Annotated in this window: 58 protein-coding genes and 2 tRNA genes (1 of these 60 running past the window's edge); 27 read left to right on the top strand and 33 right to left on the bottom strand. The window is 35.9% G+C overall.

Annotated elements, in window-relative coordinates:
* From ansB to YW9_RS0101405, 3 genes are all read right to left on the bottom strand, one after another.
* On the bottom strand, positions 1-740 hold the 5' portion of the coding sequence (ansB, locus tag YW9_RS0101415) for an L-asparaginase 2 (protein ID WP_018278389.1). It extends 316 nt beyond the left edge of the window; the window shows 740 of its 1,056 coding nt (coding positions 1-740); it begins with the start codon at positions 738-740; the stop codon falls past the left edge of the window.
* Between the two features lie 57 nt (positions 741-797).
* On the bottom strand, positions 798-2,126 hold the full coding sequence (locus YW9_RS0101410) for an anaerobic C4-dicarboxylate transporter family protein (protein ID WP_018278388.1): 1,329 nt from the start codon (positions 2,124-2,126) through the stop codon (positions 798-800).
* Between the two features lie 343 nt (positions 2,127-2,469).
* Positions 2,470-3,648, bottom strand: coding sequence for a proline dehydrogenase family protein (locus tag YW9_RS0101405; RefSeq protein ID WP_018278387.1), 1,179 nt, complete (start codon positions 3,646-3,648; stop codon positions 2,470-2,472).
* Between the two features lie 200 nt (positions 3,649-3,848).
* On the opposite strand from YW9_RS0101405, the gene aroB reads away from it, so the two are divergent.
* The 6 genes from aroB to YW9_RS0101380 all read left to right on the top strand — a co-directional run bounded on the left by aroB (position 3,849) and on the right by YW9_RS0101380 (position 11,304).
* Positions 3,849-4,904, top strand: a complete 1,056-nt coding sequence (gene aroB, locus YW9_RS0101400) for a 3-dehydroquinate synthase (RefSeq protein WP_018278386.1) — start codon at positions 3,849-3,851, stop codon at positions 4,902-4,904.
* 7 nt (positions 4,905-4,911) lie between these two features.
* The gene (locus YW9_RS0101395) at positions 4,912-7,485 is read left to right on the top strand and encodes a reprolysin-like metallopeptidase (protein ID WP_018278385.1); all 2,574 of its coding nucleotides are present in this window, start codon (positions 4,912-4,914) and stop codon (positions 7,483-7,485) included.
* A gap of 2 nt (positions 7,486-7,487) precedes the next feature.
* Positions 7,488-8,393, top strand: coding sequence for a PorP/SprF family type IX secretion system membrane protein (locus tag YW9_RS0101390; RefSeq protein WP_026193723.1), 906 nt, complete (start codon positions 7,488-7,490; stop codon positions 8,391-8,393).
* A 331-nt stretch (positions 8,394-8,724) separates the two neighbouring features.
* The gene (locus tag YW9_RS13670) at positions 8,725-8,907 is read left to right on the top strand and encodes a hypothetical protein (RefSeq protein WP_231555625.1); all 183 of its coding nucleotides are present in this window, start codon (positions 8,725-8,727) and stop codon (positions 8,905-8,907) included.
* Positions 8,861-10,045 carry a site-specific integrase gene (locus tag YW9_RS12370; RefSeq protein WP_231555624.1) on the top strand — a complete coding sequence of 395 codons (1,185 nt, stop codon included), beginning with the start codon at positions 8,861-8,863 and terminating at the stop codon, positions 10,043-10,045. The genes YW9_RS13670 and YW9_RS12370 overlap by 47 nt, the downstream gene beginning before the upstream one ends.
* A gap of 26 nt (positions 10,046-10,071) precedes the next feature.
* Positions 10,072-11,304 carry a site-specific integrase gene (locus YW9_RS0101380; protein WP_018278383.1) on the top strand — a complete coding sequence of 411 codons (1,233 nt, stop codon included), beginning with the start codon at positions 10,072-10,074 and terminating at the stop codon, positions 11,302-11,304.
* Between the two features lie 142 nt (positions 11,305-11,446).
* Here the strand turns inward: YW9_RS0101380 and YW9_RS0101375 are convergent, their stop codons facing one another.
* The 6 genes from YW9_RS0101375 to YW9_RS12360 form a co-directional block, all read right to left on the bottom strand.
* Positions 11,447-12,190 (bottom strand): hypothetical protein, encoded by a 744-nt coding sequence (locus YW9_RS0101375; RefSeq protein WP_018278382.1) that lies wholly within the window; start codon positions 12,188-12,190, stop codon positions 11,447-11,449.
* A gap of 15 nt (positions 12,191-12,205) precedes the next feature.
* Positions 12,206-12,883 (bottom strand): DNA alkylation repair protein, encoded by a 678-nt coding sequence (locus YW9_RS0101370; protein WP_231555623.1) that lies wholly within the window; start codon positions 12,881-12,883, stop codon positions 12,206-12,208.
* Complete coding sequence (locus YW9_RS0101365) at positions 12,870-13,415, bottom strand: GNAT family N-acetyltransferase (RefSeq protein WP_004333755.1); 546 nt, start codon at positions 13,413-13,415, stop codon at positions 12,870-12,872. The genes YW9_RS0101370 and YW9_RS0101365 overlap by 14 nt, the downstream gene beginning before the upstream one ends.
* Before the next feature lie 214 nt (positions 13,416-13,629).
* On the bottom strand, positions 13,630-13,881 hold the full coding sequence (locus YW9_RS0101360) for a helix-turn-helix domain-containing protein (protein ID WP_197063413.1): 252 nt from the start codon (positions 13,879-13,881) through the stop codon (positions 13,630-13,632).
* 44 nt (positions 13,882-13,925) lie between these two features.
* The gene (locus YW9_RS13665) at positions 13,926-14,126 is read right to left on the bottom strand and encodes a helix-turn-helix domain-containing protein (protein WP_394356332.1); all 201 of its coding nucleotides are present in this window, start codon (positions 14,124-14,126) and stop codon (positions 13,926-13,928) included.
* 281 nt (positions 14,127-14,407) lie between these two features.
* On the bottom strand, positions 14,408-14,614 hold the full coding sequence (locus YW9_RS12360; protein WP_018278378.1) for a hypothetical protein: 207 nt from the start codon (positions 14,612-14,614) through the stop codon (positions 14,408-14,410).
* A 251-nt stretch (positions 14,615-14,865) separates the two neighbouring features.
* On the opposite strand from YW9_RS12360, the gene YW9_RS0101345 reads away from it, so the two are divergent.
* The 6 genes from YW9_RS0101345 (at position 14,866) to YW9_RS13615 (ending at position 18,228) form a co-directional block, all read left to right on the top strand.
* Complete coding sequence (locus tag YW9_RS0101345; RefSeq protein WP_026193721.1) at positions 14,866-15,804, top strand: toprim domain-containing protein; 939 nt, start codon at positions 14,866-14,868, stop codon at positions 15,802-15,804.
* Positions 15,805-15,975: 171 nt separating this feature from the next.
* Positions 15,976-16,134: a hypothetical protein gene (locus YW9_RS13660; RefSeq protein WP_231555521.1), complete on the top strand. Its 159-nt coding sequence runs from the start codon at positions 15,976-15,978 to the stop codon at positions 16,132-16,134.
* On the top strand, positions 16,070-16,306 hold the full coding sequence (locus tag YW9_RS13860) for a DUF3408 domain-containing protein (RefSeq protein ID WP_369073232.1): 237 nt from the start codon (positions 16,070-16,072) through the stop codon (positions 16,304-16,306). Before YW9_RS13660 ends, YW9_RS13860 begins: the two co-directional genes overlap by 65 nt.
* 231 nt (positions 16,307-16,537) lie before the next feature.
* The gene (locus YW9_RS13855; protein ID WP_018278375.1) at positions 16,538-16,942 is read left to right on the top strand and encodes a plasmid mobilization protein; all 405 of its coding nucleotides are present in this window, start codon (positions 16,538-16,540) and stop codon (positions 16,940-16,942) included.
* Positions 16,932-17,936 carry a relaxase/mobilization nuclease domain-containing protein gene (locus YW9_RS0101330; protein WP_018278374.1) on the top strand — a complete coding sequence of 335 codons (1,005 nt, stop codon included), beginning with the start codon at positions 16,932-16,934 and terminating at the stop codon, positions 17,934-17,936. The genes YW9_RS13855 and YW9_RS0101330 overlap by 11 nt, the downstream gene beginning before the upstream one ends.
* Positions 17,863-18,228, top strand: a complete 366-nt coding sequence (locus YW9_RS13615) for a hypothetical protein (RefSeq protein WP_218915118.1) — start codon at positions 17,863-17,865, stop codon at positions 18,226-18,228. Before YW9_RS0101330 ends, YW9_RS13615 begins: the two co-directional genes overlap by 74 nt.
* Positions 18,229-18,278: 50 nt before the next feature.
* On the opposite strand, the gene YW9_RS0101320 is transcribed toward YW9_RS13615, so the two are convergent.
* Positions 18,279-19,358: an LPO_1073/Vpar_1526 family protein gene (locus YW9_RS0101320; RefSeq protein WP_018278372.1), complete on the bottom strand. Its 1,080-nt coding sequence runs from the start codon at positions 19,356-19,358 to the stop codon at positions 18,279-18,281.
* A gap of 269 nt (positions 19,359-19,627) precedes the next feature.
* Here YW9_RS0101320 and YW9_RS0101310 point away from each other — a divergent pair, with 269 nt between their 5' ends.
* Positions 19,628-19,930 (top strand): hypothetical protein, encoded by a 303-nt coding sequence (locus YW9_RS0101310; protein WP_231555508.1) that lies wholly within the window; start codon positions 19,628-19,630, stop codon positions 19,928-19,930.
* Positions 19,931-20,334: 404 nt separating this feature from the next.
* On the opposite strand, the gene YW9_RS0101305 is transcribed toward YW9_RS0101310, so the two are convergent.
* From YW9_RS0101305 to YW9_RS0101290, 4 genes are all read right to left on the bottom strand, one after another.
* Positions 20,335-21,045, bottom strand: coding sequence for a peptidylprolyl isomerase (locus YW9_RS0101305; RefSeq protein WP_018278369.1), 711 nt, complete (start codon positions 21,043-21,045; stop codon positions 20,335-20,337).
* A complete protein-coding gene (locus YW9_RS0101300) occupies positions 21,035-21,799 on the bottom strand; it encodes an alpha/beta fold hydrolase (protein WP_018278368.1) in 765 nt (254 codons plus the stop codon). The genes YW9_RS0101305 and YW9_RS0101300 overlap by 11 nt, the downstream gene beginning before the upstream one ends.
* Positions 21,800-21,923: 124 nt before the next feature.
* Positions 21,924-23,486, bottom strand: coding sequence for an OmpP1/FadL family transporter (locus YW9_RS0101295; protein ID WP_026193719.1), 1,563 nt, complete (start codon positions 23,484-23,486; stop codon positions 21,924-21,926).
* A 34-nt stretch (positions 23,487-23,520) separates the two neighbouring features.
* Positions 23,521-24,552, bottom strand: a complete 1,032-nt coding sequence (locus YW9_RS0101290) for a hypothetical protein (RefSeq protein WP_018278366.1) — start codon at positions 24,550-24,552, stop codon at positions 23,521-23,523.
* Positions 24,553-24,964: 412 nt separating this feature from the next.
* On the opposite strand from YW9_RS0101290, the gene metG reads away from it, so the two are divergent.
* On the top strand, positions 24,965-27,028 hold the full coding sequence (gene metG, locus YW9_RS0101285) for a methionine--tRNA ligase (protein ID WP_018278365.1): 2,064 nt from the start codon (positions 24,965-24,967) through the stop codon (positions 27,026-27,028).
* Between the two features lie 230 nt (positions 27,029-27,258).
* Here metG and YW9_RS0101275 read toward each other — a convergent pair whose 3' ends face one another.
* The gene (locus tag YW9_RS0101275) at positions 27,259-28,539 is read right to left on the bottom strand and encodes an acetyl-CoA hydrolase/transferase family protein (RefSeq protein ID WP_018278364.1); all 1,281 of its coding nucleotides are present in this window, start codon (positions 28,537-28,539) and stop codon (positions 27,259-27,261) included.
* Between the two features lie 205 nt (positions 28,540-28,744).
* Between YW9_RS0101275 and YW9_RS0101270 the strand changes: the two genes are divergently transcribed.
* Together YW9_RS0101270 and YW9_RS0101265 are read left to right on the top strand one after the other, a co-directional pair.
* Positions 28,745-29,155, top strand: a complete 411-nt coding sequence (locus tag YW9_RS0101270; RefSeq protein WP_018278363.1) for a BrxA/BrxB family bacilliredoxin — start codon at positions 28,745-28,747, stop codon at positions 29,153-29,155.
* A 62-nt stretch (positions 29,156-29,217) separates the two neighbouring features.
* Positions 29,218-29,949, top strand: coding sequence for a lysophospholipid acyltransferase family protein (locus tag YW9_RS0101265; protein ID WP_018278362.1), 732 nt, complete (start codon positions 29,218-29,220; stop codon positions 29,947-29,949).
* 38 nt (positions 29,950-29,987) lie between these two features.
* Here the strand turns inward: YW9_RS0101265 and fumC are convergent, their stop codons facing one another.
* Together fumC and proS are read right to left on the bottom strand one after the other, a co-directional pair.
* Positions 29,988-31,385 carry a class II fumarate hydratase gene (fumC, locus tag YW9_RS0101260; protein ID WP_018278361.1) on the bottom strand — a complete coding sequence of 466 codons (1,398 nt, stop codon included), beginning with the start codon at positions 31,383-31,385 and terminating at the stop codon, positions 29,988-29,990.
* Positions 31,386-31,574: 189 nt separating this feature from the next.
* Positions 31,575-33,053 carry a proline--tRNA ligase gene (proS, locus tag YW9_RS0101255; RefSeq protein WP_018278360.1) on the bottom strand — a complete coding sequence of 493 codons (1,479 nt, stop codon included), beginning with the start codon at positions 33,051-33,053 and terminating at the stop codon, positions 31,575-31,577.
* A 221-nt stretch (positions 33,054-33,274) separates the two neighbouring features.
* On the opposite strand from proS, the gene YW9_RS0101250 reads away from it, so the two are divergent.
* Complete coding sequence (locus YW9_RS0101250; RefSeq protein WP_018278359.1) at positions 33,275-34,705, top strand: Gfo/Idh/MocA family protein; 1,431 nt, start codon at positions 33,275-33,277, stop codon at positions 34,703-34,705.
* Between the two features lie 46 nt (positions 34,706-34,751).
* On the opposite strand, the gene YW9_RS0101245 is transcribed toward YW9_RS0101250, so the two are convergent.
* Positions 34,752-35,453: an LrgB family protein gene (locus YW9_RS0101245; RefSeq protein WP_018278358.1), complete on the bottom strand. Its 702-nt coding sequence runs from the start codon at positions 35,451-35,453 to the stop codon at positions 34,752-34,754.
* The gene (locus YW9_RS0101240) at positions 35,450-35,800 is read right to left on the bottom strand and encodes a CidA/LrgA family protein (RefSeq protein ID WP_018278357.1); all 351 of its coding nucleotides are present in this window, start codon (positions 35,798-35,800) and stop codon (positions 35,450-35,452) included. Before YW9_RS0101240 ends, YW9_RS0101245 begins: the two co-directional genes overlap by 4 nt.
* Positions 35,801-36,051: 251 nt before the next feature.
* Between YW9_RS0101240 and YW9_RS0101230 the strand changes: the two genes are divergently transcribed.
* Complete coding sequence (locus YW9_RS0101230; RefSeq protein WP_018278355.1) at positions 36,052-37,008, top strand: coiled-coil domain-containing protein; 957 nt, start codon at positions 36,052-36,054, stop codon at positions 37,006-37,008.
* A gap of 95 nt (positions 37,009-37,103) precedes the next feature.
* Here the strand turns inward: YW9_RS0101230 and YW9_RS0101225 are convergent, their stop codons facing one another.
* Positions 37,104-39,026 (bottom strand): DUF294 nucleotidyltransferase-like domain-containing protein, encoded by a 1,923-nt coding sequence (locus tag YW9_RS0101225; RefSeq protein WP_018278354.1) that lies wholly within the window; start codon positions 39,024-39,026, stop codon positions 37,104-37,106.
* Between the two features lie 24 nt (positions 39,027-39,050).
* The gene (locus YW9_RS0101220) at positions 39,051-40,340 is read right to left on the bottom strand and encodes a dicarboxylate/amino acid:cation symporter (protein WP_018278353.1); all 1,290 of its coding nucleotides are present in this window, start codon (positions 40,338-40,340) and stop codon (positions 39,051-39,053) included.
* Between the two features lie 111 nt (positions 40,341-40,451).
* Here YW9_RS0101220 and YW9_RS0101215 point away from each other — a divergent pair, with 111 nt between their 5' ends.
* From YW9_RS0101215 to YW9_RS13535, 3 genes are all read left to right on the top strand, one after another.
* Positions 40,452-41,000 (top strand): hypothetical protein, encoded by a 549-nt coding sequence (locus tag YW9_RS0101215; protein ID WP_018278352.1) that lies wholly within the window; start codon positions 40,452-40,454, stop codon positions 40,998-41,000.
* Positions 41,001-41,085: 85 nt separating this feature from the next.
* Positions 41,086-41,769 (top strand): ABC transporter ATP-binding protein, encoded by a 684-nt coding sequence (locus YW9_RS0101210; protein WP_018278351.1) that lies wholly within the window; start codon positions 41,086-41,088, stop codon positions 41,767-41,769.
* Between the two features lie 17 nt (positions 41,770-41,786).
* Positions 41,787-41,930, top strand: coding sequence for a hypothetical protein (locus YW9_RS13535; RefSeq protein ID WP_018278350.1), 144 nt, complete (start codon positions 41,787-41,789; stop codon positions 41,928-41,930).
* A 165-nt stretch (positions 41,931-42,095) separates the two neighbouring features.
* On the opposite strand, the gene YW9_RS0101200 is transcribed toward YW9_RS13535, so the two are convergent.
* Positions 42,096-42,169: transfer RNA gene (locus YW9_RS0101200), tRNA-Arg, on the bottom strand.
* Between the two features lie 102 nt (positions 42,170-42,271).
* On the bottom strand, positions 42,272-43,339 hold the full coding sequence (locus tag YW9_RS0101195; RefSeq protein WP_018278349.1) for a branched-chain amino acid aminotransferase: 1,068 nt from the start codon (positions 43,337-43,339) through the stop codon (positions 42,272-42,274).
* Positions 43,340-43,620: 281 nt separating this feature from the next.
* Here YW9_RS0101195 and YW9_RS0101190 point away from each other — a divergent pair, with 281 nt between their 5' ends.
* From YW9_RS0101190 to YW9_RS0101170, 5 genes are all read left to right on the top strand, one after another.
* Entirely contained in the window at positions 43,621-44,703 is a 1,083-nt protein-coding gene (locus YW9_RS0101190) for an AMP-binding protein (protein WP_026193718.1), read from the top strand.
* Positions 44,704-44,768: 65 nt separating this feature from the next.
* Positions 44,769-46,604, top strand: coding sequence for an ABC transporter ATP-binding protein (locus YW9_RS0101185; protein ID WP_018278347.1), 1,836 nt, complete (start codon positions 44,769-44,771; stop codon positions 46,602-46,604).
* A 2-nt stretch (positions 46,605-46,606) separates the two neighbouring features.
* Positions 46,607-47,146: an RNA polymerase sigma factor gene (locus YW9_RS0101180; RefSeq protein WP_018278346.1), complete on the top strand. Its 540-nt coding sequence runs from the start codon at positions 46,607-46,609 to the stop codon at positions 47,144-47,146.
* A 37-nt stretch (positions 47,147-47,183) separates the two neighbouring features.
* On the top strand, positions 47,184-47,672 hold the full coding sequence (locus YW9_RS0101175; RefSeq protein WP_018278345.1) for a hypothetical protein: 489 nt from the start codon (positions 47,184-47,186) through the stop codon (positions 47,670-47,672).
* An 11-nt stretch (positions 47,673-47,683) separates the two neighbouring features.
* Positions 47,684-48,115, top strand: coding sequence for a hypothetical protein (locus tag YW9_RS0101170; protein WP_018278344.1), 432 nt, complete (start codon positions 47,684-47,686; stop codon positions 48,113-48,115).
* A 42-nt stretch (positions 48,116-48,157) separates the two neighbouring features.
* Here the strand turns inward: YW9_RS0101170 and YW9_RS0101165 are convergent, their stop codons facing one another.
* The 3 genes from YW9_RS0101165 to YW9_RS0101155 form a co-directional block, all read right to left on the bottom strand.
* Positions 48,158-50,284, bottom strand: a complete 2,127-nt coding sequence (locus YW9_RS0101165) for a Tex family protein (RefSeq protein WP_026193717.1) — start codon at positions 50,282-50,284, stop codon at positions 48,158-48,160.
* A 70-nt stretch (positions 50,285-50,354) separates the two neighbouring features.
* A tRNA-Thr gene (locus tag YW9_RS0101160) sits at positions 50,355-50,428 on the bottom strand.
* Between the two features lie 61 nt (positions 50,429-50,489).
* A complete protein-coding gene (locus YW9_RS0101155) occupies positions 50,490-50,753 on the bottom strand; it encodes a hypothetical protein (protein ID WP_018278343.1) in 264 nt (87 codons plus the stop codon).
* Positions 50,754-51,038: 285 nt separating this feature from the next.
* Here YW9_RS0101155 and YW9_RS0101150 point away from each other — a divergent pair, with 285 nt between their 5' ends.
* The gene (locus tag YW9_RS0101150; RefSeq protein WP_018278342.1) at positions 51,039-51,866 is read left to right on the top strand and encodes a hypothetical protein; all 828 of its coding nucleotides are present in this window, start codon (positions 51,039-51,041) and stop codon (positions 51,864-51,866) included.
* Positions 51,867-51,893: 27 nt separating this feature from the next.
* Here the strand turns inward: YW9_RS0101150 and YW9_RS0101145 are convergent, their stop codons facing one another.
* From YW9_RS0101145 to YW9_RS0101115, 7 genes are all read right to left on the bottom strand, one after another.
* Complete coding sequence (locus YW9_RS0101145; RefSeq protein WP_040353623.1) at positions 51,894-52,565, bottom strand: RluA family pseudouridine synthase; 672 nt, start codon at positions 52,563-52,565, stop codon at positions 51,894-51,896.
* The gene (locus YW9_RS0101140; protein ID WP_018278340.1) at positions 52,474-53,325 is read right to left on the bottom strand and encodes a YoaK family protein; all 852 of its coding nucleotides are present in this window, start codon (positions 53,323-53,325) and stop codon (positions 52,474-52,476) included. Before YW9_RS0101140 ends, YW9_RS0101145 begins: the two co-directional genes overlap by 92 nt.
* 67 nt (positions 53,326-53,392) lie before the next feature.
* Positions 53,393-54,214: a 3-methyl-2-oxobutanoate hydroxymethyltransferase gene (gene panB, locus YW9_RS0101135; RefSeq protein WP_018278339.1), complete on the bottom strand. Its 822-nt coding sequence runs from the start codon at positions 54,212-54,214 to the stop codon at positions 53,393-53,395.
* Between the two features lie 21 nt (positions 54,215-54,235).
* Positions 54,236-55,510 carry an adenylosuccinate synthase gene (locus YW9_RS0101130; RefSeq protein ID WP_018278338.1) on the bottom strand — a complete coding sequence of 425 codons (1,275 nt, stop codon included), beginning with the start codon at positions 55,508-55,510 and terminating at the stop codon, positions 54,236-54,238.
* Between the two features lie 6 nt (positions 55,511-55,516).
* Positions 55,517-55,993 (bottom strand): Fur family transcriptional regulator, encoded by a 477-nt coding sequence (locus YW9_RS0101125; protein ID WP_018278337.1) that lies wholly within the window; start codon positions 55,991-55,993, stop codon positions 55,517-55,519.
* Positions 55,994-56,121: 128 nt separating this feature from the next.
* Entirely contained in the window at positions 56,122-57,036 is a 915-nt protein-coding gene (locus YW9_RS12350; RefSeq protein ID WP_018278336.1) for a CPBP family intramembrane glutamic endopeptidase, read from the bottom strand.
* Positions 57,037-57,060: 24 nt separating this feature from the next.
* The gene (locus tag YW9_RS0101115; RefSeq protein WP_018278335.1) at positions 57,061-57,558 is read right to left on the bottom strand and encodes an outer membrane beta-barrel protein; all 498 of its coding nucleotides are present in this window, start codon (positions 57,556-57,558) and stop codon (positions 57,061-57,063) included.
* Positions 57,559-57,671 lie beyond the last annotated feature (113 nt).

The raw sequence follows: 57,671 nt of genomic DNA, 5'->3' as shown, positions 1-57,671 counted from the left end.
TTAGCATATCCGTACACGATGCCTACTTTCGGCAGCGATTTTAGGTTATCCACATTGAACACGGATTGCGTGGTGTGTTTGCTTTGTGGAGCTATACCGAAGTAAGGTTTGCCATTATGTATGTAAGCTAGTTTACCATAGTTCGCTCCTTGAAAGGTTTCTACTGCGGTAGTGTTAGTTTTAACAACATCTTTAGCACCTACAACCACATCGTTCATACATACCATCACTCCTTTGCCCACAGCATTAGGACTTGCAGCTACTGCCACAGCATTGTAGAGGTTCGCAGGACCATCAGCACTCATTCCCGTAGCCGGACGCATTGCTCCGACCATCACTACAGGCTTGTTGCTATGAACGGTAAGGTTCAGAAAGTACGCAGTTTCCTCCATTGTATCAGTTCCGTGTGTGATGACTACCCCGTCGTAGCCTTCCTTGTTAAGCAGTTCGTTGATGCGTTTTGCCAGTTTGAGCCACACATCATCGTTCATATCTTGCGACCCGATTTTAACGAGTTGCTCTCCGCTTACCTCCGCGAGGTTCTTTACCTCAGGTACAGCTTGTAGTAGTTGGTAAATACCTAATTCACCTGCCTTGTAGTTACTTTCGGTAGATGATTTACTTACCCCTGCAATGGTACCTCCCGTTGCGATAATACGTATCTTCGGTTTCTGCCCGAAGACTGCTAATGACATCAATAAGCACAATGTCAAAGCAATTTTGCTAATAGCTTTTTGCATATATTAATTATTTAAAAGTTATTTCGGTTGATAAATTAATAAACACCAGAACTTACGTTATCCCATTGTCAGTACAATAATGTATCCTACAGCGAGAGCAACAATCGTGGCAACAAAGCCTGGTACTTGAAACGAGTGATTCAAGACATACTTCCCGATGCGGGTAGTTCCAGTGCGGTCAAAGTTTATCGCAGCTACTACCGTTGGATAGTTAGGAATGAAAAAGTATCCGTTTACAGCAGGGAACATTGCAACCATCGTCATAGGAGGAATCCCTAACGCTATCCCCAGAGGATATAACGTCCGTACGGTTGCCGCCTGACTGAATAGTAATATTGACATCACAAACAAAGCCAATGAGAACAAGAACGGATATTCAGTTACAATATGCTCAATGCTTGATTTCAAGAACTCTAAGTTGCCTTGAAAGAAGGTGTCGCCCATCCAAGCAATCCCAAATATAGCGATAACGGCTTGCATTCCCGCTAAGAAAACACTTCCTTTTACGGCTTTAGTAACATCAGCCTTAGTAATGATAAAGATAAGCCCTGCCACTGTCATCATTACAATTTCTATAATTTCAGGCATTCCCAGTTGTGTGCCATCAGCAAAGATAGGACGCAACGAAGAAACTGACCCAAATAGCACGATAGAAAGCACTCCACATAGGAAAATCCATACGGCTGTTTGTGCTTTGCGTTGTTGCTGTGGCGTAAGAGCCTTTTTAGCATCTTGCGAATTGCCAATTAATCCCTCTGCTAACCGACGTTGGTATTCAGGGTCTTTCTCAAGAGGTACCCCAATGAAGTTAACAGCAATTGCACCTACGATGACACCTATTAATGTTGCTGGGATACACACCATTAATATATTGCTGAGTTCTATTCCGTGTGAGCCGAGTAAGTCTTTGCTTAACAAAGCTGCTGTAGCCGCCGAAATGGGACTTGCAGTGATGGCTTGTTGTGAAGCGATTACCGATATACTCAAAGGACGCTCCGGACGTACCTTGCTCTCAGTAGCAATCTCGGCAATAATGGGTAGGAGGGAGTATGCCACGTGTCCTGTACCTGAGAAGAATGTGAAGAAATAGCACACCACAGGGGCGAGGAAAGTAACCATTGAGGGATTTTTTCGCAAGATTTTTTCTGCTACTTGTACTAAATAATCTAACCCTCCTGCCGATTGTAATGCTGATGCTGCGGTGATGACAGCAACAATCATAAGCATAACATCAATAGGAGCACTGCCAGGTTTCAGCCCGAAGACAAAAACTAAAATGGCTAACCCCATCATACCGAAGATACCCAGCCCGATACCTCCAACTCTAGCACCAATAAATATGGCAGCTAATACCACGAGAAGTTCGATGTAAATTAACAGTTCCATAAATTAAGTTCTTTTGTGTGCTAAGATAATGAATATTTCTTAAATTAACGCTATATATTTACGAAAAATATAAAAATATATTGTCGCTCGGAACTTAATGAGTTTGAGCAGTGAGTGGAACTAAAAAATAAATCAGAAATTGGCTTAATTGCTCCAATTCCTGACTTTATTACACTTGTTTTTTGTGATATCTATGTTTCCATTTGGTGTGATTTGTTTTGTGTATGCTGTGTTTTAATGTTTGACTCTCAATATAACTGAAGATTTACTTTTTGCCAAAAATAAACCAGATATTTTGAATTGTAAAATATCTGGTGTCTATAATATAGTATTGATTAGATAGTTATTTTTCTTTTTTTCGTCTGTTGTGTTCTTGCATTAATAAGGAAAGTTCACGTCCCATTTGTCCCGCAACGGAAGTATTTTCTTGAGCTCTGCGTATCAGGTAAGGCATTACCTCACGTACTGGACCAAAAGGAAGATATTTAGCTACATTGTATCCCAATTTTGCTGCGTTAAAACTGATGTGGTCGCTCATTCCATAGAGTTGAGCAATCCAAACGCGTTTATCATTGTGGTTCAATCCCTTCTCATTCATTAAGTCCATCACCAAAGCCGAACTTTTCTCATTATGAGTTCCAGCAAAGAGTGAAATACGGTCGGTATGTTCAAGAATGTATTTGATTGCAGCATTGTAATTATCATCGGTAGCCTGTTTTGACGCACAGATTGGGGTAGGATACCCTTTTTCTATAGCTCTTTCGTTTTCTTTTTCCATATATGCTCCACGAACAACTTTTACTCCGATATAAAATCCATTAGTAATGGCACGTTGGTGAAGTTCTTTTAGGTAAGGTAATCGGTCGTGGCGATACATTTGTAAAGTATTGTAAACGATAGCTTCTTCTCGGTTGTATTTCTCCATCATTTTTTCGATTAAATCATCGGCTGCGGTCTGCATCCAGCTTTCTTCAGCATCAATCATAATGGGGAGCTTGTAGGCGGCTGCTTTACCACAGGCTTGGTCGAAGCGTTCAACGATTCGTTCCCACGCTTTTTGTTCTTCTTCGGTAAGTGGTTGTTTCTCAGAAATTTTTTGATATATGGAAATTTTTCCAAATCCTGTAGGTTTGAAAACAGCAAACGGAGTTCCAATGTTTCGATTTTGATGTACAAAGTCAATGATTTCCATCGTTTTCTTAAAAGTTGCCTCGAACGATGCTTCATCTTCCTTTCCTTCAACAGAATAGTCCAAAACGGAACTCACACCTTTTTCGTGCATTTTTTTGATAACAGGTTTACAATCTTCCTCTGAAACGCCTCCACAAAATTGATTAAAAACAGTTTTTCTGATGAGCCACTCCACAGGTAAATGCAGTTTTAGGGAAAAGTTAGTCAGTGCAGTTCCAATGCTAATTAAGCTATTATTCCCAATGAAGCGGAAAAGCCAATAAGCCCTTCCTAATTCGAAATTGTCTTTCAATGCGAAAGCAGTTTTTGTATCGCTAAATCGTGTAGCCATTTTAAAAAAATTAAGCGTTAAACCTGAGTATTTTTATAACAACCGAAAAGTAAAGAAAGTTTTGATAAGTTTTTCGGTTTCGCAAATATATAGATTTTTTTGTCTGTATTTCATTTTTTATAATTATTTTTACCCGAATTTTTCAGAAGAGAATTTTATAGAATGAACATCAAAATCAAACACACACAAAATCAGCATAAATGAAAAGTATAAAGCAAGTGCATTTCAAGGAATTTGGATTTTCGTTTCTTAACGATTTGTTACGAGAGAAGAAATATTCGAAGATTTTTATTTTGGTAGATGAAAATACCAATCAGCTTTGTTTGCCGTTATTTTTACCAGAAGTAGAGACAGAAACTCCTATTGAAATCATTGAAATTGAGGTGGGAGAAGAATTTAAAACCATAGAAACTTGCACACAAGTTTGGTATGCTTTGTCAGAATTGGGAGCTGACCGTAAAAGTTTGTTAATCAATTTGGGAGGTGGCGTTGTGACTGATTTGGGTGGGTTTGTTGCTTCAACATATATGCGAGGTATTGATTTTGTGAATGTCCCTACTACACTTTTGGCAATGGTTGATGCATCAGTTGGAGGAAAAACAGGAATAGATTTGGGTGTTTTGAAAAACCAAATAGGGGTGATTAACAATCCATTAGGCGTAATTATTGATAGCCGTTTCTTGTCTACACTTCCCTCTGAGCAATTGCGTAGTGGAATGGCAGAAATGTTCAAACACGGAATTATTCAGTCTGAAGAGTACTGGGATAAAATGCTTAATTTGAGTGGTTTAACTCTAAATGATTTAGATGGATTAATTTATGAATCAGTATTGATTAAAAATCGTATTGTGGAACAAGACCCTACGGAAAAAGGTTTGCGAAAAACACTTAATTTTGGTCATACTTTAGGTCACGCCATTGAATCATATTGTTTGCAAAATACTGATAGACAAACATTATTACACGGAGAAGCAATTGCTATTGGAATGATTTTAGCGGGATTTCTTTCCGTTGAAAAATTAAATTTTCCAGAAGAAAAATGCTTTGAAATAAAAGAAAATTTATCTCAATATTTTGAAAAACAAACTTTTAAAAAAGAAGAAATAGCGGAAATTATCAATTTGATGAAATTTGATAAAAAAAATTCACACGGAAATATTAATTTTGTGCTTTTGGAAGATATTGCCAAACCTAAATTAGATTGTTTAATAGAAGAAGAATTGATTTACAAGGCTTTTAATTACTATATGGCATAAAAATACTATGAAAAAATTATACGTTTTGCTTTTTGTTTTCAGCTTTGGGATTTTATCTGCACAAACCTATTGGAAACAAACGCAACTCACAGAAAAAAAGGAGCAAAAATCAGGTTATCAGTACTATACGTTGGATAAAGAAGCTTTTGAAAAGGCTTTGGGGGCTACAAAAAATTTGGTAGCTAAAAGAGAAACTACAATTCAAATTCCTGATAGTGAGGGAAATATTGAAAACTATCGGATTGAACCAATACAAGTACTTTCAGAAGATTTGTCCGAAAAATATACAGATATAAAAACCTATGTGGGTTTTTCAACTAAAAATCCCTCAAAGACAATTCGTTTTACGTGGTCATCTTTTGGTTTGAATGCGATTATGGGAGAAAATTTCGAACTTTCTTTTATAGAATCGATTAATGATGAAGGAACGGAGTACAAAGTTTATCAACGCAAATCTTCAGAAAATGAGCATTTTGAATGTAAAACATTAGAAGAATTAAAGTCAGAGAAAAATAATAAAACTCGTAGAGCTACTTACCAGACTGATAATCAAGTTCGAACATTCAGAATTGCCATTGCCACAACATATCAATATACACAATACTTTGGAGGTAAGGATAGGGCTTTCGTTCAAGTTGTTAGTACCATAAATCGGGTAAACCAAGTTTATGGAGCTCAATTATCAATTCAGTTCCAGATAGTTTCAGATAAATCCATTTTATTTGATAATCTAAAAGAAGACCCTTTTGCAAATGTTAACTATGAAAATTGGCTTCAGTCAGAATCTGGTGTATTACAAGGAACATTGGATAGGAAAGTTGGTTCAGATAATTATGATATAGGACATCTATTTCATAACAGAAATTTAGGAGGAAATGCAGGTTGCATAGGCTGTGTATGCGAGGCAGGACGTAAAGGGAAAGCCTTTTCTTCGGTTCGTTTTAGAAGAGGTATGGATATGGACTTTTTTGATATAGACATCTTAGCTCACGAAATTGGTCATCAAATGGGGGCATACCACACATTTTCATATGAATATGAGGGAACAAATTCTCAGGTAGAACCAGGTAGTGGCTCCACCATAATGGGATACGCAGGAGTTATTGATAATCAGAATGTACAGAAGAAAACAGACCCGTATTTTCATCACAGAAGTGTGTATGATATTATGCAGTCAGTTAAAGGAAAAAGACCTGCAACAATGCTTCCTTCTTCGAATAATCCTCCTGAAATAGACAACTTGAAAAGTTATACCATTCCACATAGTACAGCTTATTTGTTGGAAGGTTCGGCTACTGATGCTGATGGAGATAATTTACTGTATACTTGGGAACAGTCCGATAGCAGGGCAAGGGGAAATTATTTATTTTCTCCCACCTTAAAAAGCGGAGCTACAGCACGTTCTCTCCCTCCTTCAACTTCATCAAAACGCTATATTCCCAGATTGAGCCGTATCGTTTCGGGAAAACTCACACAGAGTAACCCGCCCATTGGTTCGGAATGGGAAACTGTTCTGACAATAGGGCGGACACTTAACTGGTCGTTTATGGTGTTAGATAAGAAACCAGCAACAAATGCTATGGGAAGTAGTGTTTACAAAACAATTCAAGTGGTTGTAGATGCTTCTGCAGGACCTTTTCAAATAACATCACATACCGAAAATTCCAGTTGGTTTGCAGGACAAAAACAAACAATTACTTGGGATACAGCAAATACTAACACAGGAAGCATCAATGTTAAGAAAGTCACTGTTTTGCTTTCAACAGATGGAGGAATTACTTTTCCACACGTATTAGCCAAAGGGATAGATAACAATGGGATAGCGAGAGTTACAATTCCTAAAACACTTCGTACTACACAAGGAAGATATATGGTTAAGGCTGATGAAAATATATTTTTAGCAGTAAATTCTGGTACAATTACAATCAAAGAAGATGAGGATACCGATGGAGACGGGATTCCATCAAGTGATGATAATTGTCCTGAAATTCCTAATCCTGACCAAGCTGATTTAGACAAAGATGGTATAGGAGATGTGTGTGATGATGATTTAGATGGAGATGGAGTGCCTAATACAAAAGATAATTGTCCTAAAATTCCTAATCCTGACCAAGCTGATATAGATAAAGATGGTATAGGAGATGTTTGTGATGATGATATGGACGGAGATGGATTTTTGAATGAAAGCGACAATTGCCCAATGGTTTACAATCCTAATCAGGAGGATTTAGATGGTGACGGAATAGGCGATGCTTGTGATAATGATATTGATGGCGATGGAATTGAAAATTCAATTGATAATTCATTGGATTATGTGTTGATTTCCAATGCCTTTAGTCCAAATAATGATGGAGTAAATGATTACTTTACAATTTTACGAGCCGAAAATTATTCCCAAAACACATTTCGGGTATTTAATCATTTGGGACAATTGGTTTATGAAGTGAAAGGATACAAAAATCAGTGGAACGGAACAGGTTCTAACGGAAATAAGGTTCCACAGGGATCTTACTACTATATTTTTACGTTAGACAATACAGACATTTACAAACGACAAGGTTGGATATTTATCAATTATTAGAGATGAAAAAATATATTCATAATATCTTATTTGTAGGAATAGCATTGTTGATGTTTAGTCAATTAAAGGCACAGGAGCCAAGCTATATCTTTTATAATCAACATAAAAACTTAGTAAATCCGGCTGCGGTAGGAACAGAAAAAGGACATACAATTTCTGTGGATATTCGCAATCAGTGGCAGGGAGTTGTTGACGCTCCTCAAACTCAAACGTTCTTTACCACACATAAAATTAATGAGCGTATCGGTTTGGGATTTTCCATAGCTAACAATAAAGTTTTTATACAGAAACAAGCGGGTATCTATGCCGATTTTTCATATTCTTTACAGATAAGTGATAGTACGAAAATTTATACGGGACTAAAATTTGGGGGAGATTTTTTCAACATAGATGGAAGCCGTATTCATACTTATACAACCCCACATAATACGCGTTACGATCCTTATTTACAAACAATTTCAGGAAAATTTCAAATAAATATAGGAACTGGGATTTTTTACGAGCATCCTAAATTTTATGTAGGAATATCCGTTCCTAATTTATTGGCTTCCAAAGAGGTTAAACTTAAGGATGATGTGGTAACTTCGGTGGCTGAAAGGCTTCATTTTTATGCTTTGGGCGGATATCATTGGAGCTTATCCAACGAATTTGAATTAAAGCCAATGATGCAAGTACGCTTCGCAAAAGACATAAGTCCGTCATTTAATTTTACTTTGGCTGGAGTATATCTGAAAAATAGCGAAATAGGATTGACATATCGTACTGATAATGCTCTGGGAGGGTATGTGTTGTTCTCCATTCCGAAATACTTTGTGAGAGTGGGGTACGGCTATGAAGGGGTTACAAAATCACAATTGAATTTGTATGCACGAAATTCACACGAATTTTTGATACAATTCAAGTGGTAAAAATTGCTATAAGTAGCTTTCAAAAAATTTGTAATAACGATTAATCAATTTCATAGGGAAGTATAAAAATTTCTTAGTGGAACTATTAGGGGAAAGGGTATTAGGGTGAGGATTGAAGGTAAGTAAATGGAAATGAGAGGGATTTGCGTTATATCTCTGTGGTTTGCACAGAGGGATAAAGTGCAGAAGATGTGGATTTGTGCAGAAGTTCCGTTACCAAATCGTTAGTTCATTCTCCGAATGGTAACGAGGAGGCAGGAGAAGGTAACCGACAGAAGAGTGTTCGGTAACTCACCTTTCTGTCGTTGCGATTCTTATGCTTTGTATCACAATGTTTTGCGTAGCTGAAAACGCTTTGGTAACGGGTAACTTTGCCCATAAAAAAGAAGCGTATGCAAACAGACAAATTCAAGGTGTTGCTCTACCTGAAAAAGAGCGGATTGGACAAGTCGGGGCAGGCTCCGATAATGGGGCGTATAACTTATGGTCGAACCATCGCCCAATTCAGTTGTAAGCTATCGTGCAACCCGAAGTTGTGGAATGCTCGTGAGAGCAGACTGAACGGCAAGAGCCGTGAAGCAGTGGCAACGAATGGCAAGTTGGAACACTTGCTTCTCTCGGTACAGTCAGCTTATAGAGCCCTTTGTGAGCGAGGGATTGTCTTTACAGCGACGGACATCAAGGAGCTGTTTCAAGGCAGTATGCAAACTCAAAGCACCTTTCTGGAGCGATACGACCGAATGGTCGAAGATATGGAGCAAAAGGTGGGAATAGAAATAAGGGCAACGACTTTGAACAGCTATCACACTGTTCGCAAGCACTTACAAGCCTTTATCCGAGAGAAGTACCACACGGCTGACATTCCTTTCGGACAGATGGAAGAAGATTTCTTGGAATGTTTGCAACATTATTCTGTTGGGAAGCTGGGACATTCGCAAGCCTATTATCATAAGATGGCATTAGCCGTGAAGAAAGTCTGCCGTTTGGCGTATCGGGAAGGATTAACCGAGCGACAACGGTTCGCTCACATACAGATTGAACGGGGAGAGAACAAACAACCTCGTGCCTTGGATAGGGCTTCATTGGATAAATTGCTGGGATTGACCTTTGAGCCGTATGAAGTGGAGCTGGAAACTGCTCGCAATCTCTTTCTCTTTTCCTGTTATACGGGCGTAGCCTATTGTGATATGGTAGCCCTTAATCAAGAACACCTCTTTACGGACGATGAGGGGGCATTGTGGCTGAAGTTCCGCAGACAAAAGACAGATACACTTTGTCGTGTAAAACTCTTGCCCGAAGCAGTGTGTTTGATAGAGCGGTATCAATCGGATGAACATACCACGCTCTTCGTTCCCATTGCTTATCCTGCTTACCGTGTCCAGCTTAAAGCCCTGCAACTTCGGGCAGGTATCTCCATTCCCCTTTCGGCACACGTTGGTCGCCACACTTTTGCGACCTTGATTACTTTGGAACGAGGTGTTCCCATCGAAACGGTAAGCCGAAGCTGGGACATAGTAGCATCCAAACGACCGAGCGATACGCCCACGTCACCCCAAAGAAACCCTTCGATGAGTTCGAGCGATTTCTCTCTTTCACCGAAGATTTACAACTCTCTTTGTGACATTCAAGAATATGCCCTCAAAAGCACCTAAGCTTTTCCGAGAAAGCAATAAAGCTTTTGCCCGAAAGTTTAGGAGCTTTGGGAGATAAAGTAATTACCATTCATACAGCAGACGAAAAGATTATGCGCAGTACCTTCAAAATCCTATTCTATATCAATAAGAGCAAGACCAAAACGGACGGCACAACAGCAATCCTTTGCCGTATCACCATAGACGGAGCGAACGTGGTGATAACCACAGGCGAAAGCACCATTCCCCACGATTGGAGCGTGAAGCGAGGAGAAACAACGGACAAGAAGACCAACCAACGCCTGCAAGCTTTTCGAGAGGAAATCGAGCAAGGGTACAATACCTTGCTCTACAAATATGGAGCAGTGAGTGCCGAGCTTCTGAAGAACCATCTGCAAGGCATCGGGAGAAATCCGACGACACTTCTTGCCCTTAGTGCGGAAGAACTCAAAGCCCAACGAGAAAGCAAGAGTGTGGGAACATATAGCAACAATCGATTTTCCGACAAGCAGCTCAATTCCTTTGTGCGAAGTCGTGGAGGGGAAGATATTTCCCTAACGGCTATTACGATAGAGTTCTTTGATGACTATCGTTTCCATTTGAAGAAGGAGGGCTATGCCCCTGCAACCATAAACAGGCATTTGTGTTGGTTGAGCCGATTGATGTTCCGAGCCGTCAGTCAAGGGACAATACGTTTCAATCCGTTTGAAGAGGTGAAGTACGAAGCCGTAGAGCGCAAACCTCGTTTCCTATCCAAAGGTGATGTGGCAAAGCTCTTGGCATTCCCATTACAGGAGGAAGGTGCAGAACTAAGCCGAAGGATGTTTCTTTTCTCCGTCTTTACAGGTTTGGCTTTTGCCGACTTGCAGAGCCTAAGAGTTTCGCAAATCGAAACGAACAGCGAGGGAAAGCGATATATCCGCAAGGCAAGACAGAAAACGGAAGTGGAAAGTTTGATACCCCTGCACCCGATAGCGGAGCAGATACTTTCGCTTTACACCAAGGAGCAAAGCAAAGGAGATTACAAGATATTCCCCGATACGATGAGCAAAGGAAAGCTACTCACCCATCTCAAAGCTGTAGGCTTGGCGTGTGGCATTCGTACTCCGCTGGGCTACCACGTCGGTCGCCACAGCTTCGGCACGCTGACTTTGGAGGCAGGTATTCCGATAGAAAGCATCGCCAAGATGATGGGACATTCGTCCATTGCCAGCACGCAAATCTATGCCCAAATCACCGACCAAAAGATTGCAAGGGATATGGACATGTTGATACGATAAAGAAAGATGTAGGCTTAAATAGAAAAGAGTTTGCTCTACGCTAATGGAGCAAACTCTTTTTTCTTATTTGTGCGTTGAATCGATTAGTCAGCACACACCTATGTGCTGATATTACATTTCTTATTGTAATAAAAGGTGAATACTACTTTCCTTTATATAATTCAATCCTTGTCATTATATGGATGCAATAAAAATAATGAGCAACTTTCTTTAGAGAATTAGATAATTCTGTCAATAATTCCTTTTGTTGTCTGTATGCCTTTATAATTTCATTATTATCATTTTTTATAGCCAAAATAACATTTCCTCCACTCTCTTTTTCTTTCATGGATTCTTGCTGTTCAAATATCTTGCGTAATGTTTCAATATCCACTTCTTTCATTGTGAATTTCTCCAAATCCAAGTTCGGATTTTCCGTTACAGGATATCTAAAGAACGAACTTTGTTTGTCGTATTTTGCAATAATAGGAATAGCCTTTGTTATATCCTCGTATTCTTTCCAATCTCCTTTATTAGCAAGGGATTCAAGTCTTGTTATATTCTTTAGTAGCAACTCGTCTTTCCAATACCGATATAACTCATCAATCCAATGGCAACTATAGAGAGGTCGCCATTTTCCTTGACTTAGGATTTTAGGTTTTGTACTCTCACAAGAATCATTCTCGTATGGGATAGATAATTTCTTATGAAAAATAATTATCAATGATTTTAAGGCTAATTCAATAGAGTGTCTATATAAGAAATTAATAGGCATTTCTACAAGTTGGAAGGCTTGAATTTTATCTCTTCCTTCATCCATATATTTAGCCGAGTTATAATAAGTTTCTGCGGTAATTCCAAAACCAAAATCTAAGTGGTCTCCAGGTGAAGTTAACCAATATTCCATATACAAATAATGTGATTATTTAGCAGGGTTCAATATTTTCGTTGCAAGTTTGTAAGTGAACAGAACTTGAGGATTGGATAAATCCCATCGCTCCACTTCCAGTCTTATCAAGTCTGTGTGTTTTTTACTTATATCCCTTAAAGCGTTTCCTACGGATTTCCGAAGATATTCGCTTTCGTGTGCCTTGTGCTTAGCAATTAGAGCAATAGCCACCGATGGATTTTCCTTGAAGTATGGGCGACTTGTCCAAATCCTCAATCCCTCCGTTACAGCACGGATAACATTCGGATTATTGTCATTTATCCACTCTTCGATAAGTGGCAAGGACGCTTCATATCCTCTGAGTTTACAAACCTCATCAAAAGCCTTTGCAAGCATTTCCTGCACACGCCAATTTTTATCGGTGCTTACTCGTGCTTTCAGAAGACAAAGCGCATCATTATTCGTTATCGCTAATCGTCCCAATATTGTTGTTGCCAACATGCGGACTTGATAGGCTTCTTGTTCGAATGCGTCAAGAGCAAATTCAAAACATTGTTTTTCTGAATAAGCAGAAAGGATTTCATTTGCTCCATGAAAGATATGCTGAAATCCATGTTCAATTTGCTGTATCCGAGTGAGGATATTGCTTATTTCCATTATTTCTGAAGCTTTTAATATATGTTCAATCGCTGTAAATCTATGAGAAAACATTGCTTGATGCCGAATGTTTTGCTATCCATTTAATTCTTACAGCAGATAAAACATCCGATTTTATTCTCTGGTTGAGCAATACTTTAAATCCACATTTTTCATAAAATGACAAAGGTGAAAAATAGGTATCTCCATCTATTTTTTTGTACAAATCATGGTCTATAACCCATCCATTTAATTCAGACTCTTGTAATTTTAGCAACTCAATCATCATTCTACCTAAACCCTTTGAATGAATGGTGGCAGATAAGATAATGGCAAACCATTGAGCATTATCTCTATAAAATTTGAAAGCCCAACCTTTTATTTGTCCATCAGATAGCTCCTTCAATAGGAAGTGTTTGGCATTGCTTAATCCATCTAAGTAGTGATTAAAGCTATTTAGAGAGGAATGAGATAGCCCTTGAGGATATTCTCTATTCCACAAGTTAATCAGGCTCTGCTTCTCATCTAAACTCAAATCTTCCGTTTCTATTAAGTTGAAGCCGTTTGAGGTAAAAAAATCACTTATATCCTTTTTCGAGGTATTCATTTTTCCATCTTTATATTACATTGTCAGAATCCATGAGGAAAAGACTTATGATGTGAATAACGCAAATGTACTTGATTTATTGCGAAAAGATACCGAGTAATCAGCAAAAAGATACCGAGCGATGGTGAGATTGCTCAGTATCTTTTGGATGACCATTCGGCGGGTTCTTTCTGTGTGGTTGCCAAACGATAGGAAAACGCTTCTTCCAAATGCTTTATCTCCGATAGTTCTCTTGCAATAATCTGTTGATATCGGATAGTCGATAGAGTATTTTCCCTGCGATTTGGGTGTAAGGAATGATACCCTTGTACCGATAGTCCTGCAAGGTGCGAGGGCTGACGAAAAGCCGTTCGCAAACCTCCCGACCCGTAAGGTAGATTTCTCCCCCGAAGAGCGGACGGTGCGTTTGGGCAATCTCCCGAAGGCGTTTGTTTACTTCTCTGATGCCTGAGATGAGCTGTTTCATCTCGGGCGTTTCTTTGTTGATGGTTTCGTATTCCATAGCTGTGGTTATTTGCGGTTGGACTTGGCAAGGAGTGCTTCCACATCCTCACGTTTGTAATAGCACTTATGCCCGATTTGGATAAAGGGCAGCACGGACGTGTCCCGATAGTGCTGGAGCGTTCGCTTGCTGATGTTCAGTATTCGGCACACATCCCCGTTGTGCAACAGGTCGGGGACTTCGGGCTTCGTGCCGAATTGTTCTCTCATACAAAGAGCCAGCTCTTCGATGCTCTTTTTCAGTTCCTCCCAAGCGGAGGTGTCGATGGCGGTAAATCTCATATCAATATCGTTTTTCTCTTTTTGATGCAAATGTACGCAGTCGAAATCCTTGTTCCCAGACCCGATGAAATCAAGGGAAATAGAGGGAACTCACAGGCAAATATACAAGCACCAGCCGCCTGTTTCACCCACTTCTATCTAAGTGCGTACTTGTGGCTTCGATACGGTATGAAGTGACTCTCTTGTCAATGAAAACAGACTCTCCTCTTTCATCCGAAGAAAAAGGAAGCAGGCATTGGCAATCCGATGAAGTTGGTTTCCGAGCCGTTCCCCTCTCCGTTCCCTCCTTTTGAGCGTTTTCGTCCCGATTTCCCTTGTTTGTGTCGTCCATTCTCGGAGCATTTCTCTGTACCTCGAAGCAACAGAAACACAAACCTTGGGACTCTGTATTCGGCTCTGTAACTTGGTTTCAGCATCCCATTTCGGGTGAAAGTTCAAAATCAAGCAACGAAAGGAAGAACGAACAATGAAAAGAAACGAGTGAATGAGAAATGCCATAGATACTTTCTTCTTTCACTGTGAAAGGAAATATACGGTGAAAGGAAAAAAGCAGAGACAGACTTTTTGCTTTGCGGGCAAGAAAGTTCGTCCTCCGTAAGAGAAAAGCTTTTTCCTTTCACCGTTTGAAATTCCAATTCTAATCACTCAATAATTATCCAAACAACTTATGAAATCAAGATATTACGATTTACAATATATCAAGGCGATACCGATAGCAGACTATCTGCACGCCTGCAGTATCGAGCCTGCCAAGCGGTACAAGGGCTATGCCCTTTATCACGCACCCTACAGAGAAGACCACAACGCCAGCTTGAAAGTGGACTTTCGGAAAAATCTGTGGCACGACTACGGCACGAGCCAAGGCGGAAGCATCATCGACCTTGTGATGAAGATGCAAGGATGCAGTGCCTACGAAGCAATGGCACATCTTGCCGAAGGGAAAGCGATAACCCTCGCCTCTTCTTCCTTTCATCGTGAAACAACCATTACTACGCCCAATACCACAAGTACAAGGCGCATTCTCTCCATCAGTGAAGAGTTACCCCTACATCTGCAAAACTATCTCCGAGAGGTGCGCAAGATAGACCTTGCCGTGGCAAGCCCTTATCTCCGTTACGTTCGCTATGAGGTAGGAGGACGAGAGTACTCCGCTATCGGCTTTGCCAACCGTGCAGGAGGGTATGAACTTCGAGACGACAAAACATTCAAGGGAACAATCGCACCAAAGGATATTTCCGTGATTGTAGGAGAAGCGCACAACGCTCCTCTCTGCATCTTCGAGGGCTTTATGGACTTCCTTTCCCTTCTCACGATGAAAGGGAAAGAAACCTCCCCCTGCCTTGTGTTGAACTCCGTCAGCAATCTACCACGAGCCATCGACTATCTCCACGAGAAAGGCATCGACTCCGTTCGGGCGTTCCTCGACAACGACCAAGCAGGACGAAATGCTCTCCAAACTCTTTGCTCAGCAGGCATCAGGGTAGAGGATATGAGCCGACACTATGCCCAATACAAAGACCTCAACGACTACCACGTTACTCGATGTAAGCAACAACAAGAAGTACAACAGCCAAAGCCTGTTATTGTCAAACACAAAATAAGATAAGCTATGAAAGAAAAATTTGATATATCACACTATTTGAACATAGAGATGCCCCCCGAACTAAAACAGTCACTCTTGGATTTTCATTCAAAAAGACCCATCTCTGCCAAGCTGGAGAAAAAGCAAGCAGAGCAATCTGAAAGCTCACAGCATTCCTCTGCATCCGAGCAGACATTGCCGTCCGAGCCTTTGACTGAAGTAAAGGAAGCCGTGAAAGCCGAATTCCGAACAGGAGAAGCAACAAGTGGCATCAAGCAGTCCGAAACGCATCAGCCACAAGCAACGACAAGAGAGCTTGGAGAGCTATCAAGAAGCCTTTCTCTTGCCCCATAAAATCATCGACCGAAAGGCAACCTATCTCAGTCGCTCCACGTGGGAACGCTTGGAGTTCGTTGTCCGTCGCTTGGGTGATTACGGGGCGAATGTTTCGAGTTTCTTGGAGTGCATAGCTCTCCGACATTTGGAAGAATACAGCGAGGATATAGAACGCTGGCGCAAACTCTAATCACAGCATTCCGAGCCATCAGTGATGAAATGGATAATCGGCATTCTCAGAAGGCAAGAAGAACAAGGGATGAAAGCCAAGTATAGTATATGCGCAGGTATTCCATCGGTAACATTGCAAGACGTCAGTTTGTAGCCACAAACTGCGCTTGCCCCCTTTACCGCTGTGCTCGGGGGAGAGCCGTAATCACTTCGTTCTCATCGGCTGGGATGCCTTAATAAACAAGCAAAGATGAAACCAAAAACAGATAAAGAGAAAAGGAATAAGAAGTCCAATAAGACCTGCCTTCTTCGGGTACGTTGTTCCGAAGAGGAGAAAACAAGGATACAAAAGCGAGCGGAACGGACGGGCAAAAAGCTCTCCGAGTTCTGTCGGGAGGCGTTGCTTACGGGAGAGATTGTTGCCGTCCCCCAATTGGGAGAACACGAACGGGAAGCCATTCGAGTGTTACAACGGGTGAGCTATTTCTTCAGTCATATTTCCAACCTGATTAAGGCGAAAGACCCCTCTTGGGGTCCCATTGCCAAGAACCTCTCTTGCATTTCGCTACACGCTTTCGAGCGATTTTACAGTCCTCGGTATCGGATTACGGACGAGGTATATGATGTTCTGAATATCAAGCGCAATGATAGCTAAGTGCAAAGCCATAGCGCACGGGAAGACGGCGTTAGAGTATATCTTCCGAGAAACGAAGCTCAAGAATAAGCTCTTGATTCAGAACCTTTGTGGAGATACGGCAGAGAGAATATACAAAGAGATGAGCCTTGTCAATCAGTTCAATAGCCGTTGTCGGAACAAGTTCCTGCGGATGGAAATCGGTATTGCTCCGAAAGACGAAGCAGGGATGAATTGGAAGAAGCTCCAAGGGATAGCCTATGAGTTTATCCAAGCGATGAAATTGCAGGAGCATCAGGTGGTAGCCGTTACGCATAAGGATACCGACAATCTGCACATTCATATCATTGCCAATCGGATGAGTATGAACGGAGTGGTTTATGATACGACCTTTGTGAGTAACAAGGCAGCACGGGTGGCAGAAGAGCTGAGTCGCAAGCACGGTCTGACGATTGCCAATGAGATACGGGAAGAGAAACGGTATCAAAAGCCGAGAGCCAATTTGGCACGGGAGGCGAGCAAGGAGAAACTGCGCACAATGGCTTACGGACTGTTGGGAAAATATACGAATGGCGGACTGAATGGCTATGCTTCCTTTCGATATGAATTGAGACGACAAGGAGTAACCGTTGAACAGATGATGAACAAGAAAGGTAGCGTCTATGGACTGAAGTTTTATTTTGAGGGGCAGACTTTCAAGGCTTCGGAGATAGGACGAGAGTTTGGATATAACTCGCTGCTGAAACAATTCGGGTTATCCTATGCCACTCCCTATCGCTCTTCTGTTCCGATCTATCAGCCGAAAGCTCCTTTACAGGAAGAAAGGCTACAACCAGTATCAAGTCCTGAACCAAGTCTTGTTGAAAGCGTGGTGGATATTGCTGAAGGGATTGTATCGGGTGTTGGCGGTGTGCTGGACTTCCCAATCCACGGAGAGGATTATGCCGAGACCGCCTTTCAGCGAAGATTACGCCACGAAGCCAACAAGAAAAAGAAACGGGAACGAAGAATGTAGGAAACAAATTCTCTCTTCCCGAAAAAGAAAATTACGAAAGAACGCTCACTTTCGCTCGCAAATCTGTACCTTTGCAAGTGATGATAGTGAGCGTTCTTTGGCTATTCAAAACAATGTGCCTCAAAGCATTCCGCTCATTTCTAAATCGTTACCTGTTTACCTACCGTTAAATGGTAATACTCTGCTTCTCAATAAGATAGTCCGAAAACGAAAAAAAAATGAGTCCGTTATTTGTTATGAAGTTACGCAACTATCTTCACTCTTACAAGCGGATGCAGGAGTGACGCATTAGAGATTATCCTTAATTGATTCCCCAATAGGTGAATTACTCATAGTTCTACTCTAAACATAGAATAATGACATTGGTATAGACATTTCGCATATTTTAGTCAATTGCCTGATTCCGATATAAACTCCAACAGGATTTAATTGGAAAGTTGTTATTTGATTATTTTTGAAAACGTCAAATGCATATTGCCATCGAGCATCCTTCTGAATATGATAGTTACAAACTTCATCTTCTGTAAATGGAATTGCTTTATTTTTCAAATCTTCAAACAGGGGGATTAACTGGTCTTTATTTGCTTGATTGAATGCTTCTGTTACAGTCTTGGTGTTTGTGACATTAAAAGACACATATTGCCCTTCAATAGAAAACAAACCCATTATATATAGTAAATTAGTTTGCTGAGAAACATTCATTAGTTGTGGATACTTCTGAAAAATATAATTTAATTCATCCAATGAAATGCTATGTCTAAAAAATAAATCATAATCAGAAAGTAGATATTTTTCAAGTGGTTCTACAACATGAAATGCCGATATTCCATAGCCACATCCGACTTGCTTTAGGTGGGCTATATCCAATGAACTGATATTTTTTAATTTTTCCACTAACGGAGCCAACTTCAATAACAAGTCATCATATTGTTTTTTGTTGTATGGAAATATCAGTTTACTAAAAACCATTATTGCCAATAATGAAACCGTATTGGAAGATAGTTTTGGTATTATGTTTCTCGCTTCATCTATTATAGATTGTTCTGTTGTTCTTTCTTGTACATTCAAACGTTCGATTAGTAAATCTATAAGATTTTCACCTAAGTCTTCATTGCCGGATGCGATGTAATTTTTAAATGTCTCATTTAATGCCATCTGAATTGCAGGTTCTTTGAAACGATGTAATAAATCTTCCTTTAATGAAGTTATTCGGTCTATTGTTTTTTCCGATATGTCAGATAATCTTTTCTCGGCCTCGACCCTTGCATCCTGAGTATAAACAGCCAACTCTGCTTTTACTACATATTTGCAGATTTCCATAGCAGTTTCAGCTGTAATGCCATTAAAGTTAATGTCACCTTTTGCTTGTACTATGGTGGATTGATTAACACTTTCTATTTCCTGATCATTCCCGAAATTCATTGTTATTGCCGTTTACCTGATTTATAGTGCTATTATGAACACCTTTAATTGTCTGCTTGCTACTTTTTCCACCTTTTTTAATCAGGTAAAAAATACCACTAATAACACCTCCAACAATAGCAACAAGAAGAGGAGTTATCCATACTGAGTTGTCTTTCAAAAAATCCATAACTATCATTATTATTTCAAAAAATAAAATCGCAAGTAGTGTGCCAGAATTAAAGAGGTGACATTTTGGCAGGAATTCTATTCTATAAAACTATCGTAGATTGGGACAAAGTGGCTTTTCCAGCTTCTACCAGCTCTTGAATATCCGTCTGATGATCAGAAAGATAGATTCTTTTGACGACAAAATCGCGGAGATGTATCGCACGGAAACTCCCCAGCGAGGCACGGCAAAAGCCTATTCGGGATTATACAAGAGAGAGTTTACGGAAGAGGACAGCGAAATCCGTATTATCAAAGACGAGAAGAAGCGATCGCTTTTGACCATCAACGGACTTCCCATTGCCGATTGGTGCGAGCAGAAATGGAAACAGCTTATCAACCGTAACCGCTTACATCGGCTGTAAAACCGAAAATCCCCTTTCTCTTTCATCGTTGTATTTCAGCTCCGACAATACTTTTCAAGAAGAAAATCACACAAGAACGCTCACTTTCCCTCGCAAATCTGTACCTTTGCAAGTGATAATAGTGAGCGTTCTTTGGTTATTCAAAACAGTGTGCCTTAAAGCAGTCCGCTCATTTCTAAATCGTTACCTATCCACCCATCACTAAATGGTAACATCCTGTTATCTAGCGAGATAGTTCAGAGCCGAGAAATCTTGACGGGAGAAAAATAATTTCTTCCCGTGAGAAAATAAATTTCTTGACGTCAAGAAATTTTCGCCTTGACGTCAGTTTTTTTATAATGTGTTTGGGAGAAAAACTTTTTCGTTATTAAACTTCTGTTGAAAGTCACTTTTTGCCTTGAAGATTATCTATCAAGAAGAACAACTTTCATCTTTACATCACGCTTAGGCCACTCGCTCTTTTCATCAGTTTCTACCTGATTTATTTTATCGACGACCTCCATTCCTGCAATAACTTTCCCGAAAGCGGTATAATTTCCGTCCAGATGATAGGCACCAGGGCTTTGCACCACAATAAAAAACTCATAAGGAGAGGCAAACTGATGTGGGTTGTCAATATCACTGCTTGGCATCGAAACAATCCCCCGATGATGTTTGAATCCTTTTTTAGTGTCGGGAGGAAGTAAGTAATAGCCAATCTTTTGGCGTTTTTTGCGAATATCCCAACCATCGGAATTGCCCCCCTGAATTATAAAATCTTTAACAATTCTATGAAAAACAGAACCATCAAAATAATTTTGTTTCGTTAGGAAAATGAAATTTGCCCGATGATAAGGAGTTTCGTTAAATAGTTCAATATCAATATTTCCGTAATCAGTAATGATACGAACGTATCGCTCTTTATTTTCTTTTTCATAATCAAACAAGAAAGGAATGACGCTTTGCGTGTTCAGCGTTTCAATGGGTTTTTCATTCTTTTCTTCTTTTTCAGATATTCTTTTCTGAGTTCCAGTTGATTGAATGGTGTTTTCCTTCTTTTCTGATTTTGAAGAAGTTTCACCACAACTAGTAGTAAGAAAAAAGATAAATAGGGGAAGAAAATATTTAAATTTCATCAAAAAAATTCTTTAAGATAGCTATAGTTTCTGTTTTATTTTCGATGTATGACATATGTCCTCCTTCAAGCAAAGAATATGTCGCTCCGATTTCTTTTGCTAAAGTAGCTAATTCTTCGTAAGGGATTAATGCATCTTTTTTGCCAAGAATGAAGTGTTTTGGAACTGATAATGACTTCAGAATGAAGGTTCTGTCGGGTCTTTCTTTCATTCCTAAAGAGGCTGCTTTGATACCTTCATTAGGAGTTTGAGCGGCAATTTTGATAACATCTTCAATTTTTTCTTTCATCAATATTTTATTTTCTTCACTAAATAAGTTAGTTACAGAATTACGAATAAAAAACGTTTTGTCGTTATCAACTGCATTGGCAACTCGTTCCCGATTGGCTTTTTTTTCGTCAGAATCGGGTAGGGGAGTTGAATTCATTAATATAATCCCCTTTACTTTCTGCGGATATTTTTCTGCAAAAGCCAAACTTACATACCCTCCCATTGAATGCCCAACCAAGATGCATTCCTCAATTTCTTCAGTTTCGAGAATGGAATTGATGTGTTCCGCCATCATTTCCATTGTATGAATTTTTGAAATTACGGGAGTTTTTCCGTGTCCGAGAAGGTCAGGAATAATGCATAGGCAATCTTTTTTGAGTTCTTGAGCTACGTCATTCCATACCTCGCAACTTTCTAAAAATCCGTGTAATAGAACTATTGTTTTCCCTTTTCCTATCTTTTTGTAGAAAGAATTGTATTTCATTAGAATAAAAATTTTAGTTAAGAAGAATTGTTGCAAATATAGCGGATTATTTTATAAAAATCTAAAAAAATAGGCTACCCTAAAGCGGATAGCCTAAATTGTACAGGTTAGTAGATAGAATTTGTCAGAATAATTTCGCTGATAAAGTAAACAACAAATTACTTCTTGTAGATGAAATTTTTGCGGGAGTCGTTAAAACAGATTCATACATTTGGAACATATTATCTTGTTTAGCAATATCGTAAGATACATCTAAGCGTATACTTCCAAAAGAATAACCCGCTCCGAAAGAATATCCATTAAGGTCTCCAATGTATTTAGAACTTCCTTTGTAGGGACTTTGTTCATAACGCATACCAGCCCGTAAACTCAGTGCGTTTATACGATATTCTCCACCTACACGTATCGAAGAAGTACCACTCAATGTGTTTTGAATAATGGTATTTTCACCTTTCAAATTATCACTAGTAAAATAAATATTTTCGTAGTCCTTGTATATGTAGTCAAAGCTAATTAGACCTTTTTTACCAAAAACATAAGCAACACTTCCAACCCAAGAACTTGGTGTTCGGAATTTATAGTTTCGTTCGAACCAAATCTCGTCACCATATTGATTTAGTAAGTCAACATCTTTATCTTCATTTCTATTTGTTTGTTTATTGAAAATTGTTGAATACAAAACCTCTCGTGATTGTTCTTCAAGTTTGTACCACGTTGGGGACTGATAACTTAATCCCAAACGAACCTGATTACCAATCTTCGCAATACCTCCTAACTGAAAAGAAAATCCGTTTCCAGTGGTATTGACTCTCACTTGATGATTAGCATATCTTACCAGTGAACTATTCTCAAAATTGTCATCACGCAAACTATATAGAGAGTTAGAATTAACTGGATGTGAATTGAGGTTTACACCTAAATAAATATTATTCCCGAATTGTGAGGCAAAATTGAAGTTATATTTATTGATTTGTCCATCTTGAATCACTTCATATTTTTGTCGTCGCAAAGTTCTGTCAGCATTTGCTATGTAATTTGTCTCCGAGGCATTGGGCGACTCAGGGATTACTAATTCAGTTTTTATCCCAAGATAGGCACGTCTTGCGTTCCAATCATTCAATCCTAAGTAAAACTCTCCAATGGCATTTTGATTAACAATCGGAAGGTTTCCGTCAGCGAATGTAGATAAAGGAAAACCACTTCCATTAACATTTCCATTCTGTGCAAAGTGACGGAAATAATCATCTATACCAATATTGTTATTTCCGAAGTATGTGAATCCTGAATTGCCAAGATTTTTAGTTTGCTGAAAATTAAATCCAAAACTTATTTTCTTCCAATTATCTGAAACATTAGGTATAACAAAAGCAATTCCAAACTGGTTCAAATCAAAATCAGAATCTTTGTTCACTGTTTCTTGATTTAAAAACGAAACATTTTTTTTATGTCTGTCATCTCTCACAGAGAAAGAAAATTCCGTACCTGAAAAAATAGCACTCCCTGCTGGGTTTATGTTCATTGCAGACATATCACCTCCCAAAGCTCCGAAAGCACCACTCATTCCCTTAAAACGAGCACTACCATTTAAATCTTCGGTAGAATAACGTAAAGCATCAGTGTAATTTTGTGCCTGAACTCCTGTTGTTAACAGAGTACCTAAAATCAATGAGTATATTAACTTATTCATATTTTTTCAACAATTATTTATATAGATATTTTAATTATCTGCGGTTAGAGCTTCGATGGCTTCCTCCGCTTCCTGAACTTCCCGAATTTCCGCTGCTTCCTGAATTATTATACCCTCTTGAGGAGCTGTTTTCGTAACTTCTTGAAGAGTTGTTATAATTTCGGTTTTCATATCCGCGTGTAGGTAGGTCGTTTCTTGAATTATTATAGTTATTATTGCGATTATTATAATTTCCTGAACGATTTTCATATCTTCCTGAAGGAGCTGTTTCACGGTTATAATATCCTTGTGAATTTCTTGAATTTTCATAGTTGTAGTAACGATTTGCGTCACCCCTTCTTGAATTATCTCTCACTATTGCACGACCCCTTCTGTCATAGTATTGATTGTTGTAACCACGATTGTATGAATTGTTGGGAGAATAGTAATAATCTCTGGAATAATATCTTCTACCATAGCCATAGTAAGGATAATATCCATATCCATAATAAGGATAATAACCTCTGTCATAATATCCATAACGGTCATACCAATTCCAGTAAGGATTGTAGTAATTTCCCCAACCTATTGAAAACCCCCAGTTAAAGTGATTTCTATGGTAAGGATAATAACCATAATAATAGTTGTCATAAGGATACCAAGCTCCATAACCCCAATATGAATTATACCTGTGATATGGATATCCCCAATTGTTATCGTAAACATTTACAGTTACTTGAGTAGGGTTGTTACCCCAACCAGCATAAGCCTTTCTTTCAGGATTTGTGTAAAAGTCAGAAGTGTAAGAATCTACATCAGTAAAGTGAGTAAAACTCTCTTGCGTGTCACTATATTGTAGTGCTTTTTCTCTGAAATAGTCTCTGTATTTACTTTGCGGAACGGAAGTATTTCTTGAAGGATAATTGTCATAACGTTCAACTATAGTAACACGTTCAGGAGGCAATTCTCCATAAATTCCGTCATTATAATAAACGTAATACGAACCACAAGAAGTAAGTAAAGCGGTCAAGGCAAATATTCCCAAAAATTTTGCCAGATTTCGTTGGAGTTTGTTATTCGTTTTCATAGCTAATAATTTTTTAATTCTAAAAATTCAAATTTAATTTTTCAAGATGCATTCACTCTTTTATAAAATTTGAGAATGACACAATTGAGAAATTCTTAACCATAAACTTCTCACATTTTAAGTCACAATATTTATGCCAAACAATGTCTGTCAATCTATATAATTGTTTGTGATAAGAAGAATTCGTAAACGTTTCTCCGTATCACTTTAACTGAGTTATATTAAAAAAGTATGTTTTATGATTGTTATGTTGTTGTTTATTAGAATTTTAAGTTTTTTTATTGAAGAGATTATTCAATCAAAAAGAGTATTGATTACAAAATTGTTGATTTTTTAAAAAGGAAAACAACTTTTATAATTTTTAATTTTCCTAAGAAGACCTTATCTTTGCGACTCATTTATTTTTCATAAAATGTCAAAAAGATATACCATTACGGCAGCTTTGCCATATACTAACGGACCCATACATATTGGTCATTTAGCAGGAGTTTACGTGCCATCGGATATTTATGCTCGTTATCAACGATTGAAAAACAACGATGTAGCTTTTATCTGTGGAAGCGATGAACACGGTGTTGCTATTTCCATAAAGGCTAAAAAAGAAGGAGTTACACCACAGGAGATTATTGATAAATATCATCAAATCATTAAAAAATCATTTGAAGATTTTGGGATTTCGTTTGATAATTATTCGAGAACTTCACTTTCTGTTCACCATAAAACAGCTTCTGATTTCTTCCGAAAATTGTACGAGCAAGGTGATTTTATCGAGGAAGTTTCTGAACAATTATATGATGAACAGGCTCAGCAGTTTTTAGCAGACCGATTTGTTACGGGAACTTGTCCAAAATGTTCCAATCCAGAGGCTTATGGTGACCAATGTGAAAAATGTGGTACTTCATTGAATGCTACTGACTTAATAAATCCAAAATCAACTATCACAGGAACCAAACCTACACTTAAAGAAACTAAACATTGGTTTTTGCCTTTGAATCGTTATCAAAAATTTATCGAAGAATGGATTTTAGAAGGACATAAAAAAGATTGGAAACCAAATGTTTATGGACAGGTAAAATCGTGGCTTGATGATGAGTTGAAACCTCGTGCCGTTACACGCGACTTAGATTGGGGAATTCCTGTTCCTGTGGAAGGTGCTGAAGGTAAAGTACTTTATGTTTGGTTCGACGCCCCCATTGGTTATATTTCGTCAACTATTGAATGGGCGGAGCGTGAAGGCAAGGATTGGAAGCCATATTGGAAGGATAAAGATACCAAATTGGTACACTTTATAGGAAAGGATAATATTGTATTTCATTGCATTATATTTCCATCGATGCTTAAAGCCGAAGGAAGTTATATCTTGCCAGATAATGTTCCTGCTAATGAATTTTTAAATTTGGAAGGGAATAAACTTTCAACCTCTAAAAATTGGGCAGTTTGGTTGCACGAATATTTGCAAGATTTTCCAAATCAGCAAGATGTATTGCGTTACGTTCTGACAGCGAATGCTCCTGAAACCAAAGACAATGATTTTACTTGGAAAGATTTTCAAGCTCGAAATAACAACGAATTGGTAGCCATTTTCGGAAATTTTATCAATCGGGTAATGGTTCTGACTCATAAATATTACAATGGTGTTATTCCAGAGCCTAATGAGTTTACAGAAACAGATTTGCAAACTTTGGCTCAAATGAAAACTTTTCCTGAACTGATTTCCAATTCAATAGAGCGTTACCGATTCCGTGAAGCTTCACAAGAATTGATGAATTTGGCCCGTTTGGGTAATAAATATTTGGCTGATGAAGAGCCTTGGAAAATTGTCAAAGAAAATCCTGAACGAGTAAAAACACAAATGTATGTAGCTTTGCAAATTTCAGCAGCACTAGCCATATTTAGTGAACCTTTTTTACCTTTTACTTCTGAAAAATTAAAGAAAATGCTTCATTTCGATGATTTAAAAGTCAAAAAGCTATGGGATGATATAGAAAAAAGTTATGAAATTCTTCCAATAGGGCATATTATAGGTAAATCAGAGCTTCTTTTTCAAAAAATAGAAGATGAAGCTATCGAAAAACAATTAGAACGATTGGAAAATACTAAAATTCAGAATAAAAAAGAAGAAAAAATGTCGGTAGAGCCACAAAAAGAACTAATTTCGTATGATGATTTTACGAAAATGGATATTCGTATTGGAACTATTCTGGAAGCCGAAAAAATGCCAAAAGCGGATAAATTGCTTATCTTAAAAGTGGATACAGGAATCGATGTTCGAACCATAGTTTCAGGAATTGCAGAAAGTTTTAATCCGCAAGATATTGTAGGAAAGCAAGTTACTGTACTGGCGAATCTTGCTCCACGAAAATTGAGAGGTGTTGAAAGTCACGGAATGATTCTGATGACTGAAAATTCAGAAGGGAAATTTGTTTTCTTGAATCCTGATAATGAGAGTATTGCCAACGGAATGGTTGTAAAATAGATTTTATACTGAATATTTGTCAGGTTAATAAAATAAAAAAAGAGTATTGCGATAACAATACTCTTTTTTTATTTTATCCGCATTTACATTGGTTATCGTCCTTTCCGCAGGTTTTTTTCTTGTTATTTTTTAGAAAAAACTTTTTAATTAAAAAAGAAACAGCAATCAAAACCAAAATGTATGCTATAATCTTTTGTATCCCCATTTTTTAGCTTGGTTTTATTAAAAAATTAAATTCTATTTTTATGAAATTCTTCAAAATATTGTCTTTCCAAATTTTCTCTATGGTCGGGGTGGGCAATTTCAATCATTGATTTGATTCGTTGATGAATATTTTTGCTATGCAGTTCAGCCACACCATATTCCGTAACGACATATTGTACGTGCGAACGAGTTGTAACAACTCCTGCTCCCTTTTTTAAGAAAGGAACAATTCTGCTTTCGCCTCTTTTAGTTACAGAAGGAAGAGCAATGATAGATTTTCCTCCTTCGCTTAATGAAGCCCCTCTTACAAAATCTACTTGACCGCCAACTCCTGAATATATTTGAGTTCCAATGGAATCTGCACAAACCTGTCCCGTCAAATCAACCTCAATAGCCGAGTTGATGGAAATCATTTTTGGATTTTGCCGTATGACAGACACCTCATTTGTGTAGGAACACTCTCTGAGTTCTACAAACGGATTATCATTAACAAAGTCGTAAAACTCTTGCGACCCCATCATAAAAGAAGCAACAATTTTACCCTTGTCTATTCCTTTTTGAGAACCATTTACAACACCTTTTTGAATTAATTTCAGAACACCATCAGTAAGTAACTCTGTATGAACGCCTAAGTTTTTTAAATGGAACATCTGTGAGAGGGTCGCATCAGGAATGCTGCCTATTCCTAATTGTATTGTACTACCATCTTCGATTAATCCTGCAATGTGTTTTCCTATTTGATTTTCTGTTTCATTGGTTGTAATCGCGTTTACGGAGAATAGAGGCTTATCATATTCTACCAAATAATCAATTTCATTTATATGAAGCATTGCATCTCCAAAAACACGAGGCATATACTTATTAACTTGTGCTATAACGTATTTTGCATTTCTCATTGCTGCTTTACAGGCTTCTACTGATACACCCATAGAGCAACATCCATTTTTGTCTGGAGGTGAAACTTGAATTAATGCAACATCAACAGATACGTGTTTTCTGTCAAATAACAAAGGCACGTCGCTTAGGAAAACGGGCGTGAAAGTTCCATTTCCAGCCGAAATTACGTGTCGGACATTTTTCGATAGGAAAAAAGAATTTGTGAAAAAACTATCTTTATATTTAATATCGGCGTAAGGAGCATCTCCTTCAACGTGAATATGTCCAATAGTTACATTTCTCAGCTCGGGAGCTCGTACAACTAAGCTTTCTACTAAATGTGTTGGAACTGCAGCCCCTCCCTGTATATATATAAAATCGTTGCTCTTTACTACTTTTAGAGCTTCTTCTGCGGTTGTGTATATAGCCATATATGCTCAAAAATTTAGTTATTATTGTAGAATGCATTTAATAGGTTTCAAAGTTACATTTTTTTTTCGAAAATTCAAATTTTCAGGCTCTTATCACTAAAAATGATATTTGTAAACTTTCAAAAAAGATTGGTTTAGTTCTAATTTTACTTTTCATTAAATTATTTTTTCTATCTTTGTGGCTTAACTAAAAACGCAAAATATTATGTATCCACCAGATTTGGTAAAACCTATGATAGAGGAACTAACTGAGGTTGGTTTTCAAGAATTAAAAACAATTGAAGAAGTTCAAGAAGCATTAAAAAAATCGGGAACAACGCTAGTTGTTGTGAATTCTGTTTGTGGCTGTGCAGCAAGAAATGCACGTCCTGCAGTACTGATGAGCCTTCAAAATGCAAAAAAACCAGATTATTTAACAACAGTATTTGCTGGTGTGGATAGAGAGGCTGCTGAAGAAGCAAGAAGTTTTATGTTGCCTTTCCCGCCGTCTTCTCCTAGTATCGCTCTTTTTAAAGATGGAGAGTTAGTCCATATGCTTGAACGTCATCATATTGAAGGAAGATACGCAGAAACTATCGCTGAAAATCTTCAACAGGCTTATGACGAATTTTGCTAAAATATTTTAATTTGCCAAAGTACACATACTTTGGCAAATTTTTAATCACACGAAATATCGCAATGAAAATACTCGCATACCCTCTGAGCATACTTCACTATGTTGTTTTGAGTTCTTTGTTATTGATTTTTCATCCTTTACAGTGGATTTCCATTCATTTCTTGGGTAGAAAAACGCATAAGAATTTAGTTGATTTTTTGAATATCTTAATCATTAAATCATTACTAATTACGGGTAATCGAGTGAAGTTTAGTTTTGAGGTTCCTCTTCCTAAAAACACTCCTCTGATTTTTGCAGCAAATCATCAAAGTATCTATGATATTCCTCCTCTTATTTGGTATTTAAGAAAGTATAGTGTTCGTTTTGTTGGAAAGAAAGAATTGGGAAATGGAACGCCGAGTATAACCATCAATTTACGACATAATGGTTCAGTTCTGATTGATCGTAGCAGACCTCAAGATGCAATTCCTCAATTAGAAGAATTTGGAAAATCATTGCAACAGAATAAAGACTCGGGATTAATTTTCCCAGAAGGAACTCGAAGTAGAGGGAATACGCCTAAACAATTTAAAACAAAGGGATTAGAGGCTATTATGAAAAATATGCCAGATGGTTATATTGTACCAATTACAATAAACAATTCTTGGAAGATTTTGAAATATGGTTCTTTTCCTGTAGGCATAGGTAATAAAATCAGCTTCTATGTTCATAAGCCAATAAAAATTGAAGTAGAAAATATTCAAAATCAAATTGCAGAAGTAGAAAAAATAATCATTTCGAGGATAGAAAAATAAAAAGGCTGTTTTAAAACAGCCTTTTTTATTATACATCATTATTTTAGACTTCCAACCATATCTTCTGGTTTTACCCAAGCATCGAAATCTTCAGGGGTTACGTATCCCAAACGAACGGCTTCCTCTTTCAGAGTAGTTCCGTTTCGGTGTGCTGTTTGAGCAATTTCAGCAGCTTTGTAATATCCTATTTTTGTATTTAAAGCGGTAACCAACATTAAAGAATTATCGACTAACTCTTTGATACGTCTGTGATTAGGTTCAATTCCTTGTGCACAATGTTCGTCAAATGACACACAAGCATCTCCTAATAATTCTGCTGAACGCAAGAAGTTTGATGCCATCAAAGGTTTGAAGACATTCAACTCGTAGTGACCTTGAGCTCCTCCAACGGAAATAGCAACGTCATTACCCATAACTTGAGCAGCAACCATTGTAAGTGCCTCACATTGTGTAGGGTTTACTTTTCCTGGCATAATTGAACTACCTGGTTCATTTTCAGGGATTAATATTTCTCCAATTCCTGAACGTGGACCAGATGCTAACATACGAATATCATTTGCAATTTTGTTCAATGAAACTGCTAATTGTTTTAGAGCTCCGTGTGCTTCCACAATAGCATCGTGTGAGGCTAATGCTTCGAATTTATTAGGAGCTGTAACAAATGGATGTCCAGTGAATTTAGCAATGTATTCAGCTACTTTCACGTCGTATCCTTTTGGAGTGTTAAGTCCTGTTCCTACGGCAGTTCCACCTAAAGCTAATTCAGAAAGGTGAGCCAATGTATTTTTCAAGGCTTTGAGTCCATAATCTAATTGAGCTGCATATCCTGAAATTTCTTGTCCTAAGGTAAGTGGCGTGGCGTCCATAAGGTGAGTGCGTCCAATTTTTACTACATCTTTGAAGGCTTCTGCTTTCGCTTTTAAAGTATTACGAAGCTGTTCTACTCCTGGAATAGTTTTTTCAACCACCATTTTATAACAAGCAATATGCATTCCTGTTGGGAAAGTATCGTTTGAAGATTGTGATTTATTTACGTCATCATTTGCTTTTAAAACAGGTTCTCCTTCACCTATTTTTCCACCAGCAAGTACTTGCGCACGATTGGCAATTACTTCATTAACGTTCATATTTGATTGCGTACCTGAACCCGTTTGCCAAATTACAAGTGGAAATTGGTCATCTAATTTTCCTGCCAAGATTTCATCACAAACCTGTGCGATTGCATCTCTCTTTTCAGTTGAAAGTACACCCAAATCACAGTTGGCATACGCAGCAGCTTTTTTCAAATAAGCGAAACCTCTTACGATTTCAATTGGCATTGAAGCAGGAGCTCCAATTTTAAAATTGTTACGTGAACGCTCAGTTTGGGCCCCCCAATATTTATCGGCAGGAACTTTCACTTCGCCCATAGTGTCTTTTTCAATTCTGTAACTCATTTTATTCTATTTTTATGTTATTAAACAATTTTTTCTAAGTTTTTAAGCCCTACAAAATTACTAAATTTAGTAGACATAAAATAGTTTTTTGATATTTTTTTGTCTTTTTTATCATAAAAAAATGAGACTTGAAAATCACACGGAAGTTCCAAGTCTCAATTTACATAATTTCTAGTTAATCAATTAATATTAATACGCTTTAGCAAATAATACGCGTTTGGTTGAAGGCTTTCCTGAAAAAATACATACACCTTGCTCTTCCTCAGCGTCCAACGGAATACAACGGATAGTTGCTTTGGTTTCTTCTTGAATTTTTGCTTCAGTTTCAGCAGTTCCATCCCAGTGTGCGGATATAAATCCTCCTTTATTTTCCAAAACATTTTTAAACTCCTCGTACGAATTTACTTCGGTAATGTGCGTATTTCGGTAATCAAGAGCTTTTTTGTAGATATTTTGCTGAATTTCAACCAATAATTTTTCAATATGTTCAACAATCACATCTCCTGAAATGGTTTCTTTGGTAAGTGTATCACGTCGAGCCACTTCAAAGGTATTATTTTCTAAATCACGTTGTCCTACAGCCAAACGCACAGGAACACCTTTCAATTCATATTCATTGAACTTAAAACCAGGTTTTTGTGTGTCTCGGTCATCAAATTTTACCGAAATTCCTTGTTTTTTCAGTTTATCCATTAAAGGTAATACACGTTGTCTTACGGCTTCTAATTGTTCTTCTCCTTTGTAAATGGGAATTATAACTACTTGAATTGGAGCTAATTTTGGAGGAAGAACCAATCCATTGTCATCACTGTGAGTCATAATTAAGGCTCCCATCAGTCGGGTTGAAACTCCCCAAGAAGTAGCCCAAACATAGTCAAGTGTTCCCTCTTTTGAAGCAAATTTCACATCAAAGGCTTTAGCAAAATTCTGTCCTAAAAAGTGCGAAGTTCCTGCTTGTAGAGCTTTTCCGTCTTGCATCAGAGCTTCAATACAATAGGTTTCGTCAGCTCCCGCAAAACGCTCAGATTCAGTTTTAAATCCTTTAATAACAGGTACGCACATAAAATTTTCAGCAAATTCTGTATAAACGTGCATCATTTTTTCAGCTTCTTCAATGGCTTCTGCTTTGGTTGCGTGTGCGGTATGTCCTTCTTGCCATAAAAATTCTGCTGTACGTAAAAACAAACGAGTACGCATTTCCCAACGAACCACGTTTGCCCATTGATTAATCAAAATAGGCAAATCACGATATGATTGAATCCAATTTTTATATGTATTCCAGATGATTGCCTCCGAAGTGGGTCGAACAACCAATTCTTCTTCCAATTTTGCTTCTGGGTCAACCATTAATTTCCCTTTTTCATTAGGGTCAGCTTTCAAACGATAATGCGTTACCACAGCACATTCTTTGGCAAATCCTTCAGCATTTTTTTCTTCTGCTTCAAAAAAACTTCTTGGTACGAAAAGTGGAAAATAGGCATTAACGTGTCCTGTTTCTTTGAACATTCGGTCGAGTTCTGCTTGCATTTTCTCCCAAATAGCATATCCATAGGGTTTTATAACCATACAGCCACGAACACCAGAATTTTCTGCTAATTCGGCTTTTACCACCAATTCATTATACCATTTTGAATAATCTTCTCCGCGTTTTGTTAAGTTTTTACTCATTTTTATTAATCTCGTAAAATTGCTATTCTCGTAATTTTGTCAAAGTTGCAAATTTATGAAAAGTATTTCAGATTTTAATGTTTGTGATTAGGAAATTAAACGAATGCTTTTTGTAATGTGAAAATTTTTAAAATATTCGAATGTAAATACTTTTGTAATTAATCTTAAAATAAGTACCTTTGCTCGGAATTTTGTAATTAACCTCTAAACAAATAAATAATATGTTAAGAAAAATTAACCAAGTACTTTTAGGAGGGATATTATGCTTGAGCTTTGTGGCTTGTAATTCTGTACAAAAAGCAAATAATCCCGTTACTGAAAAAACAACGATGTATCAGCCGATTAAGGTTCATACACCAAAACGTGCCGCTGGTCAGAAGGACGTAGTAAACTTAGTAACTCCAAAGTTAGAAACAGTTCGAGTAGGATTTATCGGATTAGGAATGCGTGGCCCTAGTGCAGTGCAACGTTTTATGCATATTCCAGGAGCTAAAGTAACAGCTCTTTGTGATATCCGTCCAGAACGAGTTGAGAAAGCTCAAACAATTTTGGAAAAAGCAGGAGTTGAAAAAGCGGCAACTTATAGTGGTTCGGAAGATGCTTGGAAAGCTCTTTGTGAACGCGATGATGTAGATTTGGTCTATATTGTAACTGATTGGAAATCACACGTTCCTATGGCTTTGTATGCTATGGAAAAAGGTAAACACGTAGCTATTGAAGTGCCTGGTGCAATGACTATGGAAGAAATCTGGTCGTTAATTGATATGGCTGAGAAAAAACGTTTGCATTGTATGATGCTTGAAAATTGTGTATATGATTATTTTGAATTAACTTCACTAAATATGGCTCAACAAGGATTGTTTGGTGAGATTATTCACGCTGAAGGTTCGTACATACACGCATTGGACGATTTTTGGACAGCTTATTGGAATAACTGGAGATTGGACTATAACGCTAAACATCGTGGAGATGTGTATCCAACACACGGAATGGGACCTGCCTGTCAAGCACTTGATATTCACCGAGGCGATAAAATGAATTACTTGGTTTCATTCGATACAAAACCTTTCAAAGGTAAAAAACTTTACGAAAAAGTTACAGGTAAGAATGGGGATAACTTCCAAAATGGAGACCATACGATGACAATGATTAAAACAGAGAAGGGAAAAACAATGCAAATTCAGCATAATGTAATGACTCCTCGTCCGTATTCACGTATGTATCAACTTACTGGAACAAAAGGATTTGCTAATAAATACCCAACAGAAGGTTACACGGTAGAACCTGAAAATGTTTCAAAAGATGATGTTCCCAATCACGAGAATTTAAGTTCTCACGGGTTTGTTCCGAAAGAAGCCAAAGAAGCTCTTATGAAAAAATACAAACATCGAATTCATATTGAGTTGGAAGAGAAAGCTAAACAAGTAGGTGGACACGGCGGAATGGATTTCATAATGGATTACCGGTTAGTTTATTGTTTAAGAAATGGACTTCCGTTGGATATGGATGTGTACGATTTGGCAGAATGGTCTTGCTTAGTGCCTCTTTCAAAAATTTCACTTGAAAATGGAAGTGCACCTGTTGAGATTCCTGATTTTACACGTGGAGCTTGGAATAAAATTAAAGAGTACAGACACGCTTTTGCAGACTAAAAATTTTGAACATATAAAAAAAGCCTTGTAATTTACAAGGCTTTTTTTATAGCCAAGGTTCAATTAATTGAATTATTGGAGGAGCTAAAATCACTGTAAAAACGCCATTAAGTATCATTCCTAAACTGGCATAAACAGCGTGTTTTTCACCAAGCTCGAAAGCAGCCATGACACCTAATCCGTGAGAAGCAGTTCCTACAGCAATTGCCTTGCCCATAGGGCTTTTAACTCTGAAAAAATCAAGAATTTTAAACCCAAAAATACTGCCAAGTATTCCTGTAATTATCACTGAGGCTACTGTAAGAGGAGGAATTCCTCCAAGAACTTTTGAAATTTCAATAGCAATAGGTGTTGTTACTGATTTTGGAACTAATGACAATATAATTTCTTTATCTGTTCCAAACAATTTTGCAACCAAACAGACAGAAAAAATACCCGCTAAACTACCAAAAAACTGAGATACAAACAATGGAATTAATTGTCTTTTTATTTTCGAAATTTGTAAATATAGAGGTACACCAAGTGCAACAATAGAGGGTTTGAGCCAAAATTCAATATAAGTTCCCGCTTCTTCATACTTATTATGAGATATGTTGAAAATAGATAAATATCCTATAAGAATAGCAGTTGTTACCAGAACAGGACTCAGAAAAGCAGATTTATATCTTTTTTGCAACATTTGAGCCGAATAGTAAATAACGAAAGTAAGTCCCAAAAGTAGTAAAGGATTTTCTAAATATGTGTTCATTGTTTTTTAATCTTTTTTCGTAAAATTTGATAACTATGTCCTGTTACAACAATCACAATAATTGTACTGATAATCACTGTGACAGCGATAGACCAAAAGTTGGTAGCTATTAGGTTAAAATGAGCCAAAATTGCGACACCTGGAGGAACAAAAAAAAGTCCCAAATTTGCTAATAACAAATCCGAAATGGCTTTTACCCAGTGTAATTTGATCCAACCTAATTGTAAAAAAAGTGTCAAAAGAAACATACCAATGATGCTTGAAGGAAATTGTATTTCAGTAATAAATACAATCAGCTCCCCCAAGGCTAAACAACCAAAAATTATAGCACAATATCGAACTAACATATTAAAAAATTTGTCGCAAAGGTACTTCGTTTTATAAAAATGAAGAAGTTTTTGAAAATATATTTGTTTTTTGTAGCAAAAAAAATGAAAATCTGTATTTTAATTGTGTTTCTTATAAGTATTTGGTTAAAGGTGTATTATGATAACTTAAGGAAAATGAAATATGTGATAAAAACATAAAAAAATGTAAAATATTATGAGGATAATAAAGTTTTATATATATTTGCCCAGCAAACAAAAAGAAAAAAGCTATGATAAATTCAGAAAAATTTGATGATTCTTCTCAAAAAGAAGAATTTACATTCGATGAAGGGTATGCAAATGAACCCAGAAAAGGAGGCGGAATAATTTCTAAGATTTTGATAGGAGTCTTAGCTATTACAACAGGTTTTGTTGGCTATCACGCTTATTCGCTTCGTGAGCAGAAGGATAAAAATGAGATTGAGTTAAATGAGCAAAAAGAACAGATAATTAAGGAGTTAAGTGCTTTGAAAACAAGCTATGATAAAGCTGTTGAAGAGAACAAAACTACTAATCAGGATCTTATTGATGCTCGTAACAAGGTAAGTATGTACATTGATTCCTTAAAAACAATGAAAATGTCAATGGCATCACTGACAAAGTACAGAAATCAAGTTTTTACCTTAACTAAGGAGCGTGAGCGTTTATTAGCAATTAACGATTCATTGAGAAGATCTAACGCTTTAATTCGTCAGGAACGTGATAGTGTTGCTGGAGCTCTGCAAACGACAGTTTCATATGCAGACTCATTAGTACAACAAAATACGAAACTTAGAAAAGTAGTTGAAAGTGGAGAAGAGCTACAAATCAATAAATTAACTACTGAGGCTGTTAAGGAGCGTTCGAGTGGTAGGCTAGTTGAAACAAGTAGATCAAAAGCCGCTGACAAAATTCGTGTGTGTTTTACTGTTGCTGCAAACAGAATTGCTAAATCAGGAACAAGACATTTTTACATACAATTAGTAGACCCTAACGGTATTACTTTAGGAGAAAATGGAACCACTTCAGTAGGTGATAATACTGTTAACTATAGTGTTGCAACTAGATTTATCTATGAGAATAAAAATATAGATGTGTGTGATTTCGTTTCAAAATCAGGTGCTAAATTCGAAAAAGGAACTTACAGAGTTGTTGTTTTTGACGATAAATTGAAATCTATAGGCGAGACAGAATTCTCACTTAAATAAGAACGTTCATAATAGAGATTTATATTAAACTGAAAAAGAGAGAAAACATTTAATGTTTTCTCTCTTTTGTTTTTCTAAAATCAATTTCAATAATTTTAAACGTAAGTAAGGCTTACTTTAAAACGTAGCTTTATTAATTCTTGTACTCCTGCAATAGCTTTAAAACAACGTTTTAATTTTGTTTTCTCTTCTTTGCTTAAGCTGTTTAAATCCAGATATCTACCATTGTTATCATTTTTTAATCCACTTTTTATACGGAATTTTAACAATGCTTTGGCGGCATAGGCTCCAGCTAAGTATATGTCTTTATTTTGAGGTTCCAACTCAGCCAGTTTTTCAAAACGCTCAGAAGTATTGGTTATTTCTTTGATTTTGTAAGATAATGAAAGCAATCTTGCACTATCATTAATTGTTGTCAAAGCTCTGGCTTTTAAATCGAATTGGTCTTTATACTTTCCATCGTGTTCTACGATAAAGTTTCTGAAGAAACCAAGAGGAGATGGATTTTCTAATGCACTTTTTGCTAACAAAGCCATAAAACGCTCGTTATTCTGTGTTAATTCAAATACTTTATCACTTAATTTATCAACCAAAGTGGGTTCTCCAAATGAAAAAGCCATATCATAGAAGATTGAAAACATCAAAAGGTCAGCATCATTTGCGTTAGAAATCCATTTCTGAAATTGTTCTTCCCATCTTTCTAAACTCAAGCACCAATTTGGGTTTCTTGCCATCATATCTGCAGGGCAATACTCATACCCAATTTTGTTGAGCATTGTGTTGATTTTATCAGCTAATTGTAAAAAATATTGCTGTGTTTTTTCGTAATTTTCTTCTGTAACATTTTCAAAAACAATTGCATTATCTTGGTCAGTTACCAAAAATTGTTCTTTTCGAGCGTGGCTTCCCAAACTGACCCACGCAAACCGAACGGGTGGGGGAGTAGGCATTCGTTTGATACATATTTCAATAGCTTTGGAAATGATTGCTTCGAATAGTTGATGGAATGAATCGGTAATTAATCCCAATGGAATATTTTGTAATACATATCCTTTCAGTAAGTTAAGTGATTGTTTTCGGATTCTCTTTAAATGTTTTGATTTTTTTGAACGTTTAACAGCTTTCATTAGCTCAGGAATGCTATCGCCTTTCACCGTTTCAATATCGTGTTGTGTCATTATGCCACATACAAGAGTTTTATTGCTACCATCTTCTGTGATTATTAGGTGATTGATATTACTTTTAATCATTTCGAACTGAGCTTGTGCGATTGTCATCTTTTTCGGATACGTTTTAACAGGACTGCTCATTACCTGTGATACTTTCATATCTAATGAAAAACAACCCGTTGCTATTTGTTTTCGCAAATCTTTATCAGTAACAATACCTAAAGGTTTTTTTTCTGAATCTACTACAACGATGCTACTAACTCGTTTTTCGGTCATCAAAAAAGCAGCTTGTTGAATATTTTCATCTGGATTGGTTTTCACTACTTTCCGAACATAAATTGCAGGTTGTAGCTCAAAGAAATCTTTTTGAAGCATATTTCTGTCGAAATTTTGATACAAAAATTTGGTATAGTCAACAGAATATGGATTTCTTGTTTTCGATGCAAAAATTTCAATAAGATATAAGCCTATTTTTGTATCACTTTCAATAAGTGGGCGAAATTCATTTGCTGGAATTCCGTAAATGATAGATTCTTCTTGAGCGATGGCAGTCATTTGGTAAGGTGTGTTTGTAATCATCGGTCGAACACCAAAAACATCACCCTCGTCACAAATATCAACCATTTCTGAATTATCATTTATCGTTTGTTTCATTTCGATGGCTCCTTCCTTAACAATGTAGAGATATTGATGAGCTTCTTCGTGTTCTTTGAAGAGGATTTTACCTTTTTCTAAATAAATGACGACAACTTCCTTTGATAAATTGAGTAAGTTATTTTCATCAATAATATCAAAAGGAGGATATTTTTTTAAAAAATCGTGTACTCTTCTGGAGATAGTATTTCTCATAAATAAAATTAAAATAGATATTGGTTATTCTTTTCCTTTTACCTCGTGTAGTTTTCCGACTGATTTTCCTACTATCATTGCCACACAAGCATCTCCTGTAACGTTTGCAACAGTTCTCATCATATCCAATGGGCGGTCGACGGCGAAAATTAACGCTAATCCTGCTTCGGGAATACCTGCTTGTTCCAAGATAATGACAAGCATAGAAATACTAGCACCAGGAACACCAGCCGTTCCTATAGAAGCTAATGTTGCCGTTACAACAATCCCGAGCTGAGCTACAAAGCTTAGGTCCATTCCTGAAGCCTGTGCAATGAAAATTGTTGCAATTCCCAGATACAGACTTGTTCCATCCATATTTATGGTTGCTCCCAGCGGAATTACAAAACTAGCGACTTCCTCGTCTACACCTAATTCATCTTCTACTCGTTCCATAGTTAAAGGCATTGTCGCTGAACTTGAACTTGTTGAGAAAGCTAGTAGCTGTACGGGAGCCATTTTTTGAAGAAAAAATTTGGGAGTCCTCTTGGTAAAAGTCCACACCAAAATGCAATACACTAACATCAGTATTGTTAAACCACCAAATACACATAAAGCATAGATTAACAGAGCAGAAAGTACTTCAGAATTGGGAACTTCTACAATTAATCCAGCGATGAGAGCAAAAACCCCATAGGGAGCAAATTTCATAATCATATCAATGATTTTCAAAATAATATCATTAAGACTATTGAAAAAATCTTTGACAGGTTTAGTTTTTTCTTCAGGAATTAAAATCATTGCAAATCCAAATAATATTGCACAGAAAATAATTTGAAGCATATTGGCATTGTTGGTTGCTGATAAAATGAGATTATCTGGAACTAAGTTTTCGATAGCATCTAAGGGACGAGCTTCTTTCTGTTTTTGGGCAATACTTATGCTTATATCTGCTTGTGATTTAAAGCTTTGCATCAATTCGACACGCGTTTCTTCTTTTAGCATTTTTCCTGGTTGAACAATATTTGCGACTGTCAATCCGATGGAAACAGCTAAAACGGTTGTTAACATATATATAACAATTGTTCGAGTACCAATTCGGGAGAATTTAGAAATATCTTTCAAATCGGAAATTCCCTTGATGAGAGAGGCTAAAATTAGAGGTATTGCTATGATTTTAAGTAGTTTAATGAAAATATTTCCGAAAGGCTTTATATAATCTAACACAAAGTTTTTCCCCCACGAAAATTGTAACATCAGCAGGGCTAATAAGCTCCCTGCAAGCATACCAATAATGATTTGCCAGTGTAACGCAATTTTTATATTTTTCTTCATAAACCAAAAATGGAAAATAATTGTTGTACTTTTAATTAGTTTCGCAATATATAACTTTTTTTGAATACAAGAAATTTGTAAATTGTTTTTTCTATTTTTGCCAAAAAACGAATGAAATTTATATTCGACTATATTTTATTTTTTGTAAAATCAATTCATCTTCACGGAGTGCATTCTCCTTTTGTTTTTAGTTTGATTAACAATTGTTTACGCTCTAAAAATAAAATTCAAATTGAGGAAATATGTAATTTCAGAGAAATAGGAATTTCTGAAAGAAAATTGCAATTATTGTTACAATTTATTGAATATTTTGATGTAAAATATGTTTTTGTAGATGATGAAAAGTTAAAAAAAATCTTGCAACTTTCAAAAGAAAATATTTTTGTTGAAACAGAGAAACTATCCGATTCCGTAACAGAAAAATACGACCTCATTTTCATAAACAAGAATACTAAAAATTTGAATATTATATCATTCTTAGAAAAAATGCATAATGATAGTGTTTTGATAATTAATGATATACATAAAAAAAAGAATAAAAATTATTGGGAAAACTTGGTAAAACATTCAAAAACAACTGCTTGTATAAACACGTTTACACAAGGCTACATTTTTATACGAAAGGAGCAAAAAAAAGAAGTTTTTTACATCAAGTTATAGTGATTTTTAGTACATTCGCAAAAAATAGTTAGAATTTTATCTGCTGGAAACTTGCGAGAGTATCAGCTGTTTAATTTGTGAAAATATGAGTTTGTTAGAGATTAGAGATATCAAACGTGATTTTAAATTGGGAAATGAAGTTCTTCACGTTTTGAAAGGTATTTGGCTATCAATCGAAAAGGGAGAATATGTGGCACTTATGGGACCTTCGGGTTCGGGAAAATCTACTTTAATGAACATTTTAGGATGTTTGGATACACCTACTTCGGGGGAATATATTCTTAACGGAAGAGATGTTAGTAAACTTTCTGATAGTGAACTTGCTGACATTCGTAATAAAGAAATTGGATTTGTTTTCCAGACGTTTAACCTTATGCCCAGAACTACAGCATTGGATAATGTAGCTTTACCGATGATTTATGCAGGAATAGAAAAAAATAAACGAAGAGAACGAGCTACAGAAGTGCTTGAACTTGTCGGTCTTGGCGATCGAATGATGCATAAACCTAACGAGTTATCGGGAGGTCAAAGGCAGAGAGTGGCTGTGGCAAGGGCTTTGGTGAATCACCCTTCTATCATTTTGGCAGATGAACCTACTGGAAATCTGGATTCAAAAACTTCATACGAAATTATGGCACTTTTTGATGAAATTCATCAGAAAGGAAATACAGTTATATTAGTGACGCACGAGGAAGATATTGCACAACACGCACATCGTATTATTCGTTTGCGTGACGGATTAATAGATAGTGATTTTAGGAAAGAGTAATTTTAAAAAATAGATATATGTGGTGGTTATGGGGATTATTGGCTATTCCTGTATTCTTTTTACTTATTTTCTGGAATGATAGAAAGAATCGGGATAAATTGTACAAACGACAAGGAAGAAATTTCAGGGAAAATTATTTCAAGAAGAAAGAAAAACGTTAATAGAATTTTCAATTGATTTTTGATAAAAGACAATCCAAAAATATAAAATTTTACAGATTTATTTTCTGTTTTTAGTAAGTTGTTTTTTATATATTAGGAGTTTTCCTTTGTATTTATCTATAAAAAAATAACTCTCTGTTTATCAGAGAGTTATTTTATGTTTTGTGACCTCGTCAGGATTCAAACCTGAAACCTCTTGAGCCGTAATCAAGTGCTCTATTCAGTTGAGCTACGAGGCCTGATTTTTAAATCGGTTGCAAAGATACAAACTTATTTTAAATCTCCAAATATTTTTTATAAAAAATAATAAACTTTTTTGCTAATAGCTTATTTTCAGTATGCTAAATAACTTCAACTCTCCAACCAAAAGGATCTTCTGATTTGTTATATTGAATATTTAAGATGGTTTCTTTAATTTTCGAAGCGTATAAATCTGTTGGACGATTAATCTTATAGTCTTTTCCTTTGTAGCCAAATCCTGAAATTGGACTGATAACTGCTGCTGTACCACTTCCAAAGATTTCTTGAAGAGAACCGTTTTCTGTAGCCAGTAATAATTCTTGTACTTTTATAGGTCGGACCTCTGTTTTGATACCTAATTTTTCTGCAATAGCAAGTACACTTTTTCGTGTAACACCATCTAAAATACGGTCGCTGGTGGGACAAGTAATTAACGTATCATCTATTCGAAAGAACAAATTCATCATTCCAGCTTCTTCTAAAAATTCGTGAGTTGTATCGTCCGTCCAAATAATTTGTTGATATCCTTCTTGAATAGCTAGTTGCGTCGGATAGAATTGCCCTGCATAGTTTCCTGCTGCTTTTGCTGCTCCAAAACCTCCGTTAGCGGCACGGCTATAATAATCAGCAATTTTTACTTTCACATCCCCTCCGTAATAAGCCTGTACTGGAGAAGTAATAATGAAAAAAATGTATTCCTTTGAAGGAGAAGCCATTATTCCTGTAGAAGTTCCTATGATAAACGGACGAATGTACAATGAATTTCCAACTCCTTTCTTAATCCAATCTCTATCAACTTTTAACAATGCTTTTAGCCCTTCGTCAAACCAATTCTCAGGAAACTCAGGAATAGCTAAACGCACAGCTGATTTATTCATACGTTTGTAATTTTCCTGTGGACGGAAAAGAAAAATATTATCATTGTCGTCTTTGTATGCTTTCATTCCCTCAAAAATTGCCTGTCCGTAATGAAAAACACTTGCTGAAGGTTCTAACGAAATAGGTGCATAAGGCTTGATTTGAGGTTGTTGCCAACTTCCATTTTTGTAATGACAAACAAACATATGGTCAGAAAAAGTTTGACCAAATGCTAAGTTTGAAAAGTCTACTTGATTTATGCGACTCTCTTTTATTTTTTCTATTGTTAAATTAAATTCTAAATTTCCCATAATTTTATTTTTTTGCGAATCTACTAAATTTCTTTTTAAATTTAAAAGAAAACAATGTGTTTTTTTTGAATCAATATTTTTTCATTTGATTTTTAATTGATTATTCAAAAATTTGTGATTTTTAAAATTGATTAAATTCTACTACGAAGAAATTGACTAACGGAAGATTACTAACAATTCATTAAACTCTGTTTTTGAAAATATAAATTTTTATTAGACTTCAAATCTTTTTTGTACATTTGCAACTTGTTTTAGTTTTAGGAAAAATGATAGAAAAAGAAATGGATAAAGTAGATTATACTTTTGTACATAGGCATTTAAAAATCAATGGTTTTTCTATTGATAGAGAGAATTTGGTTATTTTGGCGATGGAATACATCAAAGATGGTGAACCTTACCGAAAATCTATTGGAAATTTTTTACTGAATTGGCTCGATGATAATGATTACGTTGAGGCAGTTACTTCAGGCTCAACAGGAATTCCCAAAGTAATCCGCTTGAAAAAGCAACATATGGTAAATTCGGCTTTGGCTACGGGAAAACACTTAAATTTATCTCCTAAAAACACAGCGTTATTGTGTCTACCAGCTGATTTTATTGCTGGAAAAATGATGATAATTCGTGCTATTGTATTAGGATTGCATTTGGATATCATTCAGCCTTCATCAATGCCACTGGCTTTAACGAATAGAGACTATGATTTCACAGCAATGATTCCGCTTCAAGCATCAAAATCATTGTATGATTTGCATCGTGTAAAAAAATTAATTCTCGGTGGAGCCGCAATTGATAACGATTTGGAAGCCAAACTACAAAATGTTTCAACGGAGGTGTATTCTTCTTATGGAATGACGGAAACTATTTCGCATATTGCAATGCGACACGTTAATCATACGGAATCGCACGAAGATAGTTACAAAGCGTTGCCAGGTGTGACATTCCGCCAAGATGAGAGAAAGTGTTTGGTAATTAATGCTCCTCAAATATCTGATCACGAGGTTATTACTAATGATATTGTAAGGTTAATTTCCGATACTGAATTTATTTGGTTAGGTCGCTTGGACAACGTAATCAATTCAGGAGGATTTAAAGTATTCCCTGAAAGTGTTGAGCGTAAAATTAAGAAGTACATTAAAAATAATTACTTCATTATAGGTGAAGACGATGATGAACTTGGACAAAGAGCTGTTCTGTACGTAGAGGGCAATAAAGAAGATTATCCAAGTCTATCTCACGATTTATATGTAGACAAAGAAATTTTAAAATATGAGGTTCCCAGAGTTATTTATTTTATGCCAAAATTTGAACTTACTGGTAACGGAAAAATTCAACGTAAAGAAACTGTAAAGAAATACAAAGGATAAACATAAAAGCTCAAAATCAATAATATAAATAAAGATTTTGAGCTTTATTCAATTTTAATAACCCGATGAGTCCGTATTTAAAGAAATTTATACCCTATATAATTCCTTACAAGAAATATGCTTTTTTGAATATTTTTTTTAATATTTTGTATGCTTTATTTAGTGCTATTTCGTTTGTAGCACTTATCCCGATGTTGGACATTTTATTTGGAAAGGATACCAAAAAAATCGTTGAGGAGCCTGTTTTTTCAGGAAAAATTTCAGATTTGGTAAGTTATGGTAAAAATGTACTAAATTATAGAATATCAAATATTGTTGGAGAAGATTCCGTTGCCGCTTTAACAATTGTCATTACTCTTGTTATTGTACTTTTTTTGCTTAAAAATGCGTTTAATTATACTGCTGTGTTTTTTATCACACATTTGCGTAATGGCGTACTGAAAGACTTACGAAATGCACTTTACAAAAAAATAACGAATTTGCCTCTTTCTTATCTTTCTGAACAAAGAAAAGGAGATATAATTGCTCGTGTGGCGGGTGATGTAGGAGAAGTGCAACATTCTTTTCTTTCAATATTGGAATTGATTGTTAGAGAGCCTCTTACAATTATTTTTTCGATTGTTATGATGTTGGGAATTAGCGTAAAATTAACCATTTTTACTTTTGTTTTTATCCCAATTTCAGGTTGGATTATTTCCAAAATTGGAAAATCTTTGAAAAAGCAATCCACTAAAGTACAACAAGAACAAGGGCGATTTTTATCTCTTATAGAAGAAACTGTTGGCGGACTGCGAGTTGTTAAGGCTTTTAATTCTGAAAAGATTTTTCAAAACAAATTTGAAGATTCTACTTCACGTTTTTTTAAATTAGCTAACAATTTGGCAAACAGACAAAATTTAGCTTCACCAATGAGTGAATTTCTTGGAATTCTGATGATTGCTGTTCTACTTTGGTTTGGTGGAACAATGGTTTTAGTTAATAAAACTTTGGACGGAGCTGCTTTTATTGCCTTTATGGGGTTGGCTTACAATATTTTAACTCCAGCGAAAGCTATTAGTAAAGCTTCTTATGACTTAAAAAGAGGAAATGCCGCAGCTGAACGTGTATTTGAAATATTGGATTATGAAAGTCCTATTCAAGAAAAGGAAAATGCTTTTGATATACAGGAATTTAAGTCTTCAATCGTGTTGAAAAATATTACATTTGGATATAGTGATAATGAGGTTTTAACAGATTTTTCTTTAGAAATTCCTAAGGGAAAAACTATTGCCTTAGTAGGGCAATCAGGAAGCGGAAAAAGTACTATCGCAAACCTAATTACGCGTTTTTATGATGTAAACAAAGGGACAATTCAAGTTGATGGAATTGATATCAAAGATTTAACAATAAGCTCTTTACGACGTTTGATAGGAGTGGTTTCACAGGACTCAATTCTTTTTAATGATACTATTAAAAATAACCTTCTGATAGGAAAACCAAATGCGAGTGAACAAGAACTTTTGGAAGCAACCAAAGTAGCAAATGCTTATGAATTCATCAAGGATTTACCCGAACAGTTTAATACAAATATCGGAGACTCAGGTAGTAAGCTAAGCGGTGGGCAAAAACAACGTTTAAGTATTGCTCGTGCGGTTTTAAAAAATCCTCCAATTATGATTTTGGACGAAGCAACTTCCGCTCTTGACACTGAAAGTGAACGTTTGGTTCAAAATGCTCTGGAAAATATGATGAAAAACAGAACTTCCATTGTGATTGCTCATCGTCTTTCAACAATTCAAAAAGCTGATTTAATAGTAGTTATGCAGAAGGGACGCATTGTGGAGCAAGGAACACACAATGAGCTTTTGTTAAAGCAAGGTATGTATAAAAAATTAGTTGAAATGCAATCTTTTGAATCATAAATTTGGAAGAAAAAGAATTCATAACATTACTTCAAAATTCAAAAACACGTTCAAAAGCATTTGAAAATCTGGTAGATACCTACCAAAGAAGGCTTTATTGGCATATCCGAAGAATAGTTATTTCACACGAAGATACTGATGACGTGTTACAAGAAACTTTCATTAAAATTTTTCGAAACATTGATAAATTCAGAGGTGAGAGTTCTTTATTCTCGTGGGTTTACCGAATAGCCACCAATCAAGCCCTTGATTTTTTAAAGAAAAAAGCCAATGAGCGGAATTATTCAATTGAGGATTTGCAATATGATAGAAGTATACATTTAGAAACTGACGTTTACTTTGAAGGAGATGAAATACAAATCAAATTTCAAAAAGCTATTGCAACTCTTCCTGAAAAACAGCAACTTGTATTTAATATGAAATATTTTGAAGAACTTAAATATGAGCAAATATCTCAAATATTGGATACTTCGGTAGGTGCTTTAAAGGCGTCATATCATCACGCAGTGCAAAAAATCAAAAATTATTTGGAAACGCATTAAACTTTTTACTGATTTTGTCGTCTTACAACGAGGAAGTATGAAACGAAGTGAATTAAATATAAAATCAGGAATGAAAGTTCCAGAAACGTACTTTGATGATTTCAAAAAAAATCTGAAAAAAACTATTGATGCTGAATTGTTTATAGAAAACAAACAAGGCTTCAAAGTTCCAGAGAATTATTTTGAACATTCAAAGGAATCTATTTTGAAATCAACTACAGAAAGAACAAAAATATCTCATTTCTCAATAATTAGGTATGCTGTTGCTTCTGTTTTGATTTTGTTGTTTGTTTCTGTAGTTTGGAAATATACTTCTCAGACTTCACAAAATGTTTATTTTTCGGATTTAACTTCAGCAGAGATACAAGATTATCTGAATGACAGTTATTTAGAAGATAAAACATATTTAATTTTGGAAGAGTTAGAAGCAGTAAGTTTAAATTCCATTGTAAATGAAAATCAGAATATGGAAAATCTTGATGATTATTTACAAGAATATGATTATAAATTAGATGAAAATTATTAAAAGATAAAATTATGAGAGCATTTTTTACTATTATTTTGTTCTTCTTTATTAGTTTTTCTGTTTTTTCTCAAAAAGAGGATAATTATGAGAGAATAAAAACTTTAAAAATAGGATATATTACTGACAAAATAAATCTTACACCAGATGAAGCAAAAGTTTTCTGGCCTGTTTACGAAAAATATAACGAAAAATTACACAATTTACATAGCCAAATAAAAACTTGTAGGAAAGAAGGTTGTGATAAAAAGAGTAATTTAACAGAAAAAGAGGCTCTTGAGATTCTAAAAAAAGATAGTGAACTTAGCGATGAAATACGACAAGTAATTAAGGAAAAAGATAAAGAACTTTTGAAGATAATTTCAGCAAAAAAATTACTTTCGTTAAAAGAAGCTGAAAAGGAATTTCACAGAAAATTAATGAACCATTATAAGAATGCTAAATGAGAAAAAATCTGAGAGAAATTATGATTTCTCTCAGATTTTTTCTTAACTCACTAAACTTAATCCAATTCTTCTTCGCTGAATATCAACATCAACTACTTTCACGGTTATATGTTGATGCATTTTTACCACATCGTTTACATCAGCTACGTAACCATCTTTTAGTTGAGAGATATGAATAAGTCCACTTTCTTTTATTCCGATATCAACAAAACAACCAAAAGCTGTAATGTTATTTACAATCCCAGGTAAAATCATTCCAATTTTTACATCATCAAATGTTTTTACATTAGGGTCAAATTCAAAAATTTTAGCAGATTTTCGTGGGTCTAGTCCAGGTTTTTCTAATTCTTTAAGAATATCTTTTAAATAGATAACTCCTACATTATCATTAATGTATTTATTGATATTTATTTTGTTTATAGCCTCTTTATTACCGATGAGTTTTTCAGGTGAAATCCCCAAATCACTTGCCATTTTTTCAACAATTGGATAAGCCTCTGGGTGAACAGCTGAGTTATCCAACGGATTTTTTCCTTCGTGAATACGCAAAAACGCTACTGCTTGTTGGTAGGCTTTGGAACCCAATCTGGGAACGTTCAAAAGTTCTTCTCTTTCTGTAAAAGCTCCTTTTTCAGAACGATATTTTACAATATTTTCTGCCGTTTTTTCCCCAATTCCAGAGACATACGAAAGAAGAGATTTTCCTGCTGTGTTGAGATTTACTCCTACCGAGTTTACACATCTAATTACTACAGAATCAAGGTTTTCTTTTAGTTTTGTTTGATTTACATCGTGCTGATATTGTCCCACTCCGATTGCTTTTGGGTCAATCTTTACTAATTCTGCTAACGGGTCTGAAAGGCGTCTACCTATCGACACGGCTCCTCGCACTGTAACATCATAGTTTGGAAATTCCTCCCGAGCTATTTTAGAGGCTGAATACACCGATGCTCCCGCTTCATTTACTACAAAAACTTGTAAAGGAGAGCTAAAAGCTATGTTTTTAATGAACAATTCCGTTTCGCGTGAAGCAGTTCCGTTTCCAATAGCAATGGCCTCAATCTTGTAGGAATTAACCATCGATTTAATTTTTTTTGTTGCCATAGCAATATCTTTTTGCGGAGGATGCGGAAAGATAGTTTCATTGTACAACAAGTCTCCTTTTTCATCCAGACATACAACCTTACAGCCTGTTTTAAATCCAGGGTCGATGGCTAAAATTCTTTTTTCTCCCAGAGGAGCTGCCAATAGCAATTGTTTTAAATTTTCAGCGAATATTTGAATAGCCTTGTTATCAGCTTGTTCCTTAGCTTCTTGTAAAGTTTCATTTGATATGGAAGGTGCTAAAAGGCGTTTGTAACTATCCGCAATCGTGTCGTATAAAAAATCAGCTACTTCCCCTTTGGTTTTAATTATGGTTTTTCCTATAAAATCAATTGCTTCTTGCGAATCGATTTCAACTTTCAAACGAACAAAACCTTCACTTTCGGCTCGAAGCATTGCTAAAATACGATGAGAGGGCGTTTTTAAAAGATTTTCTTGCCAATCAAAATACATCGAAAATTTTTGAGCTTCTTCTTCCTCAGATTTCGTTTTAACCACCTGCGAAGTTATGTTTGCATTGCGTTGAAACATACGCCTTAAAGTTTTCCGAATAAAAATATTTTCACTAATCCATTCGGCGATGATGTCGGAAGCTCCCTGTAAGGCTTCCTTTTCTGTGGGAATTTCTTTGCTGATATATTTTGATGCAGTAAACTCCAAATCATTTACTTTTTGCGACATAATAATTTTAGCCAAAGGTTCTAATCCTTTTTCTTTAGCAATGTCGGCACGTGTCTTCTTTCTCTTTTTGTAGGGTAAGTAAAGGTCTTCCAATTCATTTAGAACAAAACAGGATTCGATTTTTTGTTTCAAATCATCGGATAATTTTCCTTGCTCTTCGATGGCAGCCAAGATGGTTTCTTTTCTTTTAAGAATGTTTTCATATTCGGTTTGCCATTTCGAAATTTGCTCAATGGCTATTTCGTCTAAGTTTTGCGTTTTATCTTTTCTGTAACGGGCAATAAACGGAATTGTACAACCTTCGGAAAGCAATAATAGGGTGTTTTCAATTTGATTTTTCTGAAAGGTATTATTCTGATTTTGAATATACTGAATATTTGTCATTATGAAGTTATGAAATTTGTAGATAAATTCAATAAAAAAAGCCATCTCAATAAAGATGGCTTTGTCCTTGAGCCGATAGAGGGATTCGAACCCACGACCCCGAGATTACAAATCACGTGCTCTGGCCAACTGAGCTATATCGGCGTTATTGCGGGTGCAAATGTAGTAACTTTTTTTTAATTTGCAAATCTTTTTATGAAAAAAATTATCCCAACTTATTTAACTTCCCAATAAAAGTTCCTGCTTTTTGCTCAAAATCTTTTCTAACTTGTTTTAAATGAGCACCTCTTTTCTCTACATCTCGGTGATAAATTTTTTCAATCAAATCGTCATAAGTAACCAAGATTTCTTGAATAAGTTCTGAACCTTTGCCCGTATTTCCGTTTGTGTATTCCCAATGAAACACGCTATCTATAATATCTCCGAAAACGTAATTAATCTCTTTTTTTAAATTTCTGATACTTGCCATATTTATTTCTTTTTAATTCGGTTACAAATGTACAATAAAAAAGAGATAAGAGCAAAATATTAATTGCGTATTCGTGTTAAAATTTATAGTTATTAATAACTTACCTGTATTTCCACTTTTATAAAACATTGAAAAGGCTTTTTATGATAGAGTAAACCTTCTGCATAGTTGAGCAGGATTATTTCTGGTAAAAAAGTTTTATAATCAAAAAAAGTGATATTCTGCTGTGATAAGGTAATTTTAGTATTTTTGTAGCGTTTTAAACAATGAATAAAATTAGCTACGATGAAATTTGTTTATATAATTCTTTTTTCAATGCTAACTTTTTCTATTTCAGCTCAAAGTAAAATAGAAGAGGCAAAAGAAAATTTATCTAAAGAATTACCAATTCAAGGTAGAGCAGCTTCAAATTCTGACGGAAGCTATACATCTTCCTCCGACTCATATTCCTTTGGAAGAGAGATGTTTACGGGGATTTTGTTAGATTTGACCGTGTTTTTAGCATATTATGTAGCTTTCGAAACTCCTCTGGAACAACAAGGTAGAATGTATAACGCCACGTTAAATCATTATCCGTTTTATGCAGGAGCTAAGGGAGACTATAAGTACACAAAGTCAAGCGATTATGTTTTTTGGAGATTAGAAGGTTCTAATTATTATTTTTCTGAAAAAGGTAGATTTTTTATGAATGACTTGAATTTAAGAATCAGGTTAGGGAGTCGTTTTGCTATAAAAACTGAATATTTACATTTTTGGGAAAAATTGTTGGTAAGTAAAAATAGTAAATTGGATATATTCACGTTAACGGGTCAATATTTCCGTATACGAACTCCGATAGTTTCTCTTCATTGGGGACTTGGAGCAAGTTATATTGCTAACGGAATCAATCAGTTTGGGTTTGCAACTGAGTTAGGAAATGAAATTTTCATCAAGCCATTTTCTTTATACACGGATTTGAAATATAGTTCTTCCAGGAATAGTGATGTTTACCATTTTTCAATCGGACCCAAATTCTATTTCCGAAATTATAACATAGGAGTTAAGTATCAGTATGTTAATCTGGCAGGAAGCAAAGCATCGGGTATAAGTTTTGGAGTTGGAGCTATTTTTTAGAAAAAAGTTAAAATTAGTACAAAACTATCAAGATAAATCATTAGAAGCGTTCCATAATTTATCATTCGGAACGGGAGCTGTAATTTCAATTTTTTCTTTTTTAACAGGGTGGGTAAAACTTAATTTTCGTGCGTGAAGATGAATACTTCCATCTGGATTGGAGCGTTTTGCGCCATATTTTAAATCTCCTTTTATAACGCAACCTATGGCAGAGAGTTGTGACCTAATTTGATGATGTCGTCCTGTAATTAACTGAATTTCTAATAGATAGTAATTGTCAAATTTTTTTAGTAATTTGTAGTTTAGAATGGCTTTTTTGCTGTTTTTTACCTCTTTTTTATGAGCTGTTGATTTATTTTTTTCTTGATTTCTGGTCAGCCAATGTGTTAAAGAGCCTTCGGTAGGAGAGGGGCTGTTTTCCGTAATTGCCCAATAAATTTTTTCAACATTTTGTTTGTCAGAAAATAATGTATTCATTCGAGATAAAGCCTTCGATGTTTTGGCAAAAACTACAATACCTGTAGTCGGGCGGTCCAAACGATGTACCACTCCCAGAAAGGCTTCTCCTGGTTTGTTGTATCTCTGTTTTAGGTATGTTTTTAATATTTCACTGAGCGGGGAGTCGCCTGTTTTGTCGCCCTGAACGATATCTCCTGCTCTTTTGTTTATGATTATCAGATGATTGTCTTCGTAAAGTATTTGCAGATTTTCTACGCTGGATTTTACTTTCATATTTTCTTTTTTTGGTAAGATATACAAAACGGAAATCGTCATAAAATAGCCCCAAAAGTAAAACAATAATAGGAATAAACAAGGTTTTTAAAGCCATTTCCATTTTAATGAAGAAAAAACCACCACTTAATCCTCCTAAAAAGAAGAAAATAATAATAAATAATCGTAGCTTGATATTCGATTTAGTTTTCTTTAACAGAACTTCTAAGTTGTTCTTTTTTAAGTAAATCCATTGGGAAAGTTCAATGCCTAAATCAGTAAATAGCCCTGTAAGGTGCGTGGTTCTTACCACAGAGTTAGAAATTTTTGTCACAAAAGAATTTTGAACTCCCATCGCGAAAAGTAATATACAAGCAGTAATATCTGTTGGGAAGTCTGTGAAAAAATAATTTAAAACAATCGCACTAAATAGTAGAAAACACTCAACCAATGTAGGTGCTACAAAAATATTGTGTTTTTTGTAATAATTTGCCGTTTCGATGAGCCAACCTGAAGTAAAAGAACCTGCCAGAAATGAGAAAATATATAGAAAATAGATAGTCCCTTTCCAAAATTCCATTATGGAAACATCGTAAATGAAAAGTGCAAAATGCCCTGTTACATTGGTAGTTAACTTTCCTAAGAACAAAAAACCAACAACATTAACGATACCCGCAACAAATGATAACACTACAGCAATTTGTAAATTATTCTTTGCTGTTCTATTTTTTCCCTGATGCCGAAACATTATAATGAACCTGATCATAAAAAAATTAGATTCAGAAAATAAATTCCTGAATCTGATTTTTTACTTTTTAATAAGATTCCTCTTTATTAGGGAACTCAACGTTCTTAACATCTTCTACATAACGGGAAACTGCCGATGTAATTTCATCATACAAGTTCGCGTAGCGACGCAAAAACCTTGGGTGAAATTCGTTTGTCATTCCTAAAATATCGTGGAGTACAAGAACTTGACCATCAACGCCACTTCCTGCTCCAATTCCTATAACTGGAATGCTGACACTCTTTGCTACTTCTTCAGCCAGAGTTGCAGGAACTTTTTCTAAAACAATAGAAAAACATCCCATTTTCTCTAACATAATAGCGTCTTCTTTTAGCTTTTGAGCCTCGGTTTCTTCTTTAGCTCGTACTGTATATGAACCAAATTTGTAGATAGACTGCGGAGTTAAACCCAAGTGTCCCATAACGGGAATTCCTGCATTCAAAATGCGTTTGATGCTTTCTTTTATTTCTTTTCCTCCTTCTAATTTTACAGCGTGTCCACCACTTTCTTTCATAATTCGGATAGCCGAACGCAAAGCTTCTTTCGGATTTGATTGATATGAACCAAAAGGTAAATCGACTACAACCAAGGAACGCCCTGCACCTCTAACTACCGATGAGGCGTGGTAAATCATTTGGTCTAAAGTAATTGGAAGAGTTGTTTCGTGTCCAGCCATCACGTTACTTGCCGAATCTCCAACAAGAATTACATCAATTCCTGCTCCGTCTATAATTCTGCTAAATGTATAATCGTAAGCCGTTAGCATTGAAATTTTCTCTCCACGAGATTTCATATCAATTAACGACTTTGTTGTTACGCGTTTGTATTCTTTCTTTTTTGCAACAGACATATTTTTATCCTTTCAATTTTTTTAATTTCTCATAATGGTTTGCGTTCGGTCAGGACCTACAGAAACCAAAGTTATGGGAGTTTCTAATTTTTTTTCCAAAAATGTGATATAATCCAATAATTCTTGCGGTAACTGGCTATCATCTTTTATAGAGGTTAAATCTTGAGCCCAACCTTTAAGTTCTGTGTAGATGGGAGTTACATTCTGTTCTTCAATGTTATAAGGCAAATGACTAATTTCTTTACCTTTGTAATTATAAGCGGTACACACTTTTAAAGTTTCAAAACCGCTAAGTACGTCGGCCTTCATCATCATAAGTTGTGTAACTCCATTTATTTGAACAGCATACTTCAATGCAACTAAATCAAGCCAACCACAACGGCGTTTTCGTCCTGTAGTTGCACCAAATTCTCGTCCAACACGCCCCATTGTTTCCCCATCTTCGTCAAATAATTCAGTAGGGAAAGGACCGCTTCCAACACGAGTTGTATAAGCTTTGAAAATTCCGAGAACTTCACCGATTTTTGTCGGAGCCACTCCTAATCCTGTACAAGCTCCAGCAGCAGTTGTATTTGAGGAAGTTACAAAAGGATACGTTCCAAAATCAATATCTAATAATGAGCCTTGAGCTCCTTCAGCTAGTATTTTTTTATCATTTTTGATAGCTTGGTATATATACTCTTCGCTATCAATAAATTGTAGTGATTTTAATGTTTTTATAGCCTCAAAAAATTCAGCTTCTAATTCTGATAAGTTGTATTGAATTTCAATATTGTAGTGAGAAATCATTTCTTCGTGTTTGTCCCTCAGACTTTTATACCTGGTTTCAAAGTCATCTAACTCAATATCACCTACACGAAGCCCATTTCTTCCTGTTTTGTCCATATATGTAGGACCTATTCCTTTCAAAGTAGAACCTATTTTAGCTTTTCCTTTTGAAGCTTCAGAAGCTGCATCTAATAAGCGATGTGTGGGTAAAATCAGATGGGCTTTTCTTGATATTAATAATCTGTTTTTCAGGTCAATATTGAATTTCTCTAAAGCGTCAATTTCCTTTTTGAAGATCACAGGGTCGATAACAACGCCATTTCCTACAATATTTATTGCACTTTCGTGGAAAATTCCAGAAGGAATTGTATGTAAAACGTGCTTAATTCCATTAAATTCAAGAGTGTGTCCAGCGTTTGGTCCTCCTTGAAAACGAGCGATTATATCATACTTTTGAGTTAGAACATCAACTATTTTTCCTTTTCCCTCATCGCCCCATTGAAGCCCGAGAAGTAAATCTACTGCCATTTTTAGCTATTTGTTTGTTTCTGAGTTATTTGTATTTTCTTTTTTGTTTTTCACCCCGTAAAAATATAGTGAATGATTGTCAATTTTTATATCAAAAATCTCTTCTATAGTTTGCTTAATTCCTTGAATACGAGGGTCGCAAAACTCCATAATTTCACCAGTGTCGGTAAGAATTACGTGGTCGTGTTGGCGGTCAAAATACGCTTTTTCATAATGTGCTTGATTTTGTCCAAACTGGTGTTTACGAACCAAGCCGCATTCCAATAAAAGTTCAATAGTATTATAGAGTGTAGCACGGCTCACACGATATTTTTTATTTTTCATTTTGATGTAGAGAGTTTCAATATCAAAATGCTCACCACTTTCATAAATTTCTCGAACGATTGCGTAACGTTCAGGAGTTTTTCGGTGCCCGTTTTCTTCCAAGTATTTGGTAAAAACTTTTTTAACAATTTCTAGATTTTCTTGGGTAGTATTTGTCATAACTATTTTGTGTTATCAAAGGACAAAGTTACAATTTTTTTTGATATATTTGTACGAATTGAAAGTTTTAATTGGATACGATATTTATTGTTATCTTAAAAAAGAAAAAGAGAGCTTTTAGCTCTCTTTTATTGTTGATTTTCAAAGAATTCTTTTTCAGATAATACCCGACCGAATAATTTTTCTTTCCAGTTGTTCCAACTATATTTTTTTGAAAAAATGAATAACATTAACGGAAAATAGAACAATAAAGGAAATAGCATCGTTGCTATGAGTGATGGTTCTGACACGTCTTTTAACAGTGAGGGTGTCTGAAAAACAGACCAGCTACTCGTCATTAAAATAGCAGAAAAAAGATTGTTTGCAATATGAAAACCTAATGCCAATTCCAACCCTTCATCCATCAGAACAATTATCCCGAGGAAAAAACCTGTTCCGATATAATACGCTAACAACCAGTATCCTAATTTTAATACTTCAGGATTAGCAGCGTGGACTAATCCAAAGGTTACGGAAGTAAATAACAAAGGAAACCAACGATTTTTAACGAAAATACCTATACTTTGCATTAAATATCCTCGAAAAAAATATTCCTCAAATCCTGCCTGAAAGGGTATGAGTAATATGGAAATTGCACACAATATCAAGAACGGTTCAAGTTGAAAATTCCATTCAAAATCTTGTGGATATACCATATAATTACCAAAAGTAACCGCTGTTACAATACCTCCCCACAGAAAAAAAGAAAAGAAAAAACGTTTCCAATCTACTTTACTTCGTGATGTGTGAAAATGTAATAGTGGTTGTTGGTGTACGTAACGAACCCAAAGTAGTAAAGCTACACAGAAAAAAGCGAAAGATGCCAAATTTTCTGCAAAAAAACGTAATTCTCCCTTCTTTTCGATAGATATTTTGATGAGTTCGCTAGTGTCGACAACCGACAAAGCTAAAAAACTTAGTCCAGTTAAACCAAAAAATAGTGTAGGACAGATTATATACAGCCATTTTGGGCTTTTTCCACGATATGCATTTTCAATGTACATCAGCTTGGAACCTTTATTAATTTGTTAAAAAATGTATGTGATTCCGAATTTCCCGTTAACAACGTGTCCTCCTCCTAATTCAAGGTTTACCCCGAAGTTATCGTTAAAAAAGTAGCGTCCACCTACTTGCAATCCCCATCCTAATCCAGAAGAGTAATATGGTTCTAAATACGGATGTTTGTAATTGTGTGACCAATGATAATAACCAATAGTTGCACCAGCGTAAACGTCGAATTCTGAGGGAATTCTTAGTATTCTGTTGAAGTGATAGTTGCCATTTGCCATAATCCCTAATCCTGAATATTTTACGTTTTCTTTAGAACTAGAACGGAACGAAATTTCGCCTCCTACAGTGAAATCATCTGCCACACCATAATCAACACCTACGTAAACAGGAACACCCCAGCCTGAAAATCCAAAACCTCCATTTATTTGGAAATTATTAACTTCCAATGAGCCCTGAGCTGACATCGTTGTCATAAAAGACACAAACAATCCGAATAATAAAATAATTTTTTTCATCTTTTTTAAATAAATTAAATTGTTAATAATGCAAAAGTAAACTTTATAAGAAATATGAATATAAATAAAATGTTAAAGTTTAAAATTCTATTTTGAAAGTTTTTGTGTGAAAT

The sequence above is a fragment of the Capnocytophaga cynodegmi DSM 19736 genome (genome assembly GCF_000379185.1).
GTDB lineage: Bacteria > Bacteroidota > Bacteroidia > Flavobacteriales > Flavobacteriaceae > Capnocytophaga > Capnocytophaga cynodegmi.
Note: the sequence above shows the minus strand (reverse complement) of the source record. Positions and strands in the feature narration are given on the sequence as shown.

Coding starts and splice junctions, on each gene's coding strand:
- YW9_RS13670 (WP_231555625.1), top strand. CDS start 8,725: ATGTTTTGCGTAGCTGAAAACGCTTTGGTAACGGGTAACTTTGCCCAT.
- YW9_RS0101305 (WP_018278369.1), bottom strand. CDS start 21,045: ATGAAATTTAAATATTTTCTTCCCCTATTTATCTTTTTTCTTACTACT.
- YW9_RS0101195 (WP_018278349.1), bottom strand. CDS start 43,339: ATGGGAAATTTAGAATTTAATTTAACAATAGAAAAAATAAAAGAGAGT.
- YW9_RS0101375 (WP_018278382.1), bottom strand. CDS start 12,190: ATGGAATATTGGTTAACTTCACCTGGAGACCACTTAGATTTTGGTTTT.
- YW9_RS0101290 (WP_018278366.1), bottom strand. CDS start 24,552: ATGAAAACGAATAACAAACTCCAACGAAATCTGGCAAAATTTTTGGGA.
- YW9_RS13615 (WP_218915118.1), top strand. CDS start 17,863: ATGCCGAGACCGCCTTTCAGCGAAGATTACGCCACGAAGCCAACAAGA.
- YW9_RS0101320 (WP_018278372.1), bottom strand. CDS start 19,358: ATGAATTTCGGGAATGATCAGGAAATAGAAAGTGTTAATCAATCCACC.
- YW9_RS0101225 (WP_018278354.1), bottom strand. CDS start 39,026: ATGAGAAATACTATCTCCAGAAGAGTACACGATTTTTTAAAAAAATAT.
- YW9_RS0101250 (WP_018278359.1), top strand. CDS start 33,275: ATGTTAAGAAAAATTAACCAAGTACTTTTAGGAGGGATATTATGCTTG.
- aroB (WP_018278386.1), top strand. CDS start 3,849: ATGAAAAGTATAAAGCAAGTGCATTTCAAGGAATTTGGATTTTCGTTT.
- YW9_RS0101210 (WP_018278351.1), top strand. CDS start 41,086: ATGAGTTTGTTAGAGATTAGAGATATCAAACGTGATTTTAAATTGGGA.
- YW9_RS0101270 (WP_018278363.1), top strand. CDS start 28,745: ATGTATCCACCAGATTTGGTAAAACCTATGATAGAGGAACTAACTGAG.
- YW9_RS0101360 (WP_197063413.1), bottom strand. CDS start 13,881: ATGAAACAGCTCATCTCAGGCATCAGAGAAGTAAACAAACGCCTTCGG.
- YW9_RS0101230 (WP_018278355.1), top strand. CDS start 36,052: ATGATAAATTCAGAAAAATTTGATGATTCTTCTCAAAAAGAAGAATTT.
- YW9_RS0101240 (WP_018278357.1), bottom strand. CDS start 35,800: ATGTTAGTTCGATATTGTGCTATAATTTTTGGTTGTTTAGCCTTGGGG.
- YW9_RS12370 (WP_231555624.1), top strand. CDS start 8,861: ATGGGGCGTATAACTTATGGTCGAACCATCGCCCAATTCAGTTGTAAG.
- YW9_RS0101215 (WP_018278352.1), top strand. CDS start 40,452: ATGAAATTTATATTCGACTATATTTTATTTTTTGTAAAATCAATTCAT.
- YW9_RS0101220 (WP_018278353.1), bottom strand. CDS start 40,340: ATGAAGAAAAATATAAAAATTGCGTTACACTGGCAAATCATTATTGGT.
- YW9_RS0101370 (WP_231555623.1), bottom strand. CDS start 12,883: ATGTTTTCTCATAGATTTACAGCGATTGAACATATATTAAAAGCTTCA.
- YW9_RS0101175 (WP_018278345.1), top strand. CDS start 47,184: ATGAAACGAAGTGAATTAAATATAAAATCAGGAATGAAAGTTCCAGAA.
- YW9_RS12350 (WP_018278336.1), bottom strand. CDS start 57,036: ATGTACATTGAAAATGCATATCGTGGAAAAAGCCCAAAATGGCTGTAT.
- YW9_RS0101275 (WP_018278364.1), bottom strand. CDS start 28,539: ATGGCTATATACACAACCGCAGAAGAAGCTCTAAAAGTAGTAAAGAGC.
- YW9_RS13855 (WP_018278375.1), top strand. CDS start 16,538: ATGAAACCAAAAACAGATAAAGAGAAAAGGAATAAGAAGTCCAATAAG.
- YW9_RS0101395 (WP_018278385.1), top strand. CDS start 4,912: ATGAAAAAATTATACGTTTTGCTTTTTGTTTTCAGCTTTGGGATTTTA.
- YW9_RS0101150 (WP_018278342.1), top strand. CDS start 51,039: ATGAAATTTGTTTATATAATTCTTTTTTCAATGCTAACTTTTTCTATT.
- YW9_RS0101190 (WP_026193718.1), top strand. CDS start 43,621: ATGGATAAAGTAGATTATACTTTTGTACATAGGCATTTAAAAATCAAT.
- fumC (WP_018278361.1), bottom strand. CDS start 31,385: ATGAGTTACAGAATTGAAAAAGACACTATGGGCGAAGTGAAAGTTCCT.
- YW9_RS13535 (WP_018278350.1), top strand. CDS start 41,787: ATGTGGTGGTTATGGGGATTATTGGCTATTCCTGTATTCTTTTTACTT.
- YW9_RS0101410 (WP_018278388.1), bottom strand. CDS start 2,126: ATGGAACTGTTAATTTACATCGAACTTCTCGTGGTATTAGCTGCCATA.
- YW9_RS13665 (WP_394356332.1), bottom strand. CDS start 14,126: ATGAGAGAACAATTCGGCACGAAGCCCGAAGTCCCCGACCTGTTGCAC.
- YW9_RS0101130 (WP_018278338.1), bottom strand. CDS start 55,510: ATGGCAGTAGATTTACTTCTCGGGCTTCAATGGGGCGATGAGGGAAAA.
- YW9_RS0101125 (WP_018278337.1), bottom strand. CDS start 55,993: ATGACAAATACTACCCAAGAAAATCTAGAAATTGTTAAAAAAGTTTTT.
- YW9_RS0101330 (WP_018278374.1), top strand. CDS start 16,932: ATGATAGCTAAGTGCAAAGCCATAGCGCACGGGAAGACGGCGTTAGAG.
- YW9_RS0101155 (WP_018278343.1), bottom strand. CDS start 50,753: ATGGCAAGTATCAGAAATTTAAAAAAAGAGATTAATTACGTTTTCGGA.
- YW9_RS0101345 (WP_026193721.1), top strand. CDS start 14,866: ATGAAATCAAGATATTACGATTTACAATATATCAAGGCGATACCGATA.
- YW9_RS0101165 (WP_026193717.1), bottom strand. CDS start 50,284: ATGACAAATATTCAGTATATTCAAAATCAGAATAATACCTTTCAGAAA.
- YW9_RS0101295 (WP_026193719.1), bottom strand. CDS start 23,486: ATGAATAAGTTAATATACTCATTGATTTTAGGTACTCTGTTAACAACA.
- YW9_RS0101140 (WP_018278340.1), bottom strand. CDS start 53,325: ATGTTTCGGCATCAGGGAAAAAATAGAACAGCAAAGAATAATTTACAA.
- YW9_RS0101300 (WP_018278368.1), bottom strand. CDS start 21,799: ATGAAATACAATTCTTTCTACAAAAAGATAGGAAAAGGGAAAACAATA.
- YW9_RS0101170 (WP_018278344.1), top strand. CDS start 47,684: ATGAGAGCATTTTTTACTATTATTTTGTTCTTCTTTATTAGTTTTTCT.
- YW9_RS0101245 (WP_018278358.1), bottom strand. CDS start 35,453: ATGAACACATATTTAGAAAATCCTTTACTACTTTTGGGACTTACTTTC.
- YW9_RS0101390 (WP_026193723.1), top strand. CDS start 7,488: ATGAAAAAATATATTCATAATATCTTATTTGTAGGAATAGCATTGTTG.
- proS (WP_018278360.1), bottom strand. CDS start 33,053: ATGAGTAAAAACTTAACAAAACGCGGAGAAGATTATTCAAAATGGTAT.
- YW9_RS0101265 (WP_018278362.1), top strand. CDS start 29,218: ATGAAAATACTCGCATACCCTCTGAGCATACTTCACTATGTTGTTTTG.
- metG (WP_018278365.1), top strand. CDS start 24,965: ATGTCAAAAAGATATACCATTACGGCAGCTTTGCCATATACTAACGGA.
- YW9_RS0101185 (WP_018278347.1), top strand. CDS start 44,769: ATGAGTCCGTATTTAAAGAAATTTATACCCTATATAATTCCTTACAAG.
- YW9_RS0101405 (WP_018278387.1), bottom strand. CDS start 3,648: ATGGCTACACGATTTAGCGATACAAAAACTGCTTTCGCATTGAAAGAC.
- YW9_RS12360 (WP_018278378.1), bottom strand. CDS start 14,614: ATGCTGAAACCAAGTTACAGAGCCGAATACAGAGTCCCAAGGTTTGTG.
- YW9_RS0101365 (WP_004333755.1), bottom strand. CDS start 13,415: ATGAATACCTCGAAAAAGGATATAAGTGATTTTTTTACCTCAAACGGC.
- YW9_RS0101115 (WP_018278335.1), bottom strand. CDS start 57,558: ATGAAAAAAATTATTTTATTATTCGGATTGTTTGTGTCTTTTATGACA.
- panB (WP_018278339.1), bottom strand. CDS start 54,214: ATGTCTGTTGCAAAAAAGAAAGAATACAAACGCGTAACAACAAAGTCG.